Source organism: Phytoactinopolyspora mesophila (assembly GCF_010122465.1).
Classification (GTDB): Bacteria; Actinomycetota; Actinomycetes; order Jiangellales; family Jiangellaceae; genus Phytoactinopolyspora; species Phytoactinopolyspora mesophila.
This window is the reverse complement of the sequence record NZ_WLZY01000014.1, coordinates 1-57,671: the sequence shown is the minus strand read 5'-3', so window position 1 is coordinate 57,671 and position 57,671 is coordinate 1. Positions and strand designations below refer to the sequence as shown.

The window sequence follows — 57,671 nt, the reverse complement described above, 5'->3', positions numbered from 1 at the left end:
CGTGCTCGGGGTCCTCGAACCTGAGAAGGAGCGAGAAGATGGTGGTCTTGCCGGCGCCCGAGGGCCCGATGATCGCCGTGTGGCCACGTCGTGGGATCGCGAGCGAGGCACCGTCGACGGCAGGAGCGGCGTCCGGCAGGTAGCGGAAGGTCACGTTCTGCAAAGTCAGCACCGGACTCTCCGGCGCGGGAACAGGGTGCGAGGCGGACTCGGTCCCGGGAACGTGGACGCTCCCCTGCTGCCGCGGCGCCGGAGCGTCCGCCTCCAGCTGCATCTTCTCGATCTCGGCGATACGTGCGGCGGCCGCGAGCCCGGACTGCAACGTCGTGACACTCTGCGTCAGCAGCGTCACCGGCGTCATCAACTGAAACAGGTAGAGCAGGAAGGCCACTAGCGCGGCGACGGAGAGGTCTCCGGTGGACACCCGGTACGCCCCGATGCCGAGGATGAGCATGATCGACAGATTGACGCCGGCAGCGGTGAGAGTCCACGCGACGGCTTCGATCTTGACGGCCCGAATGCCCTTCTCCGCGGAGCGTTCGGCGTGGCGGGAGATCCGTGCGGTCTCGCGCGCTTCGGCGCGGCTCACCTTCACCGTGCGTAGCGCCCGCAGGACCCCCTCCAGCCGGCCGCCCAGCCGGCCGATCTCTTCCTGAGCGTCTTGCTGCGCCTTGGCCAGCGCGGGCATGAGCGTGAGCGCGATGCCGCTCACGAGAACCAGGACCGCAAGAGTGGCGAGCAGGAGCACACCGTCGAGATATGCCATGAGAGCAATGGCGCCGGCCAACCCGATCAGGCCGTTGACGAAGTCGACGATGCTGGAGGTAGCCGCCTCACGGATCAACGTCGTGTCCGAGCTGACACGCGCGACCATCTCACCACTCGAGCGCCGCGCCAGCTCACCCACCCGGACCCGGAGCAGGTGCCGGACCATGCCGGTCCGGACGGCCAGGATGACTCGCTCAGCCAGCCGGCCGAGAACGATCGCTTGCAGTAGTCCGATGACGGTTCCGGCCACCAGCAGGACGCCGAGCAGAACGATGGGCCCGCGGATGGATTCAGCCCATTCCAGCCGCTCCAGCACCAGCTTGGTGACCATGGGCGTGACCAGCTCAGCACCAGTGGCGACGATGCCGAGCAGTAATCCGGCGAGAAGAACCAGACGATGTGGACGGGCATACGACCACAACAAGCGCATCTTCGCCCGGGCCGGCAGCGCTGGAGTCTGCCCGGAGCGCTCAGCGGAATCGAGAGTCATTGAGTCAGAATGACACATCATTGTCGCATTTCCAAGCAACAATGTCTTATTATGAGTCACCGCTGCTAGGGTGGCTTTATGACCTTCACTTCCGAGCCGCGAGTCGACTCGGGCGTGCGAGGCAGGACACGCCGGGCCATCCTCGACGCCGCCGCGGCCCTGTGGTCCCGTGACCCGTCCGCGTCGCTCGGCGATATCGCCGATCACGCCGAGATAAGCCGCAGCACGCTGCACCGATACTTTCCGGAACGCCAGGATCTGACCCGCGCCCTGCTGGCCGACTCCAAAGCGTCCATGGATGCCGCGCTGGCGAGCACCGGCCCGGAAGACCATCCCGCGGTACAGGCGCTCGAGAACAGCCTGCGCGCGCTGGTCGATGCCGGAGACCGGATCGTCTTCCTTTTCAGCGACATGCACCGGCTCAACCACGATGACGTGGACTGGGGCGAGGACGACGAAACGCTCACCAGGCTGATCCGGCGGGCCCAGGCCGAGGACGCCCTCGACCCCGGCCTGGACCCCACGTGGATCGAGTCCGCCTACTACGCCTTGGTCTACGTCGCGGCGATGTCCGCCAGCAGCGGCGCCATGCCGCGCCATGTAGCCGCGGATCAAGCCGTTCGGACGTTTCTTCACGGCGTTGCCGGGAGGGCGACGCCGTAGTCCGGCACCTCCAGGGCAGACCTGCTCCGAGCGATGAGTTTCGGCTCCAGCCACGGTCTCTTCTTGCGGAGGCTTCCCCCGAAGCCCGGCCCAACAAGGAGGAACCATGGCGAAATCCACACTTGACAGCATGTTGCTCTCGAGCACCGATCCCGAACGCCTGCGGGCATGGTATGCCGGCGCCCTGCGGCCACAGCAGGAGGCGAACGTCGGCGGGTATTTCATGCTCAAGTTCGGCGACTTCCATCTCATGATCGACAACCGCTCCGACATCGGGGAAAAGAACCCCGAGCCCGGCCGCATCATCCTCAACTTCGATGTGGACGACGCCCGGGGTATCGCCGCTCGCTTGGACGAAATGGGCGCCTCCTGGCTGGCGCCGCTGGAAGACCGGGACGGCAGCCTCTTCGGCACGGTCATCGACCCGGACGGCAATTACGTACAGATCATCCAGCTCAGCGAGGAACATCTGGCCGAGATGTCCCAGATGTTCTAGACCCTCATGCAACTCGGGAGCACCCCATGTTCAAGAACACCAAAGCCTTCAGCGGCTTCTCCACCAACGACATCCCGGCCGCCAAGCGGTTCTACGCCGACGTCCTCGGCCTCGAGGTCACCGAGGAGCACGGCATGCTCACACTGCACATCGCCGGCGACCGCCCGACACTGATCTACCCCAAGGGTGAGGACCACACCCCCGCCAGCTTCACCATCTTGAACTTTCCGGTGGAGGACATCCGGCAGGCCGTGGCCGAGCTCACGGCTCGCGGAGTGCGCTTCGAGAGGTACCCGGACGCCGCCGAGCACACCGACGAGCACGGCATCTTCCATGGCGGCGGGCCGCTGATCGCGTGGTTCAAAGACCCGGCCGGCAATACACTCTCGGTCCTTCAGGAGTAGGACTTTCCCGCACCGACCCGGTGATCATGAGCAGGGGGACGTCGCTATGACGACACCTGGCCGCTCACGATCACCGCGCACGGGCGAGGCCGACCGACGGTCACAGGGCTATATCGGCTCTTGACATGCGTGCTTCAGATGTGTTTCTTTTGCACTAACTTTAGTCGTAAAAGAAGTACGCAACCTGGAGCTCCGGATGCCTCTGTCTCGTGGTGACCTCACTCGATCGGCCGTGCTGGCCGTTCTCGGCGCGTCCGGGCCGCTCAGTCGCAGCCAGATCGCCCAGCTTCTGGAGGTCAGCCCGGCTACGGTCACCCAGGTCACCAAGGACCTGATCGCGCGCGGCATGGTGGCGGAGGTCAATCAGGCTCCCTCACGAGGCGGGCGCCCCGCCGTGCTGCTCGGCGTCGTCGGTTCGGCCGGCCGGGCGCTCGGCGCCAAAGTCGCCGCCGATCATGTCGCCGCGGTGGAGGTGAGCCTCGACGGGCAGGTCATCCGGGCCTGGGAATGGCCGTTCGAGGCGACCGCGGCCGACGCGCTGGACCAGCTGATCGCCATCCTGCGTCCGCTCACCGAGCCGAGCGGCGACAACGCTCCCCTCTTAGGTATCGGCATCGGGGTGCCCGGCGCGGTGGACGACCAAGCGGTCGGCGTCGTCGACGCCCCCACCCTCGGCTGGCAACATCTTCCGCTCGGCGCCCAGCTTCAATCGGCACTGCCGGTCCCGGTCCTCGTCGAGAACGACGTCAATACGCTCGCCGTCACCGAACGGCTCTACGGCCGCGGCCGCGAACACCGTGACTTCCTCGTCGTCACCATCGGACGGGGCATCGGCGCGGGCCTGGTGATCGACGGAAGTGTGTACCGCGGCAGCACGGGCGGCGCCGGCGAATTCGGTCACCTACCCGTCAACCCGGACGGCCCCGCGTGCTCGTGCGGCAACAACGGTTGCCTCGAAGCTCTCATCGGCCAGGACGCGCTGCTCCGACGGGCCCGGGAGCAGGACCTGATCAGCGACGACGCGAACATCGGCCAACTGCTCGCGGTCGCTTCCGGCGGTGACCCGTCAGCACAGCTGCTCTTTCACGAAGCCGGCGAGACGCTCGGTCGAGCCGTCGGTGGCCTGGTCAACGTCATGGATCCGCAGATCGTCGTCGTGCTCGGTGAAGGTACCCGGGGCTGGCAGCACTGGCGCAACGGTTTCGACCACCAGCTGCGAGCCCACGCCCTGCCGGCCCGCCGGGGTGTGCCCGTCGTCGTCGAGACGTGGGACGACTCCTCATGGGCCCTCGGCGCCGCCGCGCTGGTCCTTGCCACCCCGTTCGACGCCAGCGGTTTGACCGGGAGCCAGGGCGAACTGGTCCGCGCCAGGCTCGACGAGGCGCTGACCCAGGACTCTCGATGAGCGCACCCACTACCGAGGCCGAGCGGATACACACCGCCGCGGCCGGTCCTCCGAGGCGGCGCCGGACACGCCTGCGCAAAGCCGGCGTCGTGGTGTTGTTCCTGGCCCCCAGTTTCGTTCCCCTAGCCATGTTCACCCTCGCCCCGATGATCGGCTCATTGTGGGTCGCGTTGCACGACTGGAACCTCATCAGCCCGATGCGGTGGGTGGGCGCGGACAACTTCCGCGAGCTGGCAACCGATTCCAACACCTGGCGGGCATTCGGAAACACCCTCTACTACATCGCTGGCTACCTGCCGCTGGTGTTCGCCGGCGGGTTGACCGCAGCGCTAGCGCTCAACACCGCTTTGCGCGGCCGCAACGTCTTCCGGGCTGCCTTCTTCCTGCCGGTGGTCACCAGCTGGGTGGTCGTCGCGCTCGTATGGAAGTGGCTGCTCAACCCCAGCAATGGCGTCGTCAACCACATGCTCGGCCTGATCGGCATCGACGGACCCGGCTGGTGGACCGACCCGACGTGGGCGATGCCGTCGGTCATCCTGGCCTCGGCGTGGAAAGACGTCGGCTTCGTCATGGTGATCCTGCTGGCTGGGCTGCAGGCCATCCCCGCGGAGTACTACGACGCCGCCCGGGTAGATGGCGCCAGTGCGTGGCAGCGGTTCCGGCATGTGACGCTGCCGCTTCTCTCACCGTCGAGTTTCTTCGTCGTCGTCATCTCGATGATCAACGGGTTCCAGGTGTTCGACCAAGTTTTCGTCATGACCGGCGGCGGGCCGGCCGGTTCCACGGAGGTTGTCGTCCAGCAGATCTATGACCTCACGTTCCGGTACGGCCGGGCCGGCGACGCCTCCGCGCTCTCGTGGCTGCTGTTCGCCGTCATCCTCGTCGTCACCGTCATCCAGGTTCGTATCCAGCGCCGGTGGGTGACCTATGCGTGATCGCCACCTGTTCAAGACGCGGCTGCGGCGAACGGTCCTGTTCACCGCGCTCAGCGTGGGCGCGTTGGTCATGTTGTTCCCGTTCGCCTGGACGGTCATCACATCGATCAGTCCCGGCTCTGGCCTGGGCACACCGGACCTCATTCCGGAGGAGCCAGGGTTCGACGCCTACCGGACGCTGATGGACACACTGCCGTTCTGGCGGATCATGGTGAACAGCATCTGGATCGCGGTGGCGTCGACCCTGCTGCAGCTCATCACCAGCTCGATGGCCGCCTATGCCTTCGCCCGCCTGCAGTTCCCCGGCCGCAACGCACTGTTCGTGGTGTATCTGGCCACGCTGATGGTGCCGATGCAGGTGCTCGTCGTTCCGTTGTTCATCCAGATGCGCACGCTCAATCTGGTGGACACCTATGCGGCGCTGATCGCACCGAGCATCGCGTCGGCGTTCGGTGTCTTCCTGCTCCGCCAAGCCGTCGCGCAGGTTCCAAAGGAACTCGACGAGGCGGCGATCATCGACGGTGCCGGGCACCTGCGGATCTTCACTTTGGTTGTACTGCCACTGATCCGGCCCGCACTGGCCACCTTCGCCATTCTCGCGTTCATGTCCAGCTGGAACAGCTTCCTCTGGCCGCTGGTCATCATCCGCTCACCGGAGTTCATGACCCTGCCTCTGGGTCTGAGCACCTTGCACGGCCAGTTCACCACCGCGTGGGACGTGGTGATGGCCGGCTCGGTCGTCAGCATCATTCCGATCGCCGTGCTGTATCTCGCGGCACAGAAGTACGTCATCCAGGGCGTCGCCCGTTCCGGGCTCAAATGACCCGGTAGCGCCGGCTGCCACCCGAAACAGTTGGAGGAGTCAATGAGACGTCATATCAGCATCGGCGTCGCCGCCGCGGCCAGTGCGCTGGTGCTCGCGGCCTGCTCGCAAGGTTCGGCCACCTCGTCGTCGTCGAGCGACGACGAGGACGAAGTCACGATCCACTACATGGAGTTCTCGTCCAACGGCGGCAACGAGGAGAATCTCGCCGCGATCGTGGATGCGTTCGAGGAAGAGAACCCGGACATCAGGGTCGTGGTCGAGACCACGCCCTACGACGATTACTTCACCAAGTTGCAGACCGCCGTGGCCGGCAACACCGAGGCCGACGCGTTCGAGCTGAACTACGAGAACTTCATCACCTATGCCGAGTCCGGCGCGCTCGCGGAACTCAGTGGCGTCAACGAAGGCGCCTACACCCCGTCGCTGCTGGAAGCGTTCCAGTACGACGGCGCCCAGGTGGGCCTACCCGAGTCCTTCTCCGACGTCGTCCTCTTCTACAACAAGGACCTGTTCGCCGAGGCCGGACTCGACGAACCCACCTCCGACTGGACGTGGGAAGACGAGATGGCCGCGGCCGAAGCACTCACCGACACTGACGAAGGCGTCTTCGGCAGCTACCAGCCCGCCACGTTCCACGAGTTCTACAAGGCACTGGCCCAGGCCGGCGGTCAGTTCCTGACCGACGACGGCTCGGCGGTCGCCTTCGACGGCCCGGAGGGACTGGAAGCGGCCAGCTGGCTGGTCGACAAGCCCGGTTCGGTTATGCCGACCGAAGCCGAAGGCGCGGGCACCCCGGACTTCGACACCGACCTGTTCCGGGACGGCAAGCTCGCCATGTGGCACACCGGCATCTGGATGTTCGGGCCGTTGTCCGATCTGCCGTTCGAATGGGACATCGTCGTCGAGCCAGGCAACGTCACCCAGGCCAGCGCCATGTTCACCAACGGTGTCGTCGTCAGCGCCGGCAGCGACCACCCGGAGGAAGCCCAGAAGTGGCTCGAGTTCCTCACCTCGTCCGACGTCATGGTGGACACACGGCTGGAGGCCGGATGGGAGCTTCCACCGATCGCCGACACGGACAAACTCGCGCCCTACCTCGACCAGTCCCCGCCGGCCAACCGGCAGGCGGTGTTCGATGCGCTCGAAGAGACCGTCCTTCCGCCGGTGATCGCCAGCCAGCAGGAGATGCAGGATGCCGTCACAGAGGAACTGGGCGAGGCCGCGGCAGGACGCAAGAGCGTCGAGGACGCCGTCGCCGACGCCGCTGACCGGGTTAACGCGCTGCTCAACTGAACCGCGCCGGGACAGAAGCCGCGTGACTGAACAGGAGAAACAAGTTGATCGACCTCGAGGCGCTGGCTCAACGGAGCCACCGCGTGATCACCAGCAACCAGACACCGTCGGGCGCCTACCCGGCCAGTCCGGCGTTCAGCGCCTACCGGGGCTATTGCTGGTTCCGTGACGGCGCGTTCATCGCCGAGGGGGTGAGCCGGTACGGGGACGCGGCCAGCGCCGGGGCGTTTCACACATGGTGCGCCCGGGTGCTGTCCGACCGTACCGGGCACGTGGACGGCCTGATCGCCCGGGCAGAACGGGGCGAGCATGTTCCCGCGGCGGAGCTGCTGCCGACCCGGTACACGTTCGACGGTGGGCTCGGCAGCGATCCGTGGTGGGACTTCCAGCTCGACGGCTACGGGACCTGGCTATGGGCCGTCAGCGAACACCTACGACGGCACGGAGAGGCACCCGGAACCGACGACGCCTATATACAGAAGGGCACCGCCACCGCGGTCCGTTACCTGAACGCTTTCTGGGATCGGCCCTGTTACGACTGGTGGGAGGAGCACGACGAGCACCGGCACTTGTCGACGCTCGGCTCCATCCACGCGGGCCTACGGGCGGCGACCAGCAATCCAGCCCTGATGGACGCGCTGAGCGACGCCGAGCGGGCCGCCGCGGCCGAGGCACTCGACGGCATCGGCTCGCTCACCGCCGAGGGGGTCGCGGACGGACACCTGACGAAGTGGATCGGCACGACCGATGTCGACGCCAGCCTGCTGGCCTGTGTGGAACCGTTCGGGCTGGTGTCACGCACCAGTGCGACCGCCGAAGCCACGGTACGGGCGGTCGAGGACCAGCTGTGTGTGAACGGAGGCGTGCACCGCTACGCCGCGGACACGTTCTACGGCGGTGGGCAGTGGCCGCTGCTGACCGCGTTCCTCGGGTGGAACCACGCCGTCGCCGGCCGCCGGGAGGCGGCTCTGGAGTGCTTGCGCTGGGTCGCGGAGCAGGCAACCGACGACGGCGAACTGCCTGAACAGGTGGACCATCACCTACTCGCGCCGGACTACCGCCAGGAATGGATCGACCGCTGGGGCACGGTCGCGACGCCGCTGTTGTGGTCGCACGGAATGTATCTCGTCCTCGCCACCGAACTGGGCGTGGCCGGCAACGGCAGCGCTGGGGCTGCGTCGTGATCCGGCATCGCCCGTACGGCTCCGGGCACCCGTACGCCACCACCGGCGACCAGCGGGTGCCCGCCGAGCCGGTGGCCGGCGAGAGTTGTGAGCTGCGGGTCCGCGTCTCGGCTGGGGTTGACGCGGTGCAATGTGAGTGGACGGACGGCGAACGGGCCGAGACCTGGGACCTGCGCGCGCCGGACGACGGCGAAGACTCCGATACGACGGCCGACGGCGGGCACCTGGCAGCCGCGCAAGCCAGATCACTGGCCGACCGGCAGTTCTGGTCGGTCCAGACACCGGCGCTCAAAGCGGGCGTGACCTACCGGTACCGGTTCGTCGCCCACTATGACGACGGCCGTCGTCGCACGACACGCTGGTACGACGTGGCCGCGGCCGAGTGGCGGGACGACGCTGGCTCCTTGATCATGAACACTTCTGGACCCATACGGTCACCAAGTGTTCATGATCATCAGGGGGTGCGGTGGCTCGTGGGGCCCGAAGGGCCGCGCCGGGTCCGGTTCAGCCTGCCGCTGGCCCCGGGTGACCGCGTCGTCGGGTTCGGCGAGCGTTACGACCACGTCGACCAGCACGGCCAGATACTCGACGCCGTCGTCTTCGAGCAGTACAAGCAGCAGGGCGCACACGGACGCACCTACCTGCCGATGCCGTTCGCCATGGTGATCGGGGAGCACTCCTGGGGGTTCCACGTCCGCACGTCACGCCGCACCTGGTACGACGTCGCCGCATCAGAGCCCGGCCGGCTGGTGATCGAAGCCGAGCTGGGTGGCGACAAGGAACTCGCCGTCGAGATCTACCAAGGCAGCCCGACCGAGATACTCAACGCCTTCCTCGACGATGCCGGGCGCCCGGAACTTCTACCGGACTGGGTGTTCCGGCTCTGGGCCAGTGGAAACGAATGGAACACGCAAGCGCGAGTCATGGCCGAGATGGACGCCCACCGCGAGCACGACATCCCGGTGGGTGCGCTCGTCATCGAGGCCTGGAGCGACGAATCCACCTTCACCGCGTTCCGCGACGCGCAGTACGACGTCAACGAGGACGGCTCGCCGCACCGGCTGGCCGACTTCCGGTTCCCGCCCGACGGCGCCTGGCCAGATCCGGTGGGCATGGTCGACGAGTTGCACAACCGGGACATCAAGGTGCTGCTGTGGCAGATCCCGCTGCTGAAGATGCGCCCGCACCCGACCGGGCAACTCGCCGCCGACGCTCGCGCGGCCGTTGAGAACGGTCTGGTGGTCACCGAGTCCGACGGCCGGCCGTACCGCAACCGCGGCTGGTGGTTCCCGCTCGCGCTGATGCCCGATCTCGCCTCCGAGCGGGCTCGGTCGTGGTGGACGGAGAAACGCCGCTACCTCGTCGAAGAACTGGGCATCGACGGGTTCAAGACCGACGGTGGCGAGCACGCCTGGGGCCACGACCTGCGGCACGGACTTGCGGATACCGACGGCCCCGTCCCCGGCGACGCCGGCAACAATCTCTTCCCGGTGCACTATGCCCGCGCCTACGGCGATTTGCTGCGATCCTGCGGAAAGGCGCCGGTGACGTTCAGCCGCGCCGGATTCACCGGCTCGCAAGCCCACGGCGCGTTCTGGGCCGGAGATGAGGATTCGACCTGGGAAGGGCTACGTTCCGCCGTGACGGCAGGCATCACCGCGTCGGCCTGCGGAATCGTCTACTGGGGCTGGGACCTGGCCGGTTTCTCCGGCGACGTGCCCGACGCCGAGCTGTATCTGCGAGCCGCGGCCGCGTCGTGCTTCATGCCAATCATGCAGTACCACTCCGAGTTCAACCACCACCGCCGCCCCTGGCGGGACCGCACACCGTGGAACGTGGCCGAGCAGACCGGCGACGAGCGGGTCATCCCGGTTTTCCGCCGTTACGCGCAGCTGCGTGAGCGGCTGGTGCCGTATCTGTCCGAACAGGCGGCACGCGCCGTCGCCGGGGGTCCCCCGCTGATGCGTGGACTGTTCTTCGATCATCCCGGCGACGAAGCGGCGTGGTCGCATCCCCATCAGTACCTGCTGGGCGACGACCTCCTGGTGGCGCCGGTCATAGAACCTGGCGCGAAGACCTGGGACGCATACGTGCCGCCGGGAGAGTGGGTCGACGTCTGGAGCGGCGCCCACCTCAGCGGCGGGAAGGTCGTGACCCGGGATGTGCCGATCGAGGAGGTTCCGGTGTACTGCCGCGCCACGAGGTGGCCCGAGCTACACCCCGCCTTCACCCCGTGATCGTGAGCGGATTCTCGCTGCGAGTTAGGTGATCGTCAGTACGCTGTGGTTGCAGTCCCACGACCACAGCGCACTGACGATCACCGATACACAGCAGAAAGCCGCTCATGATCACGGGGGCGGACTGGGTCAGCGCTCTTGCTCGGTGCGGTCGCCGGACCAGTCCACGTGGAAGGTCCCCGGCCGGTCGGTTCGCTTGTAGGTGTGGGCACCGAACAGGTCGCGCTGGCCCTGAATCAACGCGGCAGGCAGCCTCGGCGCCCGCAGCCCGTCGTAGTAGGCGAGGGCACTGCTGAACCCGGGCGCCGGAACACCGAGCTGAGCCGCCGTGGACACCACTCGGCGCCAGCCCGCCTGCCCGTCGGCCAACGCTTGCCGGAAGTAGTCGTCCACCAGCAGCGAGGGCAGCGCGGGATCGCGATCGTAGGCCTCACGGACCCGGTCGAGAAAACGCGCCCGGATGATGCAGCCGCCGCGCCAGATCGTGGCCATCTGGCCCAGATCGACATCCCAGCCGTACTCGTCGCTGGCCGCCCGGATGGTGTCGAAGCCCTGCGCGTACGCGACGAGCTTGGACGCATACAGGGCGTCACGGACGTCGTCCACGAACTGCTGGCGGTCCTCAACGGCAGCCAACGGCGACGGTCCGGGCAAAGTCTCTCGGGCCGCTTCCCGGCGGGCGATATCGCTCGACAACCCGCGGGCGAACACTGCCTCGGCCATCCCGCTCACCGGCACCCCGAGCTCCAGCGCCGAGATCACGGTCCACCGCCCGGTTCCCTTCTGCCCGGCCTGGTCGAGAACGACGTCGATGAAAGGTTGCCCCGTACTCGTGTCCACGTGGCCAAGCACCTCGGCGGTGATCTCGACCAGAAACGACTCGAGATCGCCGTTGTTCCAGCCGGTGAAAACCTCTCCGACCTCGGCCGGAGACATCTCGAGTCCTTGCCGCAACAGGTCGTACGACTCAGCGATGAGCTGCATGTCGGCGTATTCGATGCCGTTGTGAAGCATCTTCACGAAATGCCCGGCACCGTCGGGCCCGACGTACGCGCAGCACGGTGTGCCATCAACGTCGGCGGCGATCTTCTCGAACATCGGCCGCAGGGCCTCGTAGGCTTCCTCGCTGCCTCCGGGCATGATGCTGGGGCCGTTCAAAGCACCCTCTTCGCCCCCGGAGACGCCGGTGCCGACGAAGTTGATGCCTGCCTCGCGAAGCCGGCTCTCGCGCCGCCGGGTGTCTTCGTAGTGGGCATTGCCGGCGTCGACGATGACGTCACCGGTGTCCAGCAACGAGCTCAGCTGGTCGATCACGGCGTCCGTGGGCTCGCCGGCCTGCACCATGACGATCACGCGGCGCGGCCGCTCCAGTGCGGCGACGAGTTCGTCCAGGCTCTTCGCCGGAAGGAAGGTGCCCTCGTTGCCGAACTCATCGACCAGGGCGTCGGTGCGCTGGGCGCTGCGGTTGTGGACGGCAACTCGATAGCCGTTGCGGGCCAGGTTGCGAGCCAGATTCCGGCCCATGGTGGCCAGCCCGGTGACCGCGACGTCGGCGCGCTGCTCATCAGCCATGCTCACTCCTCGTATGCCAGCGCTGGTGGTACCAACGCTAGTTGCGGTCAGGCGGTCGCGGACAACTGCTTGATGACGTTGTCCGCCACCTGTTCCGGACCCGGCGAAACGTCGACAGCGAAACCATCCTCGTCCGGCTCGAGCGGCTCGAGCGTCTCGAACTGGGACGTCAGGAGCGACGTCGGCATGAAGTGCCCTTTGCGGTAACCGATCCGCTCCGCGATCAGGTCGACGTCACCCGAGAGGTACACGAAGCGCACCTGGCCGTCGGCCTCACGCAGCACGTCCCGGTAGGCGCGTCGCAGCGCCGAGCACGTGACCACGGTGTTGCGCCCGTCAGCTGCTTGGGCGGACATCCACGCCGCGATGCTGCGCAGCCACGGCCACCGGTCCTGGTCGGCGAGCGGCTGACCGGCCGCCATCTTGCTCACGTTGGCCTCGGGGTGGAAGTCGTCGCCCTCGGCGTAGGGCCAGGCGAGCTGCTTCGCCAGCCTCTTGGCGACGGTCGTCTTCCCCGATCCGGACACACCCATGACGACGACGTGCTGGGACTCGACGCTCACGGGCAAACCTCCTACGAAGGTGAACAGCTGGGCACGAGGCAAGACTTCGGTTGGGCCGCCCAAACGCGATCAAACGTAGCACCATCGAGGGCGAAGACCGGCGCGCGCCCCTTGCCACCGACTGTCTGCACAACGATGGCTCGACGTGCTACTTGACTGCCGCACAGGTTTCGGATGAGGCTCTTTCTGCGAACTCATACCTTCAAAGGAACGCAGAAAATGGCGGACTTGATCGACGGCGGTTCTACCGGCAACAGCGTGGGAATTGATCCAGACGCACTCGACAAACTGATTGGCGAGGCGGCGGACGCGGCGGACGCGGTTGAGGAGTTCGTGAGCGATTTCCGGGGGAGGTTCGTCGCCCACCAAGTCTCCACCCATAACCTTACCCAACTGGAGCAGGTGGCGGAGTGGGTGCGGGATCAGCTCCCGATGTTGCGTCGACGTCGAGACATCGCTGCCATCGCATCCGAACAGCATGGCACGTTGTCCGTCACGGCAGGCGCGGGTGAGCTCACGTGGGACACGGCCGAAGAGGCAGCCGAACAGGGACGCGAAGACGCAGAGCGCCTTCTGGGCGACGTGGACCATCCGTCGGACGAAATACCGGCCGAGGCCTACGAACTGCTCCAGGAGCATGGAAGCGATCCGGACTACGTCGAAGCTTTCTTCAACGCGGCTGGACCGGGTGCCATCGAAGCCTTCCACGCCGACGCCGTGGAAGGCCTTGGCCCCGAGGGGGCCGAATACGATCAAAGCAAGCTCGTGCCGGTCTCTTACGCCTTGGCAACGGCCAGCCACCGTATCGATTTCACCTCGAGCGAGTGGATGGATGGTGTGCGCGAGTACAGCAGCGCTTCCGGCTGGACCATATTCGCGACGTTCATGAACTACGGCCACTGGAGCGAGGGCTTCCTGCACTCCGCGATGGACAACCTGGGCCATCACAACAGCCCCGAAGACATGGCAACAGTCATGAATGCTTTGGCGCGTCATCCAGTCGCCGCGGCCACCTGGTACACCGGTGAACCAGAACACGCGGACTTCGACACGAATGCCGAGTACGCCGCGTTCATCATGCAAGGCATCGACGGCCGATTCCGAGACGACACCGTCCACGATGCGTTCATCAACGTGATGGATGCCGCCACCCACCGGGTGGCTCGGTTCGACCAAGGGCTCGCCGACCAGAGTGTCTACACCTTGTTGGAGAACGTCTACAGCTGGGACCGGAATGCCGAGGAGCCGTACCAGGAATGGTTCGGGCAACTGATCGAACGGCACATCGACGACGTGTACGACAGCGTGACCTCACCGGTGCCGTCATACTTCGAACACCTGCAGGACGACCGCCGCGGCGTCGAGGCACCCGCCGAGTGGTGGGCCAGCCTCACCGAGCAAGCGATGCGTGACGAGGATGTCGCCAACCACCTGTCCGAGGTGTTCAGCGACAAGTATGAGGAGCAAGTCAGCCGCACGATCAACATGGAGAACGAGAATCAGCAGAACGCCAACGCGCTATCTCTGGCCATGGCCGACTACTTCGGTACGTGGTTCCTGAGCCGCGCCGCCAACGTTGCCGAAGGCCTCGGCATCGAGGTCGAAGAAGCGAACAAGAATATGGAAACGGCGGTAGACATAGCCTTCAAAGCGCCGGATCCGAAGGCGCTGCTGAAGGATCTCGCCACGCGAGGAATCAAGGCGGTCCTGTCCGAGGACATGCCCACGTACAACGTCGACACCGGATGGGCACACGGCCGCCGCGAGGGTGACATGCATTTTCGCGTCTCGGAGATGTACAACAATCCAGGTGGCTCCGCTATCGTCCCGGTCGAGATCGACAGGGGTGACTACGTGGCGGTGTACGACGGGAACCCCAAGACCTATCAGGACCGATACGGCGGCGAGTTCATCGAGTACGACAAGAGTGACACGAAAAAGGAAAATCCAAAGATCAAACCGCTTGAGGACATGGACGACAACGCCAAGCGCGCCTACCTCGAGTGGCTCCAAGATCCTGCCGTTCAGCAGTGGGCATCCGGAAACTTCGCGGATTGGGGCGACTAAGAGGTCTCTGAACGTCAGTCGTCCGGCAATTCCATCCTGACGATCAACATCTCGGCGTCTCGGGCTTCACCTTGCGGGCGCTCTCGAGTCTGACCAACCGCATACAGCGTCGTATCCTCCAACGCCACCTTCTCGACGTGTGCCATCGCCGTGGCTGCCCGGCCTTCCCGGACAACCACGGCGACCCCGCCGTATACAGTCCGATCGTCATTCAGGTTGAACGTGCGGTCGGCCCCGGACGGCTGCCGGACGATCTTGTCGGCCACCAGTTGAGCCGCTTCGCCGAGATCGCCCGACCAGTCGAACGGCCGCACGTCCACCGGCTCGTCTGCCAGGGAATTGTCGACCGCGACGACGGCGACGCCTCCTGCGTCGATGCTGGCGCCGAACCAGGCGCCACCGAAATCCATGGCCTCCCGTTCGTCGTCAAAGGCACCGTCTGGGAGGTCTCGCTCCCCCCGGCCAAGCAGCGTGCTGACACCACCGGTCACGTCGATTCGGAGAACGGAACGCGGCCCGCCGAGATAGACCGTGCCGTCTTCGGCAGCCGCAACCGCTCCGTTCACGCCCATCTCCAAGAGCGGCAGATCCACCGCTTCCACGTCCTCCGGAGGCGAGACTTGAAGCTCCGCGAGCTCGCTCTCCGACACCTCGAAGTCATCCGCTCCCGCCACATGCTCGACGGCACCGGCCTCCAGGCGCATCACCCTCGTCAACGGGAGTGTGTCGCCGTCCGGCCCTCCGGCAAGGACTGTCTCGGTCCATATCAGCCGGTCCTCGCCGTCGACCGCGACGCCATGGATCGACCCAGCCGCCACGACGTCGGCCTCCGTCTGCCCGGCCTCCTCCGTTGCCACCAACGGTTCGAGATCAGAATCGCCGACCCGGTAGATCACCCGCCTGGTGGCCACCACGACGTCACCTGTGGGGCCGGCTGCCACGTGCATGGCCTGCACATCGCCCAGCGCCATCGTCGATACCGAGCCATCCGGCTCTACGGTCACCAGACGCCGCTCGGTGTCAGGACCGTCGTCGGCGAGCAGGTGCACGACGCCATCGCTCACCGCGAGGTCGGTTGCATGCCCCTCCAGCCGGATGCTCTCCGCGGTGGCGCCGTCTGGATCGCCACCACCACCGGCGATGAGTTCGATCTCGACACCTTCGCCACCGAAGAAGCCGCATCCCGCAAAGAGCATCGGCACCGTACCGGCGAGGGCGGCACTCCGTAACCATCGACTCATGGATCACGAGTGTGACACGCTCTATGACCCATGAGCGAGAACGAGATCGATAACCCTGCCCTGCAGAGGCTGGAGATCCTCAAGAGCGACGTCGCAGGTGCGAAGTCCGACGTGCGGGCGGAGCTGGACGACATCGCCGAACGGATCGGCAATGGTTCAGTGTGGTACGGAACACAGGCCGACCTGTTCTCCGCCGATTTCGACGGCGAGAAGGATCGGCTGAAGAACCGGGCCGACGACCTTCCCGACGACGTCCAGGAGGTCATCGACGTCACACCAGAAACGATCTGGCTATACGTCGGCCCGGAGCCAAACTAGCATCCCGTGATGCGGGATCGCGCCGGACACTGCGCACCGGGACCGGCCGTCCGGACACGATAGCCTTTCGAGGTCCCAGGCCGGACGTCGAAGCCACGTCGGGAAAGAGATCGGATCGGGAGTCGTGACAATTAACACGCCGCGTTGGGTGTACCAGAAGATCGCCGAAGAGCTCGGGGTGCGCGAGAGCCAGGTATCGGCCGCCGTCGCCTTGCTCGACGACGGCTCGACGGTGCCGTTCATCGCGCGATACCGCAAAGAGGCAACCGGCATGCTCGACGATGCCCAGCTGCGGCATCTCGAAGAACGGCTACGCTACCTTCGTGAGCTGGAAGAACGCCGTAACACCATCCTCGAATCGATCCGTGATCAGGGCAAGCTGACCGATGAGCTAGAGGCTCAGATCATGGCGGCCGACACGAAGGCTCGGCTCGAAGACATCTACCTTCCGTTCAAGCCGAAGCGACGCACCAAGGCCCAGATCGCCAGGGAAGCCGGCTTGGAGCCGTTGGCCGATGGGCTGCTGACCGACCCTGCGCAAGACCCCGAGACCACTGCTCAAGCGTTCGTCACCGCCGACGTGCCCGATGTTCAGGCGGCTCTCAACGGCGCCCGGGCCATACTGGTCGAGCGGTTCGCCGAAGACGCCGATCTGATCGGCGATCTGCGAGAACGGATGTGGAGCCGTGGACGTCTCGGCTCGAAGGTCCGGCCCGGGGCGGAGGAGGCCGGCGCGAAGTATGCCGACTACTTCGACTTCGCCGAGCCGTTCACGAAGATCCCCTCCCATCGTGCACTCGCGATGTTCCGCGGCGAGAAGGAGGAAATCCTCGACCTCGCCGTCGATCCCTTGACCGACGAGGACGCTGAGCGCCCGGGACCCACCGCCTATGAGCTTGCGATCGCGCACCGGTTCGGCATCGAGAACCGGGGACGGCCGGGCGACACATGGCTGGCCAGCTGTGTCCGTTGGGCGTGGCGGACCCGCATCTTGGTCAACCTCAGCCTCGATCTGCGCATGCGTGTGCGACAGGCCGCGGAGGAGGAAGCTATCCGGGTCTTCGCCGGCAACCTCCGCGACCTCCTGCTGGCGGCACCTGCCGGCACCCGCCCGACCATGGGCCTGGATCCGGCCTATCGCACCGGCGTGAAGGTTGCCGTCGTCGACGCCACCGGCAAGGTCGTCGCCACCACGGCGATCTATCCGCACAAACCGCAAGGCCAGTGGAACGAGTCCCTGGTCACACTGGAGAAGCTGGTCCGCGAACACGGCGTGGAGCTGATCTCGATCGGCAACGGCACCGCGTCCCGTGAGACCGACCATCTAGCGGGCGAACTGATCAAACTCCGCCCGGAGCTCAAGCTGACGAAGGTCATGGTCTCCGAAGCCGGCGCGTCGGTGTACTCGGCGTCGTCGTTCGCTTCGCGCGAGCTCCCGGAGCTCGACGTCTCGCTGCGAGGCGCTGTCTCGATCGCCCGGCGACTCCAAGACCCGCTGGCGGAGCTGGTGAAGATCGAGCCCAAGTCGATCGGGGTCGGCCAGTATCAGCACGACCTCGCCGAGGGGGCCTTGTCCCGATCTCTCGACGCGGTGGTCGAGGACTGCGTCAACGCGGTAGGCGTCGACGTCAACACCGCGTCGGCCCCGCTACTGGCCCGCGTCTCTGGCATCAGCAACACGTTGGCGGAGAACATCGTGACGCATCGGGAGAATCAGGGGCCGTTCCGTGCCCGCACCGCGCTTCAGGAAGTCCCGCGCCTAGGGCAGAAAGCCTTCGAACAGTGCGCAGGCTTTCTCCGGATCCGCGGCGGCGCCGAACCGCTCGACGGCTCCAGCGTGCACCCCGAGTCCTATCCGCTGGCACGCCGGATCGCCAAGGCCGCCGGAGGCGACGTCCAGACATTGCTCGGCAACGAGCGCTCACTACAGGGCTTGCGGCCCGCGGACTTCGTCGACGAGACGAATGGTTTGCCGACGGTGACCGACGTCATAAACGAGTTGAAGAAACCAGGCCGGGATCCCCGACCCACGTTCAAGACGGCCACCTTCACCGAAGGCGTCGAGACCGTGGCGGACCTCAAGCCGGGCATGCGCCTGGAGGGCGTCGTGACCAATGTCGCGGCATTCGGTGCATTCGTCGACGTCGGTGTGCACCAAGACGGCTTGGTGCATATTTCCGCTATGTCACATAGCTATGTCAAAGACCCGCGTGATGTCGTTAAGCCCGGCGATGTCGTGCGGGTAAAAGTGCTGGAAGTCGACGTTCCGCGAAATCGGGTATCGCTTACCCTGCGCTTGGATGACGACTTACCGGCGACGAAAGATCCCTCCAATTCAAGCGCCCGCCCGCGCCGGGCAAACAAGGCTCAACAGGGCAGTGGCCAGCCAAAACGCCCTGCGCCGCAAGGGGCGATGGCCGACGCGCTGCGCAGGGCCGGCCTTCAGGCACCTGATTCCGGCGCCTGAATCCGGAGTTTGCTACAGCCTGTTGACAGCCAGGCGCAGCCATGCTTGTGTAGCAGTTATCAGTGGTTAAGCAGTAGCCACGTCCGCTCGAATCCACGAGTAGGTGTTGGCTGTGTTAGCGCAGAAGACTCAATCGCAAACTACTGATCATGTCACCAAGTCGGCCAGTTCTGGCCGCAACGATGTCGACCGCGCGGAAATCACCCACCGGCTCCTCAAACAGGCCGCCGAGGCCGAACCGCAAGAGCGCCGGCGATTGCAAGACGAAGCGATCGTGCTCAACCGGGGCCTTGCTGAATCGGTGGCTCGAAAGTACGCAGGCCGCGCCGAGGAACAGTCCGACGTGACCCAGGTTGCCTACGTCGGCCTCGTCAACGCGGTTCGCCGATTCTCGCCGGACAAGGGGGTCGACTTCATCTCCTTCGCGATGCCGACCATCACCGGTGAGATCAAGCGCTTCTTCCGGGACCAGGGCTGGACGATCCGTCCGCCCCGCCGGATCCAGGATCTGCACCGGCAGTCCACCGCCGCCACGGCGCAACTGTCACAGACCCTGGGACGAACCCCCAGTCCCCAGGAGATCGCCGATGACCTCGACGAACAGGTCGAGGATGTCGAAGAAGCGCTGGGCTGCCGTAGTTGCTACACACCCGCCTCGATTGATGCCCCGACCCGCACCGAAGACGGCGCCACGCTGGCCGACGTGCTCGGCGACGAGGACTCGAACTTCAGCCGCTCCGAGGCGAGGACAGCCCTGCGGCCGTTGTGCCGCAACCTGCCCCCGCGTGATCAGCGCATCCTGTTCCTCCGCTTCTTCCGCGGCTGGACACAACAGGAGATCGCTCAGGAACTCGGCGTGACACAGATGCAAGTCTCGCGGCTGCTCGCCCGAATCCTGGGCCACCTCCGCGCCCGGCTCGGCACGACGGACGGCAGCGGCCAGCGGAGCACTACGAGGTCCCGCGTTCCGGTCCAGTCCAGCCGGCAAACCACAAGCAGGCATCGGACTGCGGCTCGGCGGCAGCATTCAACCCGAGCTTGATCTTCAAGCTCCGACACGGAGGACGGTATGAGCTCGAACAAACCGACCACCATGGCACTAGTCTCGGACCTCTGCCAGAACCCTGGCCCGTTTCTCAGCGCCTACCTCGACGTCAGTCGCAATATCGACGAGGCGCCCCACCGTCTGGCCGTGCGCTGGCATTCGGCGGCGGAAGAACTGCTGCGCTCCGGCGCTCCGGCCGACCTGGTGCAGTTGGCCGGCGAACGGATGCAGACCCCGGTGAGCGCACCCGGAAACGTGGCCCGGATGATCGTGGCCGCCGACGACCAGATCCTTCTGGACGACGTCGTACAGCGACCACATAGCCCGGAGGTCGTGACATGGAGCCCACTGCCGGACGTCACCGGCTGGCTGGCGGATCGCAGCGGGCTGATGCCGGTGCTGATCGTATTGGCCGATCGCGAGGGCGCCGACTTCGAGTTCTACGATCCGTGGCCCGAGCGGCTGGTGAACCGCGACACAGCCGCGGGGGACACCGAGCACCTCACCAAGGTGTCTGCCGGAGGCTGGTCGCACAAGCGCTATCAGCGCCGAGCTGAAGAGACCTGGCGCCGAAATGCCGAACAGGTGGCCGAAGAGATCGATCACCTGGTCAAGGCCGGTGTGCGTGTCGTGGCGGTCGCAGGCGACCTGCGCGCCCAAAGCGAAATCCGGCAGGCGGTCAGCGAAGCTACCCGGTCAGTGCTGGCCGACCTCGAGACCGGTGGCCGGGCAGCGGGTAGCTCGCGTCAAGCTCTCGACGACGCCGTTGACCACATGGTGCGAGAGATCGTCGTCGCCGATCACCGCCGTGTTCTGGACGAGTTCGAGCAGGAATTGGGCCGTTCGGGTGCCGCTGTGCGCGGCGTCGGCGAAGTGCTCCAGAAACTCATTCACGGACAGGTCCGTACGGTTCTGCTGTCACCGGAGATCGCCGCCGCCCACGAAGTCTCCCCGAGCGCCTACCCGGGCATATCGCTGCCTTCGAAGGCGTTCGACTATGAACGTGTCCGGGCTGACCTGGCCGTCACGTGCGCGGCGGCAGCCACTGACGCCGAACTGATCGTCGCGCCGAGCACGATCACTGAGGACGGCGTGGCTGCTGTGTTGCGCTGGTGACGAACTCGTAGCGAGGATCCTGGAGTTCGCCGATCGCGACCACTTGGCGAGGGAAGCTGGCGTCGAGTATCCAGTCGGCCAGCACCCGAGCCTTGCGGTTCGTGGTCGGCATCCTGGACAGATGGTAGAGGCGATGCATCGCCCATGCCGGCCAGCCTTTGAGCCGGAGGCCGTAGACCTCGGCGACGCCCTGATGCAGGCCCAGAGTCGCCACGGCACCGGCGCTGTTGTGCCGGTACGGGCGTAGTGCCTTACCACGGACCAGGTCACGGATGTTGTCCGCTGCCCGTTTGCCCTGCCGGATGGCGTGCTGCGCCGACGGTGCGCAGGTGGCTGCCGGGTCGGCGCTGGTCAAATCCGGCACGGCGGCGCAGTCACCGGCCGCGAACACTTCCGGGCGGTCACCGACCTGCAAGGTCGCATGACAATCCACCCGGCCGAGTTTGTCGTGCGGCAAGCCCACCTCGGAGATCAGCGGATGCGCCACGACCCCGGTGGTCCACACCACGGTCGCGGCGTCGTACTCCGCGCCGTCGGACAGCACGACGTAGCCGTCCTCCATGCTCTGCACCGTCGTTTCGAGCCGGACGTCGATCTGCCGTTGGCGCAGGACGTCAACGGCATAGTCTGCCAGCGAGCGGCTCACCTCCGGCATGATCCGATCCGCGGCCTCGACGAGCACCCAGCGCATGTCATCCGGACGCACTCATCCGTAGTAGCGGCTGGCCGCGAATCGGGCCATGTCCTCGATCTCACCAAGGGCCTCCACACCGGCATAGCCGCCGCCCACGAAGACGAACGTCAGCAGCTTCGACCGGAGCACCGGGTCCTGTGTGCTGGCAGCTTGGTCCAGCCGGGAAAGTACATGATTACGCAGGTAAACGGCCTCACCGAGGGTAGTGAAGCCGACCGCGTTGTCAGCCAGCCCTGGCACTGGCAGTGTCTTGGTCCGGGAGCCGAGCGCAAGCACCAGCACGTCATATCCCAGCTTTTCGACATATCCGTCCGGCACACTCACCGACACCACGCGGCGCTCCACGTCGATATCGGTGGCGCTGCCGGTCATGACCCGGCATTTGCTGAGGACCGCACGCAACGGTGCGACGACATGCTGCGGTTCGAGGGCACCGGCAGCAGCCTCCGGCAGGAACGGCTGATAGGTCAGGTAGGCGCGCGGGTCCACCACCGTCACCGAAGCCTCGCCCGGCCGCAGCTTCGACTGCAGGCGGTAGGCGGTATACATGCCCGCATATCCGGCGCCGACGATGAGGATCCGCAGGCGAGAAGGTCGCTGATCACTCATGCACTCGCGGTACCCGGAGCCGAGCAGGACGAAACGGGCGCGAGTATCTGTCAGGCACGTGGGTAACCGAATGTGCACGAGGCCGCGGCTTCAACTCGAATGACGGAGGAAAGACCATGAGTGTCTGCGACGTATGCGGCAACAACTACGACCGGAGCTTCAGCCTGCGGACGTCGGACGGCCACGACTACACATTCGACAGCTTCGAGTGCGCCATCCATCTGTGTGCTCCACGGTGCGCGCATTGTGCGTGTCGGGTGATCGGCCACGGTGTCGAGGCACGCGGGATGGTGTATTGCTGCGCTCACTGCGCCCGAACCTCCGGCGTCGAAGGCGTGGCCGACAACGCGGAGCAGTCCGCATGACGTAGAGCGACCCCCCGGGGGGCCACATGGCGACGAACATCTTCGTGCTGGGACTCGACGACATGAACGCGGAACTACTGCACGCGCTGCCGCACGCCGAGCAGTACAGCTTTCACCGGCTGCTGGATCTCGACGATCTCCTGACCGACGACATTCGGTTACCTGAGTTGCTCGCCTCCGCCGAGCGCCAGCTCTACCGATTCGACGGATCGATCGACGCGATCATCGGCTACTGGGACTTCCCGGTGAGTTCGCTTGTGCCGATCCTCTGCGAAAGGTTCCACACCACCGGCCCGAGTCTCGAAGCAGTTGTCAAGTGCGAGCACAAATACTGGAGCCGTCTCGTCCAGCAAGAGGTCGTCGCCGCCCATCCACGCTTTGCTCTCCTCGACACCGACCATCGCGGCGGTCCGCCATCCGGGTTGACGTATCCGCTCTGGGTCAAGCCGGTCAAGTCAGTGAGCTCGGCCCTGGCGTTCCGGGCCACTAACCACGAGGAGTTCCGCGCTGGCCTCGAAGCCATCCGGCAGAACATCGACTGGATGGGCGCGCCGTTCCAGTACGTGCTGGAACGCATTCACGCACCGCCTGAGATCGGCCCCAGCGACCACTGCTGCCTCGTGGAAGAGGACGCGACCGGCGTCCAGCTCACCGTCGAGGGCTACACGCAGCACGGCGAAGCGCACGTGTACGGGGTCGTCGAAACGATCAACTATCCGGGCACGTTCAGCTTTCTGCGATACCTGTATCCCGCGCGGGTACCGGACCACGTCATCGACCGCCTCACCGACATCGCTACCCGGGTGATCAGCCACGTTGGCCTGAACAATTCCACCTGGAACATCGAGTTCTTCTGGGACAGGGAACGCGACTCACTGAGCATCCTGGAGATCAATCCGCGCCACTCGCAGTCTCATGCCCGGCTGTTCCAGATGGTCGACGGCGTTGCCAACCATCACGCCTTGGTGAGTATCGCCCTAGGGCTCGACCCCGAACTCCCGACAGGTCAAGGCCCGGCAGGTGTCGCCGCCAAGTGTTTCTTACGAGAGTTCGGCGGCGACGCCCAAGTGGTCAGAGTGCCGACCGCAGTGGAAGTAGCCCGTGTCGAACGGGACGTCCCACTGACAAAAGTCGATGTCGTGGCGCGCGAAGGTGAGCGGCTCTCGAACCTGACACACCAAGACAGCTACAGCTACGAACTCGCGCTGATCTACATCGGCGCGGAGATCGAGGACGAACTGGACGAGAAATACCACACCTGCGTCGAAAGATTGCCGTTCGGCTTGCAACGCGAATGATGGGAAGGACATTTGCGAAACGTCACGTCGCTACCGTACGAGACACACGAAGAAACTGGCCTCCGAATTCCCGTGTCAGATGGAATCGAGTTGGCGGCCAGATGCTGGCGGCCGGTCTCATCCGACGAGGAGCCGGTGCCCGCCATTCTGGAGTTCATCCCCTATCGCCAGCATGATCTGACCGCGCTGCGCGACTCCACCGTTCACCCGTATCTCGCCGGGCACGGCTATGCATGCCTGCGAGTAGACCTACGCGGAAGCGGCAATTCCGAAGGGGTTCTGACCGGCGAGTATCTCGAAAGTGAACTACGCGACGCCGGAGATATCTTGGCCTGGCTCGCGGCACAACCGTGGTGCAACGGCCGGATGGGGATGATGGGGATCTCGTGGGGCGGCTTCAACGCCCTCCAGGTGGCCGCCCGCCGCCCGCCGGGCCTCGATGCGATCGTCACGATGTGCTCCAGCGACGACCGGTACTCCGACGACGTGCACTACATGGGCGGATGCCTGCTCAGTGACAACCTCTCATGGGCATCGACGATGTTCGCCTATACATCCTGCCCACCGGACCCGGCCGTCGTCGGCGAACGATGGCGCAAGATGTGGTTCGAACGACTCGAGGGCAGCGGACTCTGGCTGGAGGACTGGCTACGCCATCAACGCCGCGATGATTTCTGGCGACATGCCTCGGTCTGTGAGGACTACAGCGCAGTCGAGTGTCCCGTCTTCGCGGTCAGCGGCTGGGCCGACGGCTATTCCAATGCCGTCTTCCGGCTGCTGGAACGGCTCGACGCCCCGCGCAAAGGACTGATCGGCCCGTGGTCACACAAGTACCCCCACCTCGGTCAGCCCGGACCGGCCATCGGTTTTCTCCAGGAGATGGTCCGGTGGTGGGATCACTGGCTCAAAGGCGCTGACAACGACGTGATGGATGAGCCCATGCTGCGCATCTGGATGCAGGACAGTGTGCCGCCGTCAACGGCATACACCGAACGCCCGGGCCGGTGGGTCGCGGAACAGAACTGGCCGTCGCCATACATCGACCGGATCGAACGGGCCCTCGGCTACTACTCCATCGCCGAATCGGGCCAGGAAACACGCGCCGAACCACTGACCATTCAGTCACCACTCTCGGTCGGCAAGTTCGCCGGCAAGTGGTGTTCCTACAACGCCCCGCCGGACCTGCCGTACGACCAGCGCGAGGAGGATGGCGGCTCGGTCGTCTTCGACAGCCAGATCCTGGAAGAGCGCTGGGAGGTCCTGGGGGCTCCGGTGCTCAATTTGGCCTTCAGCGTCGATGAGCCGCTCGCGATGGTGGCTGTCCGCATGTCCGACGTAGACCCGGATGGCCGTGCGACCCGGGTGAGCTTCGGCCTGCTCAATCTGGCGCATCTCTCCGGCGACGACGAGCCCCGCCCGCTGGCTCCAGGCGTGCGCTATCACGCATCCGTGAAGCTGAACGGCCTGGCGCACGCGTTCCCGCCCGGTCACCGGCTACGGTTGTCTGTCTCCACCTCGTACTGGCCCCTCGCGTGGCCGCCGCCGGCGCCCACGCAGCTCACCGTCTATCCAGCCGACAGCAGCGTGGTACTGCCGACCCGGCCGGCTCATCACCCCGCCGATACTGACCTTCGCCCCTTCGAGGAGGCCGAGGGGACGCCACCGATCCCCACCACGACGCTGGAGCCGGGAGAGCACAAGTGGCAGGTCTCACGCGATCTGATCGACTACCGCTCAGCTCTCGAAGTCGTCAAAGATCTCGGCACCGTCCGGTTCGACGACATCGATCTCATCGTCAAACGGCGCACAGACGAGCTCTACAGCTGGACCGGCAATGATCTCGAGTCCACTCGCGGCGAAACGGTGTGGTCGATGACGTTTGCGCGTGGCGACTGGTCGGCCCGTACTGTGACCCGAACCACGCTGACTTCTTCGCCGACCGACTTTCACCTGCACGCCGAACTCGACGCTTATGAGGGCGAGCACCGCGTGTTCGCCCGCAACTGGAGCCGGGTGATACCCCGGGACCATGTGTGAACATGCGCGCCGAACCCGAGGTCACAGCTCGCCGGTGGCGTCGAGTTCGGCCAGGTAGGCGCGAGCCGCCGCCGCGATGCCCACGCGGTCGATACCGCACGTTCGCAACTGCTCGGCGGGCGTCGCCGATCCCGGCATGTCGTGGACAGCCAGCTTGATCATGACCGGAGGTGGGCCTCCGGTCATGAACGCGCCGCAAACGGCGTCACCCAAACCACCTTCCGGCCGGTGGTCCTCCACTGTCAGCAGGCACCCGGTCTCCTGCGCGGCCTGGCGGAGTGTGAAGACGTCCACAGGTTTGATCGAGTACAGGTCGATCACCCGTACGGCTACGCCCTCTTCTGCCAGGATGTCCGCGGCTCCGAGTGCCTCGTGGACAGTGATGCCCGCGGCCACGATGGTGAGAGCGTCGTCGGGTGAGGACCGTAGAACCTGGCTTCCCCCGACGTAGAACTCCTCATCGTAGTGGTAGATGACCGGACAATCGCCCCGGCAGGTGCGTAAGTAGCTGATGCCGCGTTGCTCGGCCATGGCGCCCACCAGCGCAGCCGTCTGGTTCGCGTCACACGGATGCAACACCGTGCTCGAATGCACAGCACGCATCAGGGCGATGTCCTCCAGGCCCATCTGCGACGGGCCGTCCGCGCCGATCTCGACACCGGCGTGGGAGCCGATCAGGCACATGTTCGCGTTCCCGATCGCTGCCATCCGAATGAAATCGTAGGCACGGGTCATGAATGCGGCGAAGGTCGCCACATATGGCACCCAGCCGCGGGATTGCATCCCGACAGCCGCCGCCACCATCTGCTGCTCGGCGATGAAGAACTGGAAGAATCGATCTGGGTGTTCCTTGGCGAAATACTCCATCCGGGTCGAGTCAGCTACTTCGGCGTCGAGCCCGAGCACATCGGGGCGCGCATGGCCGAGTGCGCTCAGCGCCTGCCCGAATGCCGTGCGAGTGGCGACTTCCTCACCCACTTCGTACGGCTGAGGCTCGTAGTCAGCGGGCGCACGGAACTGGTGAGGCGGCGCGAGGTACTCAGGCTCGGGCACGTCGATCCAGATGTCGCTGATCCCACCGAGCTCCGCAATGGCTTCCCGGCCGTTGGGCAACGGCTTTCCGTGTCTGCCTTCTTGATCAGCCACTTCGGCCACACCGGCACCTTTGGTGGTGCGAGCAAGGACCGCAGTGGGCCGACCCACCGCCAGCGCTTCAGCGTAGGCCTGGTCGATCTGCGACAGATCATGGCCGTCGATCTCCACTGTGTGCCAACCGTGCGCGGCGATGCGCCTGGCGTAGGCGCCGGTATCCCAGCCGTATCGGGTGGGTCCCCGCTGCCCGAGCCGGTTCACGTCGACGATCGCGGTCAGCTTGTCCAGGCCTTCACCTGCAGCGTGCTCGAAAGCCTCCCACATGGAACCTTCGGCCAGCTCGCTGTCGCCGCACAAGACCCAGGTCCGATAAGGCAGCCGGTCGAGAAGCTTGCCGCTCAACGCCAGCCCGACACCGATCGGCAGGCCTTGCCCGAGCGATCCGGTAGCGACGTCCACCGTCGGCAGACTCGGCGTCGGATGCCCTTCGAGGCGGCTGCCGAGAGCCCGGTACGTGACCAGCTCGTCGTCGCTCACAATGCCAGCTGCCTTGTTCAAAGCGTAGAGCAACGGCGATGCGTGGCCTTTGGAGAAGATCAGGTGATCATTCTGCGGGTTGGTCATGTCCGACACGTCCCAGCGGAGGTACTTGGCGAGCAGCACCGCCATCAGGTCCGCAGCGGACAACGAAGAGGTCGGGTGGCCGGAGCCGGCTACCTCCGCGCAACGCACGGAGTCCACGCGCAGCTGCCGGGCCAGTCCCGCCAGTTTGCTCGGATTTCCTGTAGCCACATCATTCACCTACCCAGGTTGGCACACTCCCAACACCGAGATTTCGGTTTCGCCATTCATATCTCTGCAATCGGTCGAACGCTCTGTCATATTTGGGCTCGTGATGTCGTGCGATGCGTATGCGGGCGACGCTCTACCCGGGCTTGACGGCCACCACATCGATCTCAACCAGGATGTTCATCAGGTCCGAGCCGACGGTGGTACGAACCGGACGGGAGCCGGTGAACCTCTTCTCGTACACCCGGTTATAGGCGGCGAAGTGCTCGTGCAGGTGTTGCAAGTGGGCGGTGACCTTGACCACGTCGGACAATTCCAGACCAGCCGCGCGTAGGGCACGTTCGACATTGTCGATCGTCGCATCGGTCTGTGCCTCTATGCCGTCGGGTACGGCACCGGTCTCCGGATCGGCAGGACCGAATCCGGCCGTCCACACCATGTTTCCCGCGAGGGCGACATGACTGTACGGCCCGCCCGGCTTCGGAAGGTCTTCGCTGACGATGTATTCGGCCATTGGTGTGCTGCCCTTTCGTTCACTCATGGGACTTCGCACCCGACGTTAGCCTCCCGGGATCAACGCCATCCCGGCGAGGTCATCATGCGTTCGCCTCTGCCAAGGCGGCACCGATCCGCCGCAGTGCTTCCCGCAGCGACGGCGGATCAAGTACCTCGACGTCGGGGGCCAGGCCGGTGAGCTGCCGGGCCGCGACGTCCTCGCCCTCAGTGGGCAACGTCACCTCGTACCAGCCGCCCGCATCGGGCCCCTTCGCCGATTGAACGGCGGCTTCAGCGGACGCAGGGCTGACATAATGCCGAAGATGCCGGTAGGCCCACGGAGCGAGGCGCACGCGGCAGGTGTATCGCAGAAGGGATCGATCAAACTCGGCCGCCGACCGTGCCCACCAGGCCGCGAGGTCGAAGCCTTCCGGCCGGGTGAAGCGCTCGTCGCGCTTCGAGACCTCGGTCACCCGACCGATCCGGTAGGTCCTGACCTGTGCACGATGAGCCGCGACCAGATACCAGGTACCGGCTTTGAGCACCAGCCCCAACGGATCCAGCCGGCGCCGCACCGTACGGCCTGATCGATCGTAGGCGATATCCAGACGCCGGCCGGCCCAGACTGCTTCGGCAATCGCCGCTAAAGCCGCCGGCGGCTCCTCCCGGTTGAACCAGCCCGGGGCATCTAGGTGGAAGCGTTCGCGCAGCCGCCCGGCCCGCCCTCTCAGCTCGGGCGGAAGGGTGGCGACCACCTTCGTCTCCGCGGCGGTCAGCACTGCCCCCAGCCCCAGGTCAGCGACCGCCGACGGCGCCCCGGCCAGGAAGAGCGCTGCCGCCTCGTCTCCGGTGAGACCATCCAGCCGGGTCCGCCAGCCCTCGACCAGATGGATCCCACCGCCCGGGCCGGATTCGGTCCACAACGGCACTCCGGCAGCCTGAAGTGCTCCGACGTCGCGGTAAATGGTGCGGATCGACACGCCGAGTTCATCGGCCAAGGCGGCGGCCGTCGCTGCGCGCCGCTGCTGAAGCATGAACATCAGGCTCATCAACCGGCTCGCTCGCATGTGGCGAAACTACGCCATCATGCTGACATCGGATGTCAGGAATAGCGGCCGATACTGGCTCCATGGCAACGTGGAAACAGTTCTCCGACGAAGCACCAGAGCTGGCGCGGGCGGTTCGCGCCAGGCTCCAGTTCACCAAACACCATGTCCTCGCCACCCTGCGCGGCAACGGCGCGCCCCGGGTCAGCGGCACCGAGGTGGATTTCCATGGCGAGCACCTGACCATCGGTTCCATGCTCAACGCGGTCAAGGCACGCGACCTGCAGCGCGATCCGCGCTATGCCATCCACTCCAACCCCGGAGACGGCTCGATGGACGGCGGCGATGCCAAGATATCCGGTCGCGCGACCGAGGTCCCCGCTGATCGGATCGATCACTATCTAGACCGCCCGATCGAGGCACCTGGCCCCTTCCACCTGTTCCTCATGGACATCGACGACGTCGTACTGGCCGGGTTGAACGACAGCCGCACCGGCATGCTCATCCAGCTGTGGCGTCCCGGCCAGCCGGTTCAGACATTCGACCGCTAGTGCTCCGTAATACCGGTTCCTTCACAGGCTGTGATGTCCAGGTGGGATGCTGCGCAAGGCGGAGGAGGCCCAGGTAGTGGGGTTCTACCTGGGCCGATGACAACGCAGCGCAGCGCCGCCTGGGCGCGCCACAGACGGAAAGAGACCGGCATTACGGAGCACTATGGACGACGCCACCCGAAGGTGGCGTCTAGGGGCGGCCCGGCCGCACCAGCGGCGCGAAATCAGCCGTCACGATCTCTCCAGCGGCAACCTCGACCACATCCACCGGTTGGCCCACGACGCCGCGCGGAAGCTCGATCGAGACCAGCCAGCGACCGGGCTCCAAGTTGACGAACCCGAACCATCCAGACCCGTCACTGACCCGTCCGGCGGCCTTCGCGCCGGTCCGCAAGTTGGTAGCCGACACACTGACCTGGTCGAGAGCGGCGCCGTCCCGCGTGATCAGCTCGCCGGCGATGTGGCCGTGCTCAGGCTCGGTTTTCCAGGTCATCTCCGGCACAGCCGCGGGTTGGGCGAAGAGGGGCTCCGCTCCGGACGGGTCCTCGGCGGTCAGCCCGTGCGCCAACCGTTCCCGCTCGGCATCCGCCTGTTCGGGGCTGCCGCTGGCGTTGCTCGGGGTCGCGTAAGAGTAGCCGCTCCAGCCGACGACCGTGTTGCCGTCGGCGGACGGTTCGAGCGCCCGTCGCGCCTGGCGCAGGCTGTCCTCCACCGTGTTGAGATAGAGCGCCGGGCCAACGACCGAGAATCGGTCGGCCTGCCAGTCCTTGAGCACCTCGTTCCACTCGTCGTACATCTGGATGCGGTCGCCCTCGTCAGTCTCCGCCTTGTAGTTCATGGCGACGTTGACGTCGATGATTCCTTCCTCGAGCCACGCCTTCCAGTCCTGCATGACCTCGGAGTACGCGCGGGTGGCTTCCCAGCCGCCCTCGGTCTGCGGCCCGAACCAGTACGTGATGCCGTTGATGGACAGCGCCGCTTGGGGGTCGACGTCGTACATCGTCAAGAAGATCTTCCGCGTGAACCCGGTGACTTGCTCACGGCGCCAGTCGCTGAACTCGGCGTCGGTGGGCTCGGGGATATCGCCCCGTCCGGTGGCCGCCTGGAACCGGTCGATCGAGGCAGCGGTGTAACCCCAATCGCTCTGGTAGTTGGCGGTGTTGCCGTCCGGGTAGCGGATGTAGTCCAGGTTGATGCCGTCGACGTCGTACTCGCGCACAATGCTCGCGATGCCTTCGACGACGTAATCCACGGCAGCCGGATTGGCCGGATCGATGTTGCGCAGGTTCGCACCCACCGTCTGTTCGCCGTCGACGCGCACGTTCAACCAGTTGTCCCATCCGTCGACATCGTGGCCGTTGGTGTGGAAGATGTGTTCAGGGTTCTCCGGCGGGGTCGCCAGATTCCACGCCGGTGTCGCGTTGACCCATGCGTGCACCTCGATTCCGGCCGCGTGTGCTTTCTCGATCACATCGTCCAGGGGGTCGAAGTCGGCGTCGATGGGCACGTGCGTGCGGGGGAAACTCGATCGGTTGCAGAAGCAGTCCATCCAGCGGCCTACCTGGACGATCAGCACATTGGCGTTGATGGCCCGGGCGTCTTCGACCAGCTTGTCGACGTTCTCAGGCGTGTAGATCGAGTCGCGGAACGAATCCACCCAGTAGCTCCGCCATTGTTCCTGCGGCGGGTCGGCTACGGCCGAAGCCGACGTGAACACCAGTGACGATGCGACGAGGGCGGTGATGGACGCGGTGACAGCACGGCGGCTCATGGCCAGGTCCTTCCGGTGGGGGCAGTCCGGGTAACCGGGGAGCGTAATGAATTCTCACATCCGTGTCACTACTGGACATCCACAAAAACAATTACCAGCCCTAGATGATCATGTTTGGTGGGTTTACCCGCGCCCCACCATGACTGCAGACCTATTGACGCACGAGGAAACCCACCAAACATGATCATCTAGGGCTGCCTACCGGAGCGGACGTGGCTGGCGGTGCGAGGCGAAAGTCGAGTCGTCAGCACTGCCGGATGGACCGCTGCGTCAGTGGTCGGCGTCGTACTCATCACGGTGCGCCTGGACGGCTTCCATGTGGTCTTGTGCCCAGCTCCGGAGCTGCCGGGTGGTCTGGTAAAGCGAGAGACCGAGCGCAGTGAGCGCGTAATCGACGGTGACCGGAACGGTCGGGGTGACGGTACGCGTGACCAAGCCATCGCGCTCTAAAGAGCGCAGCGTCTGGGTGAGCATCTTCTGGCTGACACCGGCGATCAGACGCGAAAGCTCCGAGTATCGCATCGAAGCCGGCACGCCGGGGCTCCCGCCGCCGTCGCCACCGAGTGCGCAGAGGACCAGCACGACCCACTTGTCCGAGAGCCTGTCGAGCAATTGACGGCTCGGACACACTGCCAGAAACACGTTGTATTCGGCTTTGGCACGGGCTCGCTTCTGAGCCGCGTTCGTTGTCGCCATGGACATCATCCTTCGGGGAGACGGGGCGTAACGCACTCTAAGGTGCCTACTTCCCGTGAGGAAGTTGCTCTCCAATACTGGTGGAGCGGCGACCTAAACGCCACCGCTGGCTCGCATGACGAAAGGCAAGATGATGACCACTGCTTCCTCCACCCTTCTCGGCGGCACCTGGCGCCTCGGCGACCGGACTGTCACCCGGTTCGGATACGGCGCCATGCAGCTCGCGGGCCCCTGGGTTATGGGATCTCCGGCGGACCGTGACGGCGCGATCGCCGTGCTGCGCGAGGCCATCACTCAAGGGATCACCCACATCGACACCAGCGATGCCTACGGGCCCCGGATCACCAACCAGCTGATCCGGGAAGCATTACACCCTTATCCGGAGTCCCTACTCATTGCCACCAAGGTCGGAGCAAACCGGAACGCCGAAGGTGGCTGGCCCACGGAGCGCCGACCTGAGGACCTACGTCGACAGGTCCGCGAGAACCTCGAATCCCTCGGAGTAGAGACTCTCGATCTGGTGAACATGCGCATGGGCGACGCGACCGGGCCTCAGCCCGGTTCGATCACGGAGGCGTTCGAGACCCTCGCCGAGCTCCAGCAGCAGGGCCTGATCCGCCACCTCGGGGTCAGCAACGTCACCGCCGAACAGGTCGCGCAAGCACGCGAGACCGCGCCGATCGTGTGCGTGCAGAACATGTACAACCTCGCCCACCGTCACGACGACCCCCTCATCGACAAGCTCGCCGACGACGGCATCGCCTATGTCCCGTTCTTCCCTCTGGGCGGTTTCACCCCGCTGCAGTCCGCGGAGCTCTCCAGGGTGGCGGCCCGCCTGGGCGCAACGCCGATGGCCGTCGCCCTGGCCTGGCTTTTGCAGCGTTCGGCGAACATCCTGCTCATTCCGGGCACCTCCAAAGTCGCGCACCTGCGCGAGAACATCGCCGGCGCCGGACTCACGCTGTCCGCGGAGGACGTGGCCGAACTCGACAGCATCAGCCGCTGACAATCACCAACGCTCATTCCACACCGGTCGGCTCCGCCCCACTAGATGATCATGTTTGGTGGGTTTTCCGGTGCCTCACCATGCCCGCAGGCCTGTTGACGCACGAGGAAACCCACCAAACATGATCATTTGGAGGTCAGCCGACAGGCTCGAGGTGCTTGGCCGGAGCCGGCAGGTGCACCTCGGGGCGACCTTCGACATGCAGCTGCGGAAGCCTACGCTCCCACGACGCCGGCAGCCACCAGTTGCGGCGCCCGAACAAGTGCATCACCGCAGGTACCAGGAGCATCCGCACCACGGTCGCGTCGATGAAGATCGCCGCCGCCATGCCGACGCCGATGGCTTTCAGGGCAACCTCATCGCTCGGTATGAACGCCGCGAACACCGCGACCATGATGGCCGCCGCCGCGGTGATCACCCGGCCGGTGCCGGCCAGACCGTCGACGATGGCCCGGCCGTTGTCGAGAGTACGCACCCAGGACTCCCGCATCCGGCTGATCAGGAAGACCTCGTAGTCCATCGACAGCCCGAACAACACGGCGAAGATCAGCACCGGAATGAACGCCGGCATGGGCGTCGGTGTATCGATACCGATCAGCTGACCGAACCAGCCGCCCTCGAGCGCCAGTGCGACGACGCCGTACGCGGCCGCCACGGACAACAGGTTCATCAGTGCCGCGGTGATCGGGATGACGACGCTACGGAAGGCGACCAATAGCAGCAGCATGGACAGCACCACGACGCCGCCGATCAGCAGCGGCAGCCGGTCGGTGATGTTGTCCGTCGAATCTATGGCGGTGGCTGTCACGCCGCCGATGTACACCTCCAGGGCCGTGCCACCGACCGCATCCGGTATCACGGCGGATCGCAGCGTCTCGATCAGCTGCTCCGTGGCATCGTCCTGCGGGCCCGTCATCGGCACCACGGTGAAGACCGCCGTGTCGGACCCCTCGTTCATGATCGGCGGCGTCACGGCAGCCACACCGTCCGTCGCGCCGATCACCTGGGTCAGGCGTTCAAGCGCCGCGTCGTCACCCGGCTCATCGAGGTTGGCGGCGAGCAGCAGCGGCCCGTTGGCGCCATCACCGAACCCCTCGGCCAGCATGTCGTATGCCTGCCGGACGGACTTTCCTTCCGCCTCGTTTCCCGCGTCGGGGAAGCCGAACCTCGCCCCAAGGAAAGGAGCCGCCAACGCCAGCAGGACACCCACGCCCACGACAGCGGCGATCACCCGGTGCCGCTCGATCACCCGTCCCCACCACAGCCAGCCGCGGGGTGGCTCGACATGCCCGCCCTCGGTGACCAGCGCCGGGCGTTTGCGCCCCATTGGCAGCCGCAACCGGTCGACGTGGCGGCCTAGATACCCGAGGATCGCGGGGAAGAGTGTGGTGGCGGCCGCCATCACCACGAGCACAGCCGCGATCGTCACGACGGCGGCGCCACGCATGAAGGACAGCCCCATGGCGAACAGCCCGAGCATGCTGACGACGACGGTGGTGCCGGCCACCAGGACGGCGCGGCCAGCCGTGTCGAGTGTGGCCACCGTGGCCCGCTCCGGATCGAGGCCAACAGCGCGCCATTCCCGGAACCGGGTCACCATCAGCAGGACATAGTCGATTCCCAGCGCGATCCCGAGCATGGTGGCCAGCGCCGTGGACCAGTCGGGGACATCGATCAGAGCCGCGAACAGACCGGTGAGCATCGCGCTGACCCCCAAGCCGGCCAGCGCGACGAGCAACGGCAACCCAGCCGCCACCACTGAACCGAACGTGACCAGCAGGATGAGCGCCGCGGCGATGAGGGCGATGCCCTCGGAGCCGATCTCGCCCTGTTCGGCCCAGGTGATCGATTCCCCTCCCAGAGCCACCTCGAGCCCCGGCCGCTCGGCCTGCTCGGCCACGGCCAGCAACCGTTCGCTGTCCTCCTCGGGCACGTTGGCGCCGTTGTCGTAGGTCAACCGGAGCTGGGCGGTGAGCGTCTGCCCGTCCTCGGAGATGTGGCCGGGTTGCGCGTAGGGGTCGTCGGCACCCACGACGTGCGGCGCGGCACTCAGTTCCCGCAAGAGAGTGGTCACGTCACGTTGGACGTCGGGCGCGGTGACGTCGTCGGCGTGGACGACGACGTCCACGGTGTCACCGGCAAAGTCGGGGAAACGGTCCGCCAGGAGATTCTGTGCCTGGCTCGAATCCGAGCCTGGCGCGGAGTAGTCGGCGGCGAAGTCGCCGGCGAATGCGGCCGAAAGGCCGACGGCAGCCGCGATAGCCAGCACCCAGGCAGCGACGACGCGGCCGCGCCGGCGGAAGGCTATACCGGCCAGGACACCGAGTGGACCGGGTTTCGGAGGTGGGGAGGTCGGATGCGAGCCAAGGCTCTGATCGGTTTCAGTCATGGCAACCCTCGACGAGAACGAAATGGGCCGTGACGCTAGTAAAGTAGCCTCACGTACGTTACGAGTCGTAACTATTCGCTTCGGGGTTTGCGTTTGTCAAGTGGCATAACTTCTGTGACGATGCTTAACTGAGAATTCACTCAGGGAGTTGACCAACGACGTGTCCAATGCACCGAAAGACCAGGGCGGCACCGACGCAGCGGTCTCCGCCGGCCCATCGCGGCGGGAGCGCGCCAGAGCAGCGACGATCGACGAGATCAAAGACACGGCACTGAAGCTCATGCACGAGCAAGGCAGCACCGAGCTCAGGTTCTCCGACATCGCGCGACAGATGGGCATGACCGCACCGGCGCTGTACCGGTACTTCGCGGACCGTGATGAGCTGCTCACCGCTTTGATCGTTGACGCTTTCGATGATCTCGGCAACGCCGTGGCCGACGCTCGCGAGCAGGTGCCGCCCGACGACCTGCCCGGGCGCTTCCTCGCCGTTGGCGGCGCGTACCGGGCATGGGTAAACCGGGAGCCGCAACGCTTCGCCCTGATCTTCGGCATGCCCGTACCCGGTTACGTCGCCCCCGAGGAGGGCCCAACCACCGAGGCCGCACAACGGGCCATGACGCAGCTGAAGTCGCTGTTCACCGAGGCCGCCAACCGGGGTTTGCTCGGCGAGCCACGGATTCAAGACGTCGACGACTCCTTCGCCGCCTGCGCCATGGTCAAAGAGGCGCACGCGCCCGACGACTCGCCGATGCCGCCGCACATCTTTCAGGCGTGCCTGCACTGCTGGGCTTCACTACACGGCTTCGTGACTCTCGAGACGTACGGCCACTTCGACTTCCTGACGCTGGAAGCCCGTGATGCGCTGTTTGTCTCCGCAGTGCGGCTCGCCGCCACCTCTGCCGGCTTTCCGTGGCCGGAAGACGCAGCGGCGAGCTGAGACGATCGGTTCGCTACTTGCGGAACACCCGGAAGAATTCTCGGACGTCGTCGATCAACAGGTCGGGAGCCTCCATGGCCGCGAAGTGACCGCCCCGGTCGTAATCGCTCCAGTGCACGATGTTGTTCTTGCGCTCATCGACGTGCCGCAGCGCAACGTCACGCGTCGTGAAGAGGGCGACGCCGGCTGGCACGTCGGACACCTCCGGCTCCGCACCCCATCCGTTCGCGCTCTCCCGGTAGATCTGAGCCGACGAGCCGGCCGTGCCAGTGAACCAGTACACGCTGACGTTGGTGAGCAACTGATCGATGTCGACGGCATCCTCGGGCAAGTCCTTGGCCGGATCGCTCCACTCCTTGAACTTCTCGACGATCCACGCCGCCTGCCCGACGGGTGAGTCGGTCAGCCCGTAGGCGAGTGTTTGCGGCTTGGCCGCCTGGATCGCCGTGTAGGCGATGTCGTAGCCGTACAGATACGCCATGCGCTCCTGGTCCCGCTCCGGCAGGGCCGCCACCTCTGCCTCGTCGACCTCGAACGGCAGCGTGAAGCCTCCGTTGACATGGATGGCGGCTACGTGATCGCGGTCAACGAGGCTCAGCTCCCGGCTGATCTGCGAACCGAAGTCACCACCCTGAACGACGTAGCGCTCATACCCGAGCCGACGCATGAGTTCGGCCCATGCCGTCGCGATGCGCTGGACGTTCCACCCCTCCTCACGCGTCGGGCCGGAGAATCCGAAGCCCGGAATGGAGGGCGCGATCACGTGGAAAGCATCCGCCGGGTCTCCGCCGTACCGCCCCGGATCGGTCAGCGGGCCGACGATCTCCATGAATTCGACGACGGAACCCGGCCAGCCATGGGTGATCATCAGTGGCATGGCATTCGGCTCGGGCGAGCGAACGTGGACGAAGTGAATGTCGTGGCCGTCGATCTCGGTTGTGTACTGGTCAAACGCGTTCAGCTTCGCCTCTTGCGCTCGCCAGTCGAACGTCGTTCGCCAGTACTCCACCAGGTCCTTCAGGTAGTCCACCGGGACGCCCCGGCTCCACCCGGCCCCGGCGATGTCGCTCGGCCAGCGGGTGCGCGCGAGCCGCTCTCGAAGGTCGTCAACGTCGGCTTGTGGGATGTCGATCCGGAAGCGCTCGATGCCTGCTGTGTTCGTCATAACCGCTACGCTACGGACCTGTTAGGACGGAACTTGTCCTAAGTTGCTGCGAAGATGTGACGTATGTGGGAAACATCTGGGCGCCTGCTCCGTTTACTGTCGCTCTTGCAGACTCGCCGGGAATGGACGGGTGCCGAGCTGGCCGGCCGGCTCGACGTCACAGTCCGGACCATCCGCCGTGACGTCGAACGGCTACGGGCGCTCGGGTACCCGGTGGACGCCGCGCGAGGCGCCGCGGGTTACCGCTTGGGCCCTGGCGCCGAGGTTCCGCCCCTCCTGCTGGACGACGAGGAAGCGGTCGCCGTGGCCATGGGCCTGCGGACGGCCGTCGGGGGGACCATCACCGGCATCGAGGAAGCATCGGTCCGGGCGCTGACCAAGCTGGAGCAGTTATTGCCGTCACGGCTTCGCCACCGGATCAACACCCTCCAGTCGGTGACCGTCCCGATCAGCCAAGGCGGACCGACGGTCGGCGCCGACCTACTGACGGCGGTGGCGACCGCGGCACGCAACCACGAACAGCTGCGATTCGACTACGTGAATCATGACGGCTCCGAACGGCGACGTACCACCGAACCGCACCGGCTGGTCTCATCCGGGCGCCGCTGGTACTTGGTCGCCTGGGATGTGGACCGTGACGACTGGCGCACGTTCCGGCTCGACCGGATGCGCCCCCGCACACCCACCGGCCCGCGGTTCAGGCCTAGAGATCTTCCCGCGGACGACGTCTCCAGTTTCACCGCACGCGGCATCTCGGTGCGCCCCTATCGCTACCACGCAGTGCTCACACTGCACGGCTCACTCGAAGCGGTCACTGAGCGGGTACCCCCGACCATCGGCGTGGTCGAAGCCATCGACCGCCGACGATGCCGCCTCGAGACCGGGTCGGACTCCCTCGAGGAGCTCGCCGTGTGGGTAGCGCTGTTCGGCTTCGAGTTCGAGGTGCACGAGCCCTCCGAACTCCGCGATGTGATCGAAACACTGGCCGGACGCCTCAGCCGTGCGTCGGCGGAAAGCTCACGTGCCGCCGACACTCGTCCGGTCCGTTGAGTCGCTGACTGATTCGCGGAGTCTTGCCGGGCGTCGTGGGCACCGAACCGAGCCTCGACAGTACGAGATCCTCTGGCCTGCGGTACGGACCAGACGATCGTCGGCATGCTGCGCTCGTGATGCCACTACCAGTGGGTATCGGCTGCCTGTCGGACGATCAAGATCTTATAGCTCTTGGACGCAACCATCCGAGCGCACAAACAAGCCTTCCGGAACCCAACGGCCGAGCGTACACTCCGCGACATCAGAATTCGGGCTTAGTGGCCCTGGCAAGACGGGCGGCTCCCCTTTCACCGGGGCCACTCTAGGGCTGGGGGGGTACAGATGAGCACGGAACGCGGGTCGAGAACGCGCCGGACCACTGTAGTGGGCAGCGCCCTGGCGGTAACGGTCGGTTTCATCACAAGCGGGCTGGCACTAGCGCACGATCCGCCCGATGTCGATCCAGACGCACTCCCGTTGGAGATCGTGCAGTCGCAAGGCGACGGAATCGAGACTCTCCCCACGGCCAAGGGGCCGTTCCCGGACACCGAGAACATGCGGTTCCTGGCCAGGTCGCCCCTGAGGCGATGGGGGCTCTCCCGATTCCCGGCAGCTTCGCCGACATGACTGCCAAGGGCCTGCTGAACGACATCTGGGGTTGGACGTCGCCGGCAGGAGAAGAGTATGCGCTCGTGGGGAGCACAGGCGGGCTGGCAGTCGTCCGGGTGACCGACCCGACCAACCCTGTATTCCTCGGCAGCCTTGAAAGCCAGGCACCGGGCGACATCGGCAACCTCTGGGGTGATGTGGGCGTGTTCGAGAACTTCGCCTACTACACGTCGGAGATCGTCGGGTCCGAGATCGACGTGGTCGATCTGTCGGTCCTCGACGGGCTCGGACCGGCGCCTTCGCCCGACACCGTGCTGCCAGCGCCAACCTTCAGGTTCTCGGGTGGCGGCTACCTCTCCGCCCACAACATCCAAGTCAACGAGGAGACCGGTTTCGCCTACGTTGCCGGCGTCCGTCTCGAGCCCGGCGCCGCGAACAACGCGTGCGGCCTCGAAACGCCGCCGCGGTTCAACACGTTGATCTACGACCTCAACACCGACCCCACCGATCCCGACGTGGCGGCCTGCCTCGACGACATCGGCGAGCACGATTTCTATCCGGTCGTCTACGACGGGCCGGACGCCAGGTTCCAGGGACGCGAGATCGTGTTCGTCTTCGACGGCCGCGACCGCACGCTGCCGGTCGGCGAGCGCATCGGTGGCTTCACCGAGATCTGGGACGCGACCGACAAGGACAACATCGAGGTGCTTGCTCGCTTCCGTGTTCCAGGCATGGTGTTCTCGCACGCCGGGTGGACGACCGAAGAACAGGACTTCCTGTTCATCAACGACGAGCTCGACGAGCTAGTCGCCGCCGGGTGGGCGTTCTCGGAGTTCTTCGCCCAGCCGGTCGACGATCCCACGAACAAGCCGGCCACCGGCACGTTCATCGTCGACGTCAGGCAGCTGGACAACCCGGTCTTCATCGAGCGGTTCGAGCACGACACAGTGAGTCTGGATCACAACTTCATTGTCAAGGATGACAAGATCTATCAGGCCAACTACACGTCCGGGACACGAGTGCTCCAAATCGAACGAGACGCGACCGGCATGGTCAGTTTGTCCGAGTTTGCCCACATGGACACCGAGCCACGGCTGCCGAAGAACATCCTCAACCTCAATCAGGAGGACAAGTTCGGCACCGCGTTCCTCGGGCAGTGGGGCGTCTTCCCGCTGTTCGACAGCGGCACCATTGTCGCGAGCGACCGCAACAACGGCCTCATCGTCATGCAGCTCAGCGATACACCGTGCAAAGGGATGAAATGCAGTAGGTGAGCGTGACACAGCCACAACAGGGCTTCGAGCTCCGCGATGTGATCGAAACGCTCGCCGGATGCCTCAGCCGTGCGCCGCCGGAGGCTCACTGGCGACCGGAACCACGAAGCCGTTGATCAGCCTGGCCAGCTCACCTGGCTGATCAATGGGCACGAGAGTGCCTGGCAGGACACACCGATCTGGAAGCCCGCGCTGTGCTGCTGCTGGGCGCTCTAGTCAACGCCCGTCGCTCTGCGTGGACGTTCGGCGATGCTCCGCTCGGCATTGACGATGAGCGGATGGTCAGGCCTTGGGAGGACATGTACGTCGAACTGGTCGACGCGACGCGCGTCACATCGGGCCCGAGCTAGCGGAATCGCGCTGCCGAATCGCTACGATCGTCGGATGCTCAGCTTGCCGGAACACGTCAGAGCGTGCCTGTTCGATCTCGACGGAGTCTTGACCCCCACCGCCGTCGTACACAAAGCTGCCTGGGAGGAGACGTTCAACACGTTCCTCCGGACCCATGCGAAAGAGTCCGGGGAGCCGTTCGTTCCCTTCGACGCCGAGGACGACTACTACCGGTATGTGGACGGCATGGCTCGCGCCGACGGAGTACGCACGTTCCTCCAGTCACGCGAGATCACGCTGCCCGAAGGTTTTCCCGACGATCCGGGCAGCGCGGATACCGTGCACGGTCTTGGAAACCGGAAGAACGCCGTCCTGGTCGAGCGACTCCGCGAACAGGGCGTCGAACCATACCCCGGTTCGCTGGCGTACCTCCGGGAGACCGTCGAGGCCGGATTGAAGCGGGCGGTGGTCTCGGCCAGCGCCAACTGCCAGGAGGTAGTCGCCGCCGCCGGCCTCGAGGACCTCCTGGAGGTCCGCGTCGACGGCGTCGTCGCCCGCCAGGAAAAGCTGCGAGGCAAGCCGCACCCCGATACGTTTCTCCTCGCGGCGCAACGCCTCGGCGTCGAGCCGGAAAAGGCCGCGGTGTTCGAAGATGCCATCGCCGGCGTAGAGGCCGGCCGGGCCGGCAAGTTCGGCTACGTGGTCGGAGTCGACCGGGTAGGACAAGCCGACGCACTGCGCGCGGCTGGTGCAGACGTCGTGGTGAGTGATCTCGCCGAATTGCTGGATGGAGCCTCAGATGATTCGTGAACCCGGATACCCGTCGGATCCGTGGCACATCACCGAGACGGAGCTAGACCTCGAGGTCCTCGCCCAGTCCGAATCGGTGTTCGCCCTGTCCAACGGTCACATCGGGCTACGCGGCAATTTGGACGAAGGGGAGCCCCATGGGCTTCCTGGCAGCTACCTGAACTCGTTCTACGAACTCCGGCCGTTGCCGCACGCCGAGGCCGGCTACGGCTACCCGGAGCAAGGCCAGACGATCGTCAACGTCACCAACGGCAAGCTGATCAGGCTTCTGGTCGACGACGAGCCGTTCGACGTCCGCTATGGCGAGTTGCGCTCCCACCAGCGTGAACTCGACCTGCGTGCCGGGACGCTGGAGCGCAGCGTCGACTGGGTCTCTCCAGCCGGCCGCGCCGTCCGGGTGCACTCCACCCGTCTTGTCTCGTTCACCCACCGCGCGGTTGCTGCGATCTGCTACGAAGTGGAGCCGCTGGACGGCAAAGCCCGGCTGGTCGTCCAGTCTGGCCTGGTGGCCAACGAAGAACTCCCGGTGGCGAAGTCGGACCCTCGAGTGGCGGCGGTGCTGCGTGAGCCGTTGCAGTCCGAGCAGCATATCGCCAACGGCGAGGGTGGACTGCTGATCCACCACACCAAAGCCAGTGGCCTGCGTATGGCGGCCGGGATGACGCACGTCGTCGACAGCCCCAAGGACGTCGTGGTCAACACCGAGTCCTTCTCCGACTGGGTGCGCACCACGATCGCCTGTGTTCTCCGTCCCGGCCAGCGCCTGCGGGTGATCAAACTGATCGCCTACGGATGGTCGAGTCAGCGCTCCCTGCCCGCGCTGCGTGATCAGGTGGGCGCGGCCCTGGCCTCTGCCAAGCTCGCCGGCTGGGACGGCCTGCTCCAGGACCAGCGCGAGTATCTCGACGATTTCTGGGATGCCGGCGACGTGCGAGTGGAAGGCGACCCCGAGGTCCAGCAGGCCGTGCGCTTCGGGATGTTCCACGTGCTTCAGGCCGGTGCCCGCAACGAGATGCGTCCGATCGCCGCCAAAGGGCTCACCGGGCCGGGGTACGACGGCCACGTGTTCTGGGACACCGAGATGTTCGCCCTGCCGGTCCTCATCTACACCAAGCCACAGGCGGCGGTCGAGGTGCTGCGCTGGCGGCACGCCACGCTGGATCTCGCGCGAGAACGCGCTCGCACCCTGGGCCTGAAGGGCGCGGCATTCCCCTGGCGCACCATCCGGGGCCATGAGACATCGGGCTACTGGCCGGCAGGCACCGCGGCGTTCCACATCAGCGCCGGAATCGCCGACGCCACCATTCGCTACGTCCAGGCCACCGGCGACGAGGAGTTCGAACGGGAAGCCGGCGTGGAGTTGCTGGTGGAGACCGCCCGGCTGTGGCGCTCGCTCGGGCACTATGACCGGCACGGGGCGTTCCACATCGACGGCGTCACCGGTCCCGACGAATACTCGGCGATAGCCAACGACAACGTCTACACGAACCTCATGGCACAGCGGAACTTGCTGGGCGCCGCCGACGCCGTGGCCAGGCATAGCGACGTGGCCGCCGAACTCGGCGTCGAGCACAGCGAAGCTGAATCCTGGCGAGAAGCCGCGAACGCTCTGGTGATTCCTTACGACCACGAACTCGGTGTGCACCAGCAGTCAGAAGGCTTCACCCGGTTCCAGGAGTGGGACTTCGCCGGCACGAACCCCGAAGAGTATCCGCTGCTGCTCACCCACCCATACTTCGATCTCTACCGGCGCCAGGTGCTCAAGCAGGCCGACCTGGTTCTGGCTATGCACTGGCGTGGCGACATGTTCAGCCCCGACGAGAAAGCCCGGAATTTCCAGTACTACGAAGCCAGAACTACCCGGGACTCCTCACTTTCGGCTTGCACCCAGGCGGTGCTGGCGGCTGAGACGGGTCACCTGGAGCTCGCGTACGACTACCTGGGTGAAGCGGCTTTGACCGACCTGCACGACACCCACTCCAACACGCGTGACGGCGTACACCTCGCATCTCTCGCCGGGTCCTGGATCGCATTGGTCGCGGGCTTCGGCGGGATGCGCGATCACGACGGCATTCTGTCGTTTTCGCCCCGGCTGCCCGCCCGGCTCACTCGACTCGACTTCTCCTTGCTGTGGCGTGGGTTCAGGCTCCGCGTCAGCGTCGGCTCCGAGGACGTCACGTATTACCTGCGCGACGGCGACCACGAACCCGGCAAGCGCCTCGAACTCTTCCATCACGGCACGTCGGTCACCGTTGAGGAAGGGAGCCCGGCGACGCTTCCCATTCCCAGCGCGCCCCGTGCCGAATCGGAACCCGTGCAGCCGGTCGGTCGCGCCCCGGTCCGGAGGCATTCGGCCGTGACACCGGCGGACGTGTCGGTACAGCCGTAGCGGCCGAGCACTCAGATCAGCGAGAGCGCCGCTGATAGCACGAGACCGAATCGTGACGAGTTCCTTACCCGTCTGCCGTTGTGAACGGCTCCTTCCATTGCCAGTGTGAGTGGCTCATACACCGGCAACGGGAAGGGGCAGGCGTGGTCGTGGAACGAAGCAACCGCACGACAACCGCCACCGACCACTTCGAATCATCGACCAAACCTGCCGAGCAAGATCAACATGACGCCTACTGCCGAGTTTGCCTTCGTAGCGATGGCACCTTCGAACCGCTCGAGCACATGGGCCGGCAAGAAGCACGCTACATTTGCCCGGATTGCGCCGATGATCAGGACGGACTTGATTAACGTTGCAACCACCGGGCTGATACCGAACAGCCGACGTCGGTTCGCCTCGCACGGTAACCTTTGTCGCAAGAAGCGCATTCATCATGGTTCTCGAATATTGGCCCCGACCCGAGCGACGAGTGAGGCTATGACGGAGCAACCAATCCCCGGCGACGACCACGGCACCGGCCTGTCCTCGGACAGCACCGCACGCCAGCTCGCCGCCCTGGCGTTGGTCCGCCTGTGCATCCGGGACGAGCCCGCGCAGTTGTCCGTAGACCTCCTGACCAATGACGACGGCCGGGTCGACCTCGACGTCGTCCAGGAACTGGTCAACCTCGCAGCTAACCTCGCCCAGGCGCTCGCCGATTCGTCCGGACTCGACGCGGAGAGCATGCTCGACGAGCTGGTGCAGCACGTGGTCAACGACCGCGGCCACACTCAAGACTGATCAGCATGCCCGGGGGCACGCACCCCTGCTCGTCACATCCAGCACGCCCAGCGCATGCGCTTTGGCACGCTGAATCAGCGGACGCCCTAGCCCTCACCACCAATCCGGCCGAGCGAGAACTCCACCGGCCGACTGACGTGGCACTGAAACGAGAAAGGACGTCGAGAAGCGGTGCACGGCTCCGACGTACTAGTAAGGCCAAGCTCGCGTCGGCGTGATCTCGCGCCGAGTACTTCGGAGGACCGACATGAATCAGGACAACCATCGACGGACTGTTGCTGCCAACATCTCCCTATCCCTGGACGGCCGGATCAACGGCGCTACCGGCAAAGACGATATGAGCTGGATCGTTCCGCACGCAGTGACTGATGTAGCCCGCGACACGATGGTCCGGCAAACGGAGACGGCGACGACGGTCCTCCTGGGCCGGAAGAACTACGAAGGTTTCTCGTCCTACTGGCCAGCCGTCGCTACGGACGAAAGCGCCGAACCGCGCGACCGCAGGTACGCCCAGTGGCTCGATTCGGTCGAAAAGGTGGTCTTCTCCGCGACCCTGACTGACGTTTCCTGGACAAACGCGCGCCTCGCCGACGCCGACCCCGTCACCGAGGCACGCCGACTCAGGGACGAGCCGGGCGGAGACATCGTCGTGCAGAACAGCAGCAGCGTCATCCGCGCCCTACTCGAGGCGGACGAGATCGACAGGTTGATCATCACTCAATGCCCGGAACTGGTCGGCGCGGGTGCGCATTTGTTCAGCGACGGCAACCCGGCGACATCCTGGTCACTCACCTCCGTGACACCGTCGGAGACCGGCGCGCTGAGCGTCGTCTATGACCGAAAGCGCGAGCAGGAGGAGGAGGTGCCGCGTCGACTGCCACCCACGTCGGCGGGCCGATAAGTTTGGCGGCCAGCATTCGGGCGTGGGAACCAGGTGGGTACAGATGAACGACAACGGGCCGCGCCCGCTTTGCACAATCCTCACGCTCACGGCCGCCGCGCTGATACTCACGGCATGTAGCGACGACACACAGCTGGGAACAGAACCCCTTTCCGCGACAAGCCCGACCGAAGTCGCGGCGCCCAATCGGTCCAGCGAGGCGACTAGCGCGGCACCCTCAGCCGAAGCGACGGCAACTACCGAACCCGTCGATGAACAGGCCGCCGAGCAAGAGATCGAAGCAGCGTTCGAAGACCTCATCACCAAGATGGACCACTACTACGCCAACGCCTTCGAGATGGCCGGTGCTGAGCATGAGCTTTGGGGGCACGAGATAATGGACGACTGGCCGCTGACGCAGCTCGGTGTCGGCGAGCTCGAACTCGACGTTTACGGATGGCCGCTCTATGAGGCAGAACAAGTCGGCGAAACGATCATTCTCAGCCACGAAGTGGTTAAGTTCGAAACCATCCGCTCGCTCGATACGGCCACGTCAACAGGTTGCGTTGATCTAGGTGAGTTGGAGTATGTCAACAGTGACGGCGACCCGGTCGAGATCCCGCAGTTTGCGATTAGTACAAACAGGTGGTGGATGATCTGGCACTACATCGAGGACGACAGCAATGGCCCCTGGCTCCTCGCAGCGGTGCGAGGCGCTACCCGACGAGAGCTGCTAGTGCCTCGCCGGGAAAGGCTGACCTTCGACCAAGCGTGCCCAATCAGCATTGAATAGCGCTGGCTCGGCGAGCTGAGCTGCATCGATCAGGACGCCAACCGCTGAGCACCGTTGGCTACTTCGAGTCAGTCTGTGGTCGTAATATGGTCAAACTTGATCTTCTATGCCTTTCGAGCCCGCGCCGAGTCGGCGTAGGCGCAACTTAGGCTGCACCCTCAGCCCGAGCCGTCACGACGAGGGCTTCGACGTCTTCGCGGGCGTACAAGACGCGGCGACCACCCGCGCGGAAACTCTTGGGCCCCTTGCCGACGTACCGCCAATACCGAACGGTCTCGGCCGGCACACGCAATAGCTCCCCCGCCTCGGCTGTGGCCATGTACTCGTTCACGACCGTTCCCCCTCCTAGGGTGTCCTCACCCAGGTAGGGAGCCACCGCACCGCGCACAACAACAGCGACTCAGCCCACCGCCTGACGCTTGTCACCTCGACATGAGAATAAGCCACTGTCAACGGCGCGGTGCAAGTATCCATATCTGCAACCTGCCCATCTACCTTGACAGTACTGTCATTCTCTGTAGTGTAGATACTGTTCTAGTAACTTATGAGGCCAGCATGACAGTTCCTTCTCGGTCGCTCTCCAAGGGTATGGCCCGAATCGTCGCTGAGCTGGAGTTGCGCCAGCCGACGCTGGTAACCGTCGAAGAACTGACCGAACTGGCCCAGGAAGTCGGGCTGAGAACACCAGCGAAGGTGCTCGCAGCACGGCTGCGGGCCACAGGCTGGCTGCTACCAACCGCGCAGCGCGGCGTGTACGAGTTTGCTCCCGGCTCACATGCCGGGCCATACGGTCACGGTGACCCGTTCATCGACCTTCGCGCGAGCCTACGCACGGGACATCAGCCGATCACGGTGGCACTGCAGAGCGCGTTATGGCTGCACGGGCTCGCCGAGAGGGCGCCCGACCGACACGAAGTCGCCGTCCCCGCCGGCACCACCGTCTCGGACGCGATCAGAGACCGGATGCGCGTCGTACGGTTCTCCCCCCGGCTACCTCCAGCCGACGTAGAGCGACTACCCGTCCACCAGCCACCCACCATCCTGGTCCACCTCGCCACCAAACCCGGCGACATCCGCGGCTGGCATACGTTCGCCGAAGCGCTGCCAGAACTCGTCAGCCGCAGCTCAGCCGAAGATCTGAACCGTGAGCTACACCAACGCCCCAGCGCGGCCCGGGCCCGGTTGGCCTACCTGCTCAGCGGTGTCGCACCCCAGATCGCCGACCAACTCCAACCCACCCGGCCACCCACCGTCACGTGGTTCGGCGCTTCACGCACCACCCGCCGCTTCGACAAACGCTTCAACATCGCCGACGACCTCCTCCCCTTCGACCCCCGCACCATCAGCGAGGCAGCATGAACGCTCTGACCGCGGGCTGGCTCGCCCGGCACACCCCACCCGGAGCCGGCGGACGCTACGCCGCCCTCATCGACATCGCCCAAGACCTACTCCTCGCGCACCTGGCCGAACGAGGCATGTTCGACCACCTCGTATTCAAAGGCGGCACGGCCCTTCGCAAGCTCTACGCCGGCAACGCCGGACGCTTCTCCACCGACCTCGACTTCTCCGTCCGCGACCCCGACGACGACCCAAACGCCGTCGCCGAACTGCTGCGAGCCGAGATCGACGGAAAGCAGATCAACGGCTTCACCTACCACGTCATCGACCGCCGCGGCCGAGCACACGTCCACTACGAAACACCATTCGGCGCCGTCGGCAACCTCACCACCAAACTCGACATCGGACCAGCCCCCTGGCTGCCTCCTCAGGAACGCGACTGGGTGCCGCTGCCCATCCACCGCGCATACGCCCTGCCCGACAGCCTCCCGGTTATGGCCCTCGAAGAGAACATGGCCGAAAAGATCGCCCGGCTCTCCCGCCGGACCCCGGCACGCGACGTCTACGACCTGGTCTGGATCGCCACCACCAGCCCGCACTCCAGCTTCGACCGCGACACCGTCCGCCGCCTGGCCATCCTCAAGACCTGGGTCGACCAGTACGGCCTGTCATCACCACCAACGACCTGGCCACCAGTCACCGCCGCCGTGGACTACCACCCAGCACTCTGGAAGACCATCCGACCCGCGGCCGACTACGACGAAGACAGCATCGGCCTGCTCGCCATCCCCGCCCCCAGCCTGGACGAACTCAGCACCCAACTCCGCAACCACTACGACTTTCTCGCCGAACCCGACGACACCGAACAACGCATCATCACCAGCAACGCCAACGGCCGCAGGCTCGTCCTCTCCTCGCTCACCCAACTCCCCGGCACCCGCTTCGCCAACCGCCCGATCTACTAACCACGAGGCGTCGAAGGTTGCGCATCCTCTGACCAGGAGGCGCATCCAGCGGGGCGAATTCTGCCCCAACGACATCGGCAGACAGTTAATGCGCCGAAAGCGAGCCACCCCAAGGAAACTGACCTCACCCGCGCAGGCTGTGGCCCGGAGACAGACTCGCACCCACCGTGTCGTTCGCGGCGAAATGACGCAGGCCCCGTTCATTAAACGAAACTTGACTCGTGCTCCCCGGGTAGCTAGCGACCTGGCGGTGCGATCTGATTGGCCCATGTCGGAACTTCCGAGGGTCCTCACGACATCAACAACAGAACGGTTCGGGGTCAACCACGTCGAGCGCCATGTCATCAAGTCTGGGTGCATGTGGCGCGAGCTGACGACGCACGACGTCGGGATAGACGGACACATCGAATACGTCTACGACGACCTAACCACGGGGCACTCCGTGGCTGTCCAGATCAAGTCAGGCACGTCGTACCTCGAGGACGGACCGGAGGGCTTCTTCCAGTTCACGCCAACCGCGAAACACCGGTCATATTGGGAGCGCTCGGCATACCCGGTCATTCTGGCTTTGGTTGACCCGGACGCCGAGGTGGCCTACTGGGGCGATGCGCGAGCTGCGCTGCGCTGTGGTCACACCAACTACCTGCCCTACGGTTACGGGATTGAGTACGACTTCTTCCTCTGGAACGAAGATTTCGGGTCCGTGTGGCCCGGCCGACCCATAACGTGCCACCCTGACAACGACGACCGATTCTGGGCCAATAAGGCACCCGACTCAATCCTGGACGAGTTCTGGGGACCACCATGGCGGCTCTCCAATGTGCCGGATGCACTCGCACCCTTTTTCGACTAGGCGGACGCTACCGATCCATGCAACTCCCGGAATTTTGGTTTCGGGACACCATATCCCCAGCACCTAGTAAGGAACCAAGACAACCCGTTTACCGGAGGCTGGACGTACTGGTTTGAGATGAGCACGGTCCCGGGAATTGAAGAAGCGTCTCCCATTTCCCTGAGCCTGCAAACTGTATACGATAATTGCATTGACTTTCCAGAGACCCCTCCATCCGCGACGCAATTTCGCACCGCATGGGCCTAACCGAAGTAGAGCGTTCGGCAAGAAATCTTACATTGGCCTGGGCCTGGGCCTCGGCCTCGGCCAGACCGCACCAGCTTGCATGTGGCGGTACCGAGGAGACGAAACTATCTACCGAGCCGAGGTCGGCGACCCACTGTACCCAGAGTATCCAGAATGCGTGACAATCTGCCTTAGGCTAAAGCCTCATCATCTTCGCTCTTCCTGTTTCCGATCTGCACAGCGAGCCACGATGACGACAGTACCGCGCCAATTAGAGTAGCAGCGGAAACCAAAGACGATGAGTTCGTCAAACGGACTTCTACGAGACCAGCCGAGCTCGATTCAATCTGACATGTCCCGTCGTAGGAGTATTTCGCTGGCCCGAACGCTGACAGTTCGGTGCAGTCACGATCAGTCGACAACTGACCGAAGATCAGATTCCCGGCGAACACCAATAGACACAGGAGCAACATAACGGCCGAAATAGCTGAAAGGACGTATCTCACAGATACTCATCTCAACTCTTGGCTACAGCCACTATTATTGTGACTTGGGCCATTTTCGACCCAATCCACAATAATAGCAGCGCAGCGCGGTGGGGATTGCGCGCTTCACGGCCTACCGACCAGAGTGGCTTAGCCTTGTTTGAGGTCGCTCATGTAGAGTCCCGCCCACGCTCGCTCACGCCGGCATCCTGCGCCATCGACGCTAGTCACGATCGCCGGGAAACGGACTCATCGCGGGACCGGACGAGCGTTGACCACGGACCACGGCAAAACGTGCGAATCGGGACCATCTCGACCGAAACATCCGATCGAGCCACGTCGACAAGCCGATGATTCGAGTCCGAAAACGCCACTGTCCCGATTCTCGATAAGTCGCACTCCCACCTAGATCACGACATGCCGACGAAGGCGACGTGTGTCCGATCAGCACCTCGAACTCGGCACTTCATGGCTCTAGCCTCGATTTTTCGCGTGGTTGGCAGGCTGACGCTGCGCGGCCGGTGATTCGTTTTTGATCTTGCTGTTTTGGGTGCGTGGGTGGCCTCGTGTGCCGGCTGTCGGTCCGGTGGCCGTGGGCCAGTCAACCTCGCATCGACGTTCACGCGCGGCTGCTCTCCCAAGCCGCACGCCTAGCCCGCCACGCGCTGGCATCGGCGGTCGGTGTCCAGCCTGCCCGGGTCACCGTCCACCTCCACCCGGTCCTGCCTCACCAGGTCCAGGAGCATCTGACCCGCGCGTTCCGGTTGCGCCAAGCTTCGGCTACCTGTACCCGGCGAGCGGCCGCTGAGTACCGAGCCGCTGCTCAGCGGTTGGCGGACTATGGATTGTCATTGCGGGACATCGGCACCGTCCTCGGCATCTCGCATCAGCGCGTGCACCAGCTCATCACTGGTTCGGCGAATGGCGGTGACGCCCGATGACTGAGGAACAGCTTCGCGCCGCCGTTGAACGGATCGGCGAAGCAGCAACCGACGTGCACAACACGCTGACCGTCCTCGACCGGCAGATCATGCGCCTAGAGATCGCTCTGTCGATGCAGGATGACGGTGAACAGCCGTGAGCGGGGAACCACGCGGCACGGTCGAGCCGTTCAGTCGGGATGACGATGAACCGGGGTACTTATACCGGCAGGTAGCCGACCACATCGAGGCTCGCATCTTGGCCGGTGAACTGCCTACAGGATCTCGACTGCCGGGAGAGCGTGATCTAGCCGTCGAATATGGCGTCTCCATTGGGACGGTGCGACGCGCCACCGAAGTTCTCAGGGAACAGGGGCAGGTGGTCACGTTGCCTGCCAAGGGCTCGTTCATCACGCTGACCAGGGCCGTTGAACCGGGGGGATAAGGCGGCGTCGCGTCCCGCACCAACGGCCGAATCGTGGCACCAGGAAGGGAGATTGATGCACACTGTGTATGTGACCAAGAAGGAACAACTCCTTGAGCTGGTCGACGAGCTTGGTGACAAGCAGGTCGACGAGCTGCTTCAGTACGCCTCCAAGCTCGCGAGCCAAAAGACGTCCAAGCGCAAGGAGCCATCGTGGTTCGGTGGAATGCGTTCCGGCCGAGGCGACCTGTCCGAGCGGCATGAAGAGATCTTGAAGTCCGAACTCGGCCGCCAAGCGTGATCGTCGTTGACACCGGGGTGCTGGTCGCCCTGCTCGATGCCGACGACCAGCACCACCAACGCTGCCGAGACTGGTACATCGAAGCGCAAGGTCCGTTGATCGTGCCGACGCCAGTCATGGTTGAGACGTGCTACTTCGTCGAACGCGACTCCAGCCCAGAACTGGAGGCCAACTTCCTGCGCTCGTTCGACGACGGCGGCAGCGCGTCACCCGAAGAACAGCCGTTCTTTCTCGCCCAGATCGAGCCTGCCGACCGAAAGCGCATGGCGGAGCTCATCGAGCAGTATGCGGACTTCCCTCTTGGCGCGGTGGATGCTTCGGTCATCGCCGTTGCTGAACGGCTGAACGTCGCCGAGGTGGCCACCATCGACCACCGTCACTTCACCGTCGTCCGCCCACGCCATACCAAGACCTTCACTCTCTTGCCCTGACGTGCCGGAACCCACGTAAACAGGTCGATTCGCTGGCCGACACCGCGTGCCCACTCTTCACCGTTCCCTCATAGCCGCCATCCATCGGCCGAAGCGAAGCGGGTCAAGGGTCGGCATGGCCGATCACGAAGTGACGCGAGCTTGCGAGCGCCCTTGACGCGCGCACAGCGCAGGCCGAAGAATAGCCGCGATGAGGGGAGCGCGACTCATCATGACCCCACCCACATGAGGTCTAGCAGCACGAGAAACAACGCCTCGCCTTCCGAGATCCCAAAGATGAGACAGTAACCACTTGGCATCAAGGCAGCCCTGACGGCATGACTGGGCTCAACCATTTTTACGAACGGAGCACGGCTGTGGCACTCAAGCGTCTCAGGGAGTCTCGTATCGTTGAAGTTCGACCCGTCAAACTTTGGCTTGATGATCTCGAAGAAATCTATCGGGTCCTTAGCAAGGATGGGTCAGACAAAGTTGTTATCGAGGTTGATGGCAACGAGGCTTCGCACATCGAGGACTTATCTGCGCTCGTTAACCCACGGATCGTGCGACTCGAGCTCGTTCGGAAAGATCCCCCCAAGCCCCGACTAACTCTTGAAATAACAAGTTACCTACAGCGCCTTATGGTGACAAATGGTGACGATGAGGCGCTCGGTGTCCTAGGGCGATTAGAAGAACTCCTGAAAAAGAAGTCCCGACCTTTAACTAGAATTCGCCTATTCCATCCAATATTTGTTGGCTACTTGGCTGCTATCCCTGTAGCTGGCTTCTTTGCGCTCCTTTTGGCCCATTGGCAACCAGGTTTGGTGATTCTGTCCTTAGTTCCACTAGCTGGTATCACCTGGCTAGTATCCGATAGGATTGGCAAGTCGATAGTAATAGCGAGGCGCCGTGCTGACGCACCAAGCTACTGGGAACGAAATAGAGACCAGTTGACGCTTCAGATCGTTTCGGCACTACTCGCTGGCGTCGTAGGCTTCGCGATTGGGAAACTGACATAAAGCAACAAGTTAACCTCGATTTTTCGCGTGGTTGGCAGGCTGACGCTGCGCGGCCGGTGATTCGTTTTTGATCTTGCTGTTTTGGGTGCGTGGGTGGCCTCGTGTGCCGGCTGTCGGTCCGGTGGCCGTGGGCTCTCATCGCACCCAGCGTGCGGGTGTCCTCCTCTCGATTGATCGCAGGGACGTGTTGGTGCTGGTCATCCGGGTGCGGGGAGCACTTGGATTCGGTGGATCGCGCGGACGAGGTCGGTCGTCCAGGGCCAGGTCTGGTCGATCTCGAGGCGGCGTCGGCGGGCACCGCGGACGAGTTTGGCGGCGACGTGCAGCAGCCGGTGACGGATGGTGTCGGGCTCGGCCTTGGCGAGCTCGCCGTCGAGGCCGAGCTGGGCGAGCCAGGCGAGCAGGGTCTGCGCCAGCGCGGAGGCGGTCATCCAGGCCTTGTTGCGGTCGAAGCCGTGGGAGGGGAGCCGGGTCAGCCCCATGCTCTTGGCGCATCTGATGCGATCTTCCACGCGAGCGTGGGAACGGTCCAGGGCGTCGAGGTAGGCCAGGTTGTTCAGCACCCGGTTGGCGTGTCCGGACGGCAGGCTGCGGGGAATGTTGGTCGCGAAGAGGTGGAACCGCCAGCCGGCGTGTTGTTCGAACAGCGACAGCTGGGCGCCGGGGTGCGCACGCTCGCGGCGGGCGATGACCCGCAGGTCGGCTGGCCAGTCCTTCAGGCCGTGTGGTCCGGTGCGGATCAAGTCGGTGATGTCGGCGATCTGCGCGGCGGGGGTGATCCGGGCGTGCTCGTCCTGAGTTCACCCATTGGCTTTAGTGACCATTGATCGCTTCCAGTAGTTCCTTGGCGCGGTCGGGTAGCTTTGGCGGTAGAACGAGCTGTTCACCGTTGATCTCGACCTTGGCTGAACGCACCGGTCGTAGCGTCTGCACGATCTTCTTGATGGACATGCCGGCGCGTTCCTGCAGGTGTCGGCTGAGGGCAAGAGCGGCGAACACGACCGTGAGGTGCGCCTCGATCGCTTCACGTTGCCGGTGGAACACCGGGCGGGCGCGTAGGTCGTTCTTGGTCATCCGGAACGACGCTTCGACCTGCCACAAGTCGTGATAAGCCGCGATCACGGCCGCACCATCCATGGCTTCAACAGACAGGTTTGTTACGTAGCCCTTCAGCCCAGCAAGCTGACGTGCACGATCAATGGTGGCCTGATCGAGCTCTTTCGTGGCGCCGGTGACCTTCAGGAACCGGGTCTTCTTCAACGGGGCCTGCCCGGTGGCGATCTTCTCAGCTTTCTCAATCATCTTGTTGATGTTGCGGTCGTCTCGCTTCTGGCGCTTGAACGACCACTGGTAGACGATCCGCCTCGAGCGGGCCGCGCTCCCGGTGCCCATCACCCGGTTCGATTCGAGGACCTGGCTGTCGGTGAAGTAGTTCCCGTGGCGTTCGAAGTGCTCGGCCAAATCGTAGGGCGCCTTGGTCAGCCGGGAGCCGACGATGAAGGAGAACCCGGCGTCCTCCAACGCGTTCAGATTCGACGCGGACAGCATGCCGGCGTCGGCGACCACGACCATGTCGGTCACGCCGTGGCGTTGCTGGAACTGCGTCAGGACGGGGATGAGGGTGGTGGTCTCTGCCTTGTTCCCTTCGAACAGGTGCACCTCCAACGGGAACCCACCGGGGTCGACCAACAGGCCAACCTGCGCTTGCGGGTCCACCCGGTGTTCCTTGCTCATCCCGACCCGACGCAGGTCGTCCTCATCAGCATTCTCGAAGTGAAGCGTCGTGCAGTCGTACATGATCAATGCTGATGTGCCCGTGGTGCGCACCGAATGGGCAAGTGCGGCCGTGGCGAGTTGGCCACGATAGTCCCGTTCCTGACAGCGCTTCAGACATCGATAGATCGTGTTCAACCCAGGGGCTGCGACGCCGATCTCGTCCAGGACACGGATCGTGTCGGCCTTCGAGGTCGGTTCAACAATCCGCCCGAGCACAAGGTCACGGAAGACCTCATCTCCGAGGACATCGAACCCCAACTGGGCGTAGGCGCCGGTGAGGACGTCCCAAAGAATCAACGCTTCGGTGCCCACGACCTGGCCGCCACCAGCGACCATCGCAGGCCGACCATAAGAAGCCTCGACCGCGCCACCGAGCTCGGTGCTGGTAGTCCAGTCGGCGACATCATCGACACGTTCGCACCGGCGTTCCAGTGGACCCAAGTCAAGGGTCTCCTGGCCAGGCGAAAGGTGTTCTCTGGCGGTTTGGACCAGCAGAGCGAGTTCAGCATCAGTGTGGGCCGAGCCGATGTGATCGACGTCAACGACCACGCGTCCCTGCCGGGTAACAATCTGAACCGCCACAGCACCGGAGGCGGTGCGGACCTTGCGCACGAATCGGGACGCCACCTGCCCCAGGCTACCGACACCACCAACCCTTTTTAGTGACCATCCCACCACTCAGAACACCGCGAACCCACAGGTCACAGACCTACCGAACCGTCAATCACGCAACGGTGGGTGAAGTCAGGCGTGGGAACGGTCCAGGGCGTCGAGGTAGGCCAGGTTGTTCAGCACCCGGTTGGCGTGTCCGGACGGCAGGCTGCGGGGAATGTTGGTCGCGAAGAGGTGGAACCGCCAGCCGGCGTGTTGTTCGAACAGCGACAGCTGGGCGCCGGGGTGCGCACGCTCGCGGCGGGCGATGACCCGCAGGTCGGCTGGCCAGTCCTTCAGGCCGTGTGGTCCGGTGCGGATCAAGTCGGTGATGTCGGCGATCTGCGCGGCGGGGGTGATCCGGGCGTGCTCGTCGCGGCTGGTGCGCAGTTTGCCGCAGGTGTCGATCGCGGTCTGCCACACCTTCTCGGGCACCAGGGTGATCGCGTCGCGTTCGCGCTGTGTGAGGTCCCAGCCGACGGTGTACCACAGTTGCCGGCCCGGACGCTTCGCGAGCTGGTCGAGGTGGTCGATCAGATCGTGGGAGGAGCCGGCCCCGTCGACGCTGATCAGCAACCGGCGGCGGTGCTGGCCGGGACCGCGGCGATCGCGGCGTCGACGACCTCAACGTGGTCCTTGGCGGTGTTCGAGCCGGCATTGCCAGGGCGCAGCATCTGCGCCAACGGCTCACGGGTGTTGTCGCAGTATCCCAGCAGCGGGTGATACCCGTATCCGGCCTTCCATGTCCCTCTGGCCTGCTCTTTCTCCGAATGCACGTCACCGAGCGTGGCGTCGATACGGATCCCCACCATCCCGCGGACTTCCCGGTCCGCGATCCGGATCGGCGGCAACTCACCGTGCCTGCCGACGATGAGATCCCACACGTGAGCGCGGGTCTTGTTCACCGCCCGAGTGACCTTCTTCTCGCCGGGCTCACCAGCGGCGGCGATCTCGTCCAGACACCGCCACGCGGTCGGCACGGACGCGACCGGACCGTACAGCTCTTCGGACTCGCCCATCGCGGCGATCCCGGAGATGATCTGAGACCCGTCGGCGATGCTCACCGCCATGTCAGAGAGCACCCGACCCCGGGCATGCACCAGCATCCTGGGGCTGGCCAGCGCCTTCGACAAACCCTGAGTAAGTCCGACCTGGTCAGACAGCATCCGCAATGCCGACGTGCCCGCATGCGACACGAGGTTTCTCCCGGTGCCGGTGACCACCAGATCACCGAACCAGCCGGTATGCTCAACCATACGAAAAGTGCTCCATTCGAGCCGGGCGAACAAGACTTAGACACTCTCATTCTCCCTGCTCAGGAGCACTTTTCGTCTTACTGACACACCCTCACCCCAAGATCACCGTGAAAAGACAGGG

The 57,671-nt window shown here is 64.9% G+C and carries 52 protein-coding genes and 1 pseudogene (1 of these 53 running past the window's edge); 36 read left to right on the top strand and 17 right to left on the bottom strand.

Going from position 1 to position 57,671, the window contains the following annotated elements; genetic code table 11:
* Positions 1-1,258, bottom strand: the 5' portion of a protein-coding gene (locus tag F7O44_RS27130; protein ID WP_162453461.1) for an ABC transporter ATP-binding protein. 599 nt of this gene lie to the left of the window's left edge; 1,258 of the gene's 1,857 nt are visible here — the first part of the coding sequence; its start codon is at positions 1,256-1,258; the stop codon falls past the left edge of the window.
* A gap of 78 nt (positions 1,259-1,336) precedes the next feature.
* Here F7O44_RS27130 and F7O44_RS27125 point away from each other — a divergent pair, with 78 nt between their 5' ends.
* The 9 genes from F7O44_RS27125 (at position 1,337) to F7O44_RS27085 (ending at position 10,701) form a co-directional block, all read left to right on the top strand.
* Positions 1,337-1,921 carry a TetR/AcrR family transcriptional regulator gene (locus F7O44_RS27125; protein ID WP_162453460.1) on the top strand — a complete coding sequence of 195 codons (585 nt, stop codon included), beginning with the start codon at positions 1,337-1,339 and terminating at the stop codon, positions 1,919-1,921.
* A 106-nt stretch (positions 1,922-2,027) separates the two neighbouring features.
* Complete coding sequence (locus F7O44_RS27120; RefSeq protein WP_162453459.1) at positions 2,028-2,417, top strand: VOC family protein; 390 nt, start codon at positions 2,028-2,030, stop codon at positions 2,415-2,417.
* A gap of 26 nt (positions 2,418-2,443) precedes the next feature.
* Positions 2,444-2,821: a VOC family protein gene (locus F7O44_RS27115; protein ID WP_162453458.1), complete on the top strand. Its 378-nt coding sequence runs from the start codon at positions 2,444-2,446 to the stop codon at positions 2,819-2,821.
* Between the two features lie 196 nt (positions 2,822-3,017).
* The gene (locus F7O44_RS27110) at positions 3,018-4,226 is read left to right on the top strand and encodes an ROK family transcriptional regulator (protein ID WP_162453457.1); all 1,209 of its coding nucleotides are present in this window, start codon (positions 3,018-3,020) and stop codon (positions 4,224-4,226) included.
* Positions 4,223-5,161, top strand: coding sequence for a carbohydrate ABC transporter permease (locus F7O44_RS27105; protein WP_162453456.1), 939 nt, complete (start codon positions 4,223-4,225; stop codon positions 5,159-5,161). The genes F7O44_RS27110 and F7O44_RS27105 overlap by 4 nt, the downstream gene beginning before the upstream one ends.
* Positions 5,154-5,984: a carbohydrate ABC transporter permease gene (locus F7O44_RS27100; RefSeq protein WP_162453455.1), complete on the top strand. Its 831-nt coding sequence runs from the start codon at positions 5,154-5,156 to the stop codon at positions 5,982-5,984. Before F7O44_RS27105 ends, F7O44_RS27100 begins: the two co-directional genes overlap by 8 nt.
* 42 nt (positions 5,985-6,026) lie before the next feature.
* The gene (locus F7O44_RS27095) at positions 6,027-7,280 is read left to right on the top strand and encodes an ABC transporter substrate-binding protein (RefSeq protein ID WP_162453454.1); all 1,254 of its coding nucleotides are present in this window, start codon (positions 6,027-6,029) and stop codon (positions 7,278-7,280) included.
* Positions 7,281-7,324: 44 nt separating this feature from the next.
* Positions 7,325-8,464 (top strand): glycoside hydrolase family 15 protein, encoded by a 1,140-nt coding sequence (locus F7O44_RS27090; protein ID WP_222851749.1) that lies wholly within the window; start codon positions 7,325-7,327, stop codon positions 8,462-8,464.
* Positions 8,461-10,701: a TIM-barrel domain-containing protein gene (locus tag F7O44_RS27085; protein ID WP_162453453.1), complete on the top strand. Its 2,241-nt coding sequence runs from the start codon at positions 8,461-8,463 to the stop codon at positions 10,699-10,701. The genes F7O44_RS27090 and F7O44_RS27085 overlap by 4 nt, the downstream gene beginning before the upstream one ends.
* A gap of 129 nt (positions 10,702-10,830) precedes the next feature.
* On the opposite strand, the gene gndA is transcribed toward F7O44_RS27085, so the two are convergent.
* Together gndA and F7O44_RS27075 are read right to left on the bottom strand one after the other, a co-directional pair.
* Positions 10,831-12,273 (bottom strand): NADP-dependent phosphogluconate dehydrogenase, encoded by a 1,443-nt coding sequence (gndA, locus tag F7O44_RS27080; RefSeq protein WP_162453452.1) that lies wholly within the window; start codon positions 12,271-12,273, stop codon positions 10,831-10,833.
* A gap of 47 nt (positions 12,274-12,320) precedes the next feature.
* Entirely contained in the window at positions 12,321-12,806 is a 486-nt protein-coding gene (locus F7O44_RS27075) for a gluconokinase (protein WP_162453529.1), read from the bottom strand.
* A gap of 249 nt (positions 12,807-13,055) precedes the next feature.
* On the opposite strand from F7O44_RS27075, the gene F7O44_RS27070 reads away from it, so the two are divergent.
* Positions 13,056-14,903 (top strand): hypothetical protein, encoded by a 1,848-nt coding sequence (locus F7O44_RS27070; RefSeq protein WP_162453451.1) that lies wholly within the window; start codon positions 13,056-13,058, stop codon positions 14,901-14,903.
* A 14-nt stretch (positions 14,904-14,917) separates the two neighbouring features.
* Here F7O44_RS27070 and F7O44_RS27065 read toward each other — a convergent pair whose 3' ends face one another.
* Positions 14,918-16,144 (bottom strand): hypothetical protein, encoded by a 1,227-nt coding sequence (locus F7O44_RS27065; RefSeq protein WP_162453450.1) that lies wholly within the window; start codon positions 16,142-16,144, stop codon positions 14,918-14,920.
* A 30-nt stretch (positions 16,145-16,174) separates the two neighbouring features.
* Between F7O44_RS27065 and F7O44_RS27060 the strand changes: the two genes are divergently transcribed.
* The 4 genes from F7O44_RS27060 to F7O44_RS27045 all read left to right on the top strand — a co-directional run bounded on the left by F7O44_RS27060 (position 16,175) and on the right by F7O44_RS27045 (position 21,090).
* Positions 16,175-16,462, top strand: coding sequence for a hypothetical protein (locus F7O44_RS27060; protein WP_162453449.1), 288 nt, complete (start codon positions 16,175-16,177; stop codon positions 16,460-16,462).
* Positions 16,463-16,586: 124 nt separating this feature from the next.
* Positions 16,587-18,929 (top strand): Tex family protein, encoded by a 2,343-nt coding sequence (locus tag F7O44_RS32140; RefSeq protein WP_343073928.1) that lies wholly within the window; start codon positions 16,587-16,589, stop codon positions 18,927-18,929.
* Positions 18,930-19,041: 112 nt separating this feature from the next.
* On the top strand, positions 19,042-19,971 hold the full coding sequence (locus F7O44_RS27050; protein ID WP_162453448.1) for a SigB/SigF/SigG family RNA polymerase sigma factor: 930 nt from the start codon (positions 19,042-19,044) through the stop codon (positions 19,969-19,971).
* A gap of 27 nt (positions 19,972-19,998) precedes the next feature.
* The gene (locus F7O44_RS27045) at positions 19,999-21,090 is read left to right on the top strand and encodes a baeRF2 domain-containing protein (protein WP_162453447.1); all 1,092 of its coding nucleotides are present in this window, start codon (positions 19,999-20,001) and stop codon (positions 21,088-21,090) included.
* Here F7O44_RS27045 and F7O44_RS30745 read toward each other — a convergent pair.
* Positions 21,053-22,393 (bottom strand): annotated as a pseudogene (locus F7O44_RS30745) (NAD(P)/FAD-dependent oxidoreductase). The gene F7O44_RS27045 and the pseudogene F7O44_RS30745 sit on opposite strands and share 38 nt — an antisense overlap.
* A 116-nt stretch (positions 22,394-22,509) precedes the next feature.
* On the opposite strand from F7O44_RS30745, the gene F7O44_RS27035 reads away from it, so the two are divergent.
* The 3 genes from F7O44_RS27035 to F7O44_RS27025 are packed head-to-tail and all read left to right on the top strand — an operon-like array spanning position 22,510 to position 26,093.
* Positions 22,510-22,758 carry a hypothetical protein gene (locus F7O44_RS27035; RefSeq protein ID WP_162453446.1) on the top strand — a complete coding sequence of 83 codons (249 nt, stop codon included), beginning with the start codon at positions 22,510-22,512 and terminating at the stop codon, positions 22,756-22,758.
* Between the two features lie 26 nt (positions 22,759-22,784).
* On the top strand, positions 22,785-24,056 hold the full coding sequence (locus F7O44_RS27030) for an ATP-grasp domain-containing protein (RefSeq protein ID WP_162453445.1): 1,272 nt from the start codon (positions 22,785-22,787) through the stop codon (positions 24,054-24,056).
* Between the two features lie 12 nt (positions 24,057-24,068).
* Positions 24,069-26,093 (top strand): CocE/NonD family hydrolase, encoded by a 2,025-nt coding sequence (locus tag F7O44_RS27025; protein WP_162453444.1) that lies wholly within the window; start codon positions 24,069-24,071, stop codon positions 26,091-26,093.
* A 21-nt stretch (positions 26,094-26,114) separates the two neighbouring features.
* On the opposite strand, the gene F7O44_RS27020 is transcribed toward F7O44_RS27025, so the two are convergent.
* The 3 genes from F7O44_RS27020 to F7O44_RS27010 form a co-directional block, all read right to left on the bottom strand.
* Positions 26,115-27,977 carry a transketolase gene (locus tag F7O44_RS27020; RefSeq protein WP_162453443.1) on the bottom strand — a complete coding sequence of 621 codons (1,863 nt, stop codon included), beginning with the start codon at positions 27,975-27,977 and terminating at the stop codon, positions 26,115-26,117.
* Between the two features lie 133 nt (positions 27,978-28,110).
* Positions 28,111-28,515 (bottom strand): RidA family protein, encoded by a 405-nt coding sequence (locus F7O44_RS27015; protein WP_222851745.1) that lies wholly within the window; start codon positions 28,513-28,515, stop codon positions 28,111-28,113.
* Positions 28,516-28,570: 55 nt separating this feature from the next.
* Positions 28,571-29,536, bottom strand: coding sequence for a helix-turn-helix transcriptional regulator (locus F7O44_RS27010; protein WP_162453442.1), 966 nt, complete (start codon positions 29,534-29,536; stop codon positions 28,571-28,573).
* 62 nt (positions 29,537-29,598) lie between these two features.
* Between F7O44_RS27010 and F7O44_RS27005 the strand changes: the two genes are divergently transcribed.
* Positions 29,599-30,066 carry a pyridoxamine 5'-phosphate oxidase family protein gene (locus tag F7O44_RS27005; protein ID WP_162453441.1) on the top strand — a complete coding sequence of 156 codons (468 nt, stop codon included), beginning with the start codon at positions 29,599-29,601 and terminating at the stop codon, positions 30,064-30,066.
* A gap of 190 nt (positions 30,067-30,256) precedes the next feature.
* Here the strand turns inward: F7O44_RS27005 and F7O44_RS27000 are convergent, their stop codons facing one another.
* The gene (locus F7O44_RS27000; RefSeq protein ID WP_187361662.1) at positions 30,257-31,837 is read right to left on the bottom strand and encodes a family 10 glycosylhydrolase; all 1,581 of its coding nucleotides are present in this window, start codon (positions 31,835-31,837) and stop codon (positions 30,257-30,259) included.
* A gap of 270 nt (positions 31,838-32,107) precedes the next feature.
* Positions 32,108-32,533, bottom strand: coding sequence for a winged helix-turn-helix transcriptional regulator (locus F7O44_RS26995; protein ID WP_162453440.1), 426 nt, complete (start codon positions 32,531-32,533; stop codon positions 32,108-32,110).
* 133 nt (positions 32,534-32,666) lie between these two features.
* Here F7O44_RS26995 and F7O44_RS26990 point away from each other — a divergent pair, with 133 nt between their 5' ends.
* Positions 32,667-33,539, top strand: a complete 873-nt coding sequence (locus F7O44_RS26990) for an aldo/keto reductase family oxidoreductase (RefSeq protein WP_162453439.1) — start codon at positions 32,667-32,669, stop codon at positions 33,537-33,539.
* Between the two features lie 136 nt (positions 33,540-33,675).
* Here F7O44_RS26990 and F7O44_RS26985 read toward each other — a convergent pair whose 3' ends face one another.
* Positions 33,676-35,928: an MMPL family transporter gene (locus F7O44_RS26985; protein WP_162453438.1), complete on the bottom strand. Its 2,253-nt coding sequence runs from the start codon at positions 35,926-35,928 to the stop codon at positions 33,676-33,678.
* 160 nt (positions 35,929-36,088) lie between these two features.
* Between F7O44_RS26985 and F7O44_RS26980 the strand changes: the two genes are divergently transcribed.
* Positions 36,089-36,865 carry a WHG domain-containing protein gene (locus F7O44_RS26980; protein WP_162453437.1) on the top strand — a complete coding sequence of 259 codons (777 nt, stop codon included), beginning with the start codon at positions 36,089-36,091 and terminating at the stop codon, positions 36,863-36,865.
* Between the two features lie 13 nt (positions 36,866-36,878).
* Here F7O44_RS26980 and F7O44_RS26975 read toward each other — a convergent pair whose 3' ends face one another.
* Complete coding sequence (locus F7O44_RS26975; protein WP_162453436.1) at positions 36,879-38,030, bottom strand: epoxide hydrolase family protein; 1,152 nt, start codon at positions 38,028-38,030, stop codon at positions 36,879-36,881.
* A gap of 63 nt (positions 38,031-38,093) precedes the next feature.
* Here F7O44_RS26975 and F7O44_RS26970 point away from each other — a divergent pair, with 63 nt between their 5' ends.
* From F7O44_RS26970 to F7O44_RS26935, 8 genes are all read left to right on the top strand, one after another.
* The gene (locus F7O44_RS26970; RefSeq protein WP_162453435.1) at positions 38,094-39,080 is read left to right on the top strand and encodes a helix-turn-helix transcriptional regulator; all 987 of its coding nucleotides are present in this window, start codon (positions 38,094-38,096) and stop codon (positions 39,078-39,080) included.
* A 324-nt stretch (positions 39,081-39,404) separates the two neighbouring features.
* On the top strand, positions 39,405-39,689 hold the full coding sequence (locus F7O44_RS26965; protein ID WP_162453434.1) for a hypothetical protein: 285 nt from the start codon (positions 39,405-39,407) through the stop codon (positions 39,687-39,689).
* On the top strand, positions 39,686-40,945 hold the full coding sequence (locus F7O44_RS26960) for a choice-of-anchor B family protein (protein ID WP_162453433.1): 1,260 nt from the start codon (positions 39,686-39,688) through the stop codon (positions 40,943-40,945). Before F7O44_RS26965 ends, F7O44_RS26960 begins: the two co-directional genes overlap by 4 nt.
* 384 nt (positions 40,946-41,329) lie before the next feature.
* Complete coding sequence (locus tag F7O44_RS26955) at positions 41,330-42,085, top strand: HAD family hydrolase (protein WP_162453432.1); 756 nt, start codon at positions 41,330-41,332, stop codon at positions 42,083-42,085.
* Complete coding sequence (locus F7O44_RS26950) at positions 42,075-44,474, top strand: glycoside hydrolase family 65 protein (RefSeq protein WP_162453431.1); 2,400 nt, start codon at positions 42,075-42,077, stop codon at positions 44,472-44,474. Before F7O44_RS26955 ends, F7O44_RS26950 begins: the two co-directional genes overlap by 11 nt.
* A gap of 477 nt (positions 44,475-44,951) precedes the next feature.
* Positions 44,952-45,254 carry a hypothetical protein gene (locus F7O44_RS26945; protein ID WP_162453430.1) on the top strand — a complete coding sequence of 101 codons (303 nt, stop codon included), beginning with the start codon at positions 44,952-44,954 and terminating at the stop codon, positions 45,252-45,254.
* A gap of 247 nt (positions 45,255-45,501) precedes the next feature.
* On the top strand, positions 45,502-46,155 hold the full coding sequence (locus F7O44_RS26940; RefSeq protein WP_162453429.1) for a dihydrofolate reductase family protein: 654 nt from the start codon (positions 45,502-45,504) through the stop codon (positions 46,153-46,155).
* Between the two features lie 43 nt (positions 46,156-46,198).
* Entirely contained in the window at positions 46,199-46,927 is a 729-nt protein-coding gene (locus F7O44_RS26935) for a hypothetical protein (RefSeq protein ID WP_162453428.1), read from the top strand.
* A 145-nt stretch (positions 46,928-47,072) separates the two neighbouring features.
* Here F7O44_RS26935 and F7O44_RS26930 read toward each other — a convergent pair whose 3' ends face one another.
* The gene (locus F7O44_RS26930; RefSeq protein ID WP_222851744.1) at positions 47,073-47,258 is read right to left on the bottom strand and encodes a helix-turn-helix transcriptional regulator; all 186 of its coding nucleotides are present in this window, start codon (positions 47,256-47,258) and stop codon (positions 47,073-47,075) included.
* 224 nt (positions 47,259-47,482) lie between these two features.
* Between F7O44_RS26930 and F7O44_RS26925 the strand changes: the two genes are divergently transcribed.
* From F7O44_RS26925 to F7O44_RS26890, 8 genes are all read left to right on the top strand, one after another.
* The gene (locus F7O44_RS26925) at positions 47,483-48,286 is read left to right on the top strand and encodes a type IV toxin-antitoxin system AbiEi family antitoxin domain-containing protein (RefSeq protein WP_162453427.1); all 804 of its coding nucleotides are present in this window, start codon (positions 47,483-47,485) and stop codon (positions 48,284-48,286) included.
* The gene (locus F7O44_RS26920; protein ID WP_162453426.1) at positions 48,283-49,230 is read left to right on the top strand and encodes a nucleotidyl transferase AbiEii/AbiGii toxin family protein; all 948 of its coding nucleotides are present in this window, start codon (positions 48,283-48,285) and stop codon (positions 49,228-49,230) included. The genes F7O44_RS26925 and F7O44_RS26920 overlap by 4 nt, the downstream gene beginning before the upstream one ends.
* Positions 49,231-49,318: 88 nt before the next feature.
* Entirely contained in the window at positions 49,319-50,083 is a 765-nt protein-coding gene (locus F7O44_RS26915) for a DUF4365 domain-containing protein (protein WP_343073927.1), read from the top strand.
* 1,264 nt (positions 50,084-51,347) lie between these two features.
* Positions 51,348-51,734, top strand: coding sequence for a hypothetical protein (locus F7O44_RS26910; RefSeq protein ID WP_162453424.1), 387 nt, complete (start codon positions 51,348-51,350; stop codon positions 51,732-51,734).
* Positions 51,731-51,874 (top strand): hypothetical protein, encoded by a 144-nt coding sequence (locus F7O44_RS26905; protein ID WP_162453423.1) that lies wholly within the window; start codon positions 51,731-51,733, stop codon positions 51,872-51,874. Before F7O44_RS26910 ends, F7O44_RS26905 begins: the two co-directional genes overlap by 4 nt.
* A complete protein-coding gene (locus tag F7O44_RS30740; protein ID WP_162453422.1) occupies positions 51,871-52,158 on the top strand; it encodes a GntR family transcriptional regulator in 288 nt (95 codons plus the stop codon). The genes F7O44_RS26905 and F7O44_RS30740 overlap by 4 nt, the downstream gene beginning before the upstream one ends.
* Before the next feature lie 70 nt (positions 52,159-52,228).
* Positions 52,229-52,438: a hypothetical protein gene (locus F7O44_RS26895; RefSeq protein WP_162453421.1), complete on the top strand. Its 210-nt coding sequence runs from the start codon at positions 52,229-52,231 to the stop codon at positions 52,436-52,438.
* Positions 52,435-52,869, top strand: coding sequence for a PIN domain-containing protein (locus F7O44_RS26890; RefSeq protein ID WP_162453420.1), 435 nt, complete (start codon positions 52,435-52,437; stop codon positions 52,867-52,869). The genes F7O44_RS26895 and F7O44_RS26890 overlap by 4 nt, the downstream gene beginning before the upstream one ends.
* Before the next feature lie 1,195 nt (positions 52,870-54,064).
* On the opposite strand, the gene F7O44_RS26885 is transcribed toward F7O44_RS26890, so the two are convergent.
* The 4 genes from F7O44_RS26885 to F7O44_RS26870 form a co-directional block, all read right to left on the bottom strand.
* Positions 54,065-54,610: a transposase gene (locus F7O44_RS26885; RefSeq protein ID WP_162453419.1), complete on the bottom strand. Its 546-nt coding sequence runs from the start codon at positions 54,608-54,610 to the stop codon at positions 54,065-54,067.
* Between the two features lie 70 nt (positions 54,611-54,680).
* Entirely contained in the window at positions 54,681-56,270 is a 1,590-nt protein-coding gene (locus tag F7O44_RS26880; RefSeq protein WP_174255995.1) for an IS1634 family transposase, read from the bottom strand.
* A 117-nt stretch (positions 56,271-56,387) separates the two neighbouring features.
* Positions 56,388-56,870, bottom strand: a complete 483-nt coding sequence (locus F7O44_RS26875; protein WP_162453418.1) for a hypothetical protein — start codon at positions 56,868-56,870, stop codon at positions 56,388-56,390.
* Complete coding sequence (locus F7O44_RS26870; protein ID WP_162453417.1) at positions 56,864-57,550, bottom strand: transposase; 687 nt, start codon at positions 57,548-57,550, stop codon at positions 56,864-56,866. Before F7O44_RS26870 ends, F7O44_RS26875 begins: the two co-directional genes overlap by 7 nt.
* Between the last annotated feature and the right edge of the window lie 121 nt (positions 57,551-57,671).

Coding starts and splice junctions, on each gene's coding strand:
- F7O44_RS27125 (WP_162453460.1), top strand. CDS start 1,337: ATGACCTTCACTTCCGAGCCGCGAGTCGACTCGGGCGTGCGAGGCAGG.
- F7O44_RS27120 (WP_162453459.1), top strand. CDS start 2,028: ATGGCGAAATCCACACTTGACAGCATGTTGCTCTCGAGCACCGATCCC.
- F7O44_RS27115 (WP_162453458.1), top strand. CDS start 2,444: ATGTTCAAGAACACCAAAGCCTTCAGCGGCTTCTCCACCAACGACATC.
- F7O44_RS27110 (WP_162453457.1), top strand. CDS start 3,018: ATGCCTCTGTCTCGTGGTGACCTCACTCGATCGGCCGTGCTGGCCGTT.
- F7O44_RS27105 (WP_162453456.1), top strand. CDS start 4,223: ATGAGCGCACCCACTACCGAGGCCGAGCGGATACACACCGCCGCGGCC.
- F7O44_RS27100 (WP_162453455.1), top strand. CDS start 5,154: ATGCGTGATCGCCACCTGTTCAAGACGCGGCTGCGGCGAACGGTCCTG.
- F7O44_RS27095 (WP_162453454.1), top strand. CDS start 6,027: ATGAGACGTCATATCAGCATCGGCGTCGCCGCCGCGGCCAGTGCGCTG.
- gndA (WP_162453452.1), bottom strand. CDS start 12,273: ATGGCTGATGAGCAGCGCGCCGACGTCGCGGTCACCGGGCTGGCCACC.
- F7O44_RS27075 (WP_162453529.1), bottom strand. CDS start 12,806: ATGGGTGTGTCCGGATCGGGGAAGACGACCGTCGCCAAGAGGCTGGCG.
- F7O44_RS27070 (WP_162453451.1), top strand. CDS start 13,056: ATGGCGGACTTGATCGACGGCGGTTCTACCGGCAACAGCGTGGGAATT.
- F7O44_RS27065 (WP_162453450.1), bottom strand. CDS start 16,144: ATGAGTCGATGGTTACGGAGTGCCGCCCTCGCCGGTACGGTGCCGATG.
- F7O44_RS27060 (WP_162453449.1), top strand. CDS start 16,175: ATGAGCGAGAACGAGATCGATAACCCTGCCCTGCAGAGGCTGGAGATC.
- F7O44_RS27045 (WP_162453447.1), top strand. CDS start 19,999: ATGAGCTCGAACAAACCGACCACCATGGCACTAGTCTCGGACCTCTGC.
- F7O44_RS27035 (WP_162453446.1), top strand. CDS start 22,510: ATGAGTGTCTGCGACGTATGCGGCAACAACTACGACCGGAGCTTCAGC.
- F7O44_RS27030 (WP_162453445.1), top strand. CDS start 22,785: ATGGCGACGAACATCTTCGTGCTGGGACTCGACGACATGAACGCGGAA.
- F7O44_RS27015 (WP_222851745.1), bottom strand. CDS start 28,515: ATGAGTGAACGAAAGGGCAGCACACCAATGGCCGAATACATCGTCAGC.
- F7O44_RS27010 (WP_162453442.1), bottom strand. CDS start 29,536: ATGCGAGCGAGCCGGTTGATGAGCCTGATGTTCATGCTTCAGCAGCGG.
- F7O44_RS27005 (WP_162453441.1), top strand. CDS start 29,599: ATGGCAACGTGGAAACAGTTCTCCGACGAAGCACCAGAGCTGGCGCGG.
- F7O44_RS27000 (WP_187361662.1), bottom strand. CDS start 31,837: ATGAGCCGCCGTGCTGTCACCGCGTCCATCACCGCCCTCGTCGCATCG.
- F7O44_RS26995 (WP_162453440.1), bottom strand. CDS start 32,533: ATGGCGACAACGAACGCGGCTCAGAAGCGAGCCCGTGCCAAAGCCGAA.
- F7O44_RS26990 (WP_162453439.1), top strand. CDS start 32,667: ATGACCACTGCTTCCTCCACCCTTCTCGGCGGCACCTGGCGCCTCGGC.
- F7O44_RS26985 (WP_162453438.1), bottom strand. CDS start 35,928: ATGACTGAAACCGATCAGAGCCTTGGCTCGCATCCGACCTCCCCACCT.
- F7O44_RS26975 (WP_162453436.1), bottom strand. CDS start 38,030: ATGACGAACACAGCAGGCATCGAGCGCTTCCGGATCGACATCCCACAA.
- F7O44_RS26970 (WP_162453435.1), top strand. CDS start 38,094: ATGTGGGAAACATCTGGGCGCCTGCTCCGTTTACTGTCGCTCTTGCAG.
- F7O44_RS26965 (WP_162453434.1), top strand. CDS start 39,405: ATGAGCACGGAACGCGGGTCGAGAACGCGCCGGACCACTGTAGTGGGC.
- F7O44_RS26960 (WP_162453433.1), top strand. CDS start 39,686: ATGACTGCCAAGGGCCTGCTGAACGACATCTGGGGTTGGACGTCGCCG.
- F7O44_RS26955 (WP_162453432.1), top strand. CDS start 41,330: ATGCTCAGCTTGCCGGAACACGTCAGAGCGTGCCTGTTCGATCTCGAC.
- F7O44_RS26950 (WP_162453431.1), top strand. CDS start 42,075: ATGATTCGTGAACCCGGATACCCGTCGGATCCGTGGCACATCACCGAG.
- F7O44_RS26945 (WP_162453430.1), top strand. CDS start 44,952: ATGACGGAGCAACCAATCCCCGGCGACGACCACGGCACCGGCCTGTCC.
- F7O44_RS26940 (WP_162453429.1), top strand. CDS start 45,502: ATGAATCAGGACAACCATCGACGGACTGTTGCTGCCAACATCTCCCTA.
- F7O44_RS26935 (WP_162453428.1), top strand. CDS start 46,199: ATGAACGACAACGGGCCGCGCCCGCTTTGCACAATCCTCACGCTCACG.
- F7O44_RS26925 (WP_162453427.1), top strand. CDS start 47,483: ATGACAGTTCCTTCTCGGTCGCTCTCCAAGGGTATGGCCCGAATCGTC.
- F7O44_RS26920 (WP_162453426.1), top strand. CDS start 48,283: ATGAACGCTCTGACCGCGGGCTGGCTCGCCCGGCACACCCCACCCGGA.
- F7O44_RS26915 (WP_343073927.1), top strand. CDS start 49,319: ATGCGCCGAAAGCGAGCCACCCCAAGGAAACTGACCTCACCCGCGCAG.
- F7O44_RS26905 (WP_162453423.1), top strand. CDS start 51,731: ATGACTGAGGAACAGCTTCGCGCCGCCGTTGAACGGATCGGCGAAGCA.
- F7O44_RS26870 (WP_162453417.1), bottom strand. CDS start 57,550: ATGGTTGAGCATACCGGCTGGTTCGGTGATCTGGTGGTCACCGGCACC.